This is a genomic window from Limnobacter sp. UBA3528 (genome assembly GCF_002377005.1).
Classification (GTDB): Bacteria; Pseudomonadota; Gammaproteobacteria; order Burkholderiales; family Burkholderiaceae_B; genus Limnobacter.
The window spans coordinates 1-57,671 of the sequence record NZ_DFOZ01000008.1; the positions used below are offsets into that span (position 1 = coordinate 1).

50 protein-coding genes (1 of these 50 running past the window's edge) are annotated in these 57,671 nt (G+C 53.0%); 28 read left to right on the forward strand and 22 right to left on the reverse strand.

Annotated elements, in window-relative coordinates; all coding sequences use genetic code 11:
* Window positions 1-109: 109 nt before the first annotated feature.
* The gene (gene ffh, locus B4N58_RS01835; RefSeq protein WP_008250457.1) at window positions 110-1,507 is read right to left on the reverse strand and encodes a signal recognition particle protein; all 1,398 of its coding nucleotides are present in this window, start codon (window positions 1,505-1,507) and stop codon (window positions 110-112) included.
* Window positions 1,508-1,554: 47 nt separating this feature from the next.
* On the opposite strand from ffh, the gene B4N58_RS01840 reads away from it, so the two are divergent.
* The 6 genes from B4N58_RS01840 to B4N58_RS01865 all read left to right on the forward strand — a co-directional run bounded on the left by B4N58_RS01840 (window position 1,555) and on the right by B4N58_RS01865 (window position 8,357).
* On the forward strand, window positions 1,555-2,394 hold the full coding sequence (locus tag B4N58_RS01840) for a cytochrome C assembly family protein (protein ID WP_008250458.1): 840 nt from the start codon (window positions 1,555-1,557) through the stop codon (window positions 2,392-2,394).
* A complete protein-coding gene (locus B4N58_RS01845) occupies window positions 2,394-2,651 on the forward strand; it encodes a PP0621 family protein (RefSeq protein WP_008250461.1) in 258 nt (85 codons plus the stop codon). Before B4N58_RS01840 ends, B4N58_RS01845 begins: the two co-directional genes overlap by 1 nt.
* A 14-nt stretch (window positions 2,652-2,665) precedes the next feature.
* On the forward strand, window positions 2,666-3,229 hold the full coding sequence (gene ampD / locus B4N58_RS01850) for a 1,6-anhydro-N-acetylmuramyl-L-alanine amidase AmpD (RefSeq protein WP_008250463.1): 564 nt from the start codon (window positions 2,666-2,668) through the stop codon (window positions 3,227-3,229).
* 227 nt (window positions 3,230-3,456) lie between these two features.
* Complete coding sequence (locus tag B4N58_RS01855; protein WP_083797156.1) at window positions 3,457-6,393, forward strand: ribonucleoside-diphosphate reductase subunit alpha; 2,937 nt, start codon at window positions 3,457-3,459, stop codon at window positions 6,391-6,393.
* A 116-nt stretch (window positions 6,394-6,509) separates the two neighbouring features.
* On the forward strand, window positions 6,510-7,709 hold the full coding sequence (locus B4N58_RS01860; protein WP_008250466.1) for a ribonucleotide-diphosphate reductase subunit beta: 1,200 nt from the start codon (window positions 6,510-6,512) through the stop codon (window positions 7,707-7,709).
* 165 nt (window positions 7,710-7,874) lie between these two features.
* Window positions 7,875-8,357: an Hcp family type VI secretion system effector gene (locus B4N58_RS01865; RefSeq protein WP_291745290.1), complete on the forward strand. Its 483-nt coding sequence runs from the start codon at window positions 7,875-7,877 to the stop codon at window positions 8,355-8,357.
* Here B4N58_RS01865 and B4N58_RS01870 read toward each other — a convergent pair.
* From B4N58_RS01870 to B4N58_RS01885, 4 genes are all read right to left on the reverse strand, one after another.
* Window positions 8,338-9,210 carry a hypothetical protein gene (locus B4N58_RS01870; protein ID WP_291745292.1) on the reverse strand — a complete coding sequence of 291 codons (873 nt, stop codon included), beginning with the start codon at window positions 9,208-9,210 and terminating at the stop codon, window positions 8,338-8,340. The genes B4N58_RS01865 and B4N58_RS01870 overlap by 20 nt on opposite strands.
* Window positions 9,211-9,229: 19 nt before the next feature.
* The gene (locus B4N58_RS01875) at window positions 9,230-10,258 is read right to left on the reverse strand and encodes a hypothetical protein (RefSeq protein WP_291745294.1); all 1,029 of its coding nucleotides are present in this window, start codon (window positions 10,256-10,258) and stop codon (window positions 9,230-9,232) included.
* A gap of 108 nt (window positions 10,259-10,366) precedes the next feature.
* Window positions 10,367-11,245, reverse strand: coding sequence for a nucleotidyl transferase AbiEii/AbiGii toxin family protein (locus B4N58_RS01880; RefSeq protein WP_291745296.1), 879 nt, complete (start codon window positions 11,243-11,245; stop codon window positions 10,367-10,369).
* On the reverse strand, window positions 11,238-12,167 hold the full coding sequence (locus B4N58_RS01885; protein ID WP_291745298.1) for a hypothetical protein: 930 nt from the start codon (window positions 12,165-12,167) through the stop codon (window positions 11,238-11,240). Before B4N58_RS01885 ends, B4N58_RS01880 begins: the two co-directional genes overlap by 8 nt.
* Before the next feature lie 130 nt (window positions 12,168-12,297).
* Between B4N58_RS01885 and B4N58_RS01890 the strand changes: the two genes are divergently transcribed.
* Window positions 12,298-12,450, forward strand: coding sequence for a hypothetical protein (locus B4N58_RS01890; protein WP_291745300.1), 153 nt, complete (start codon window positions 12,298-12,300; stop codon window positions 12,448-12,450).
* A 970-nt stretch (window positions 12,451-13,420) separates the two neighbouring features.
* Here the strand turns inward: B4N58_RS01890 and B4N58_RS01895 are convergent.
* The 4 genes from B4N58_RS01895 to B4N58_RS01910 all read right to left on the reverse strand — a co-directional run bounded on the left by B4N58_RS01895 (window position 13,421) and on the right by B4N58_RS01910 (window position 18,084).
* The gene (locus B4N58_RS01895) at window positions 13,421-15,043 is read right to left on the reverse strand and encodes an NAD(P)/FAD-dependent oxidoreductase (RefSeq protein WP_291745375.1); all 1,623 of its coding nucleotides are present in this window, start codon (window positions 15,041-15,043) and stop codon (window positions 13,421-13,423) included.
* 71 nt (window positions 15,044-15,114) lie between these two features.
* Complete coding sequence (locus tag B4N58_RS01900; protein WP_291745302.1) at window positions 15,115-15,558, reverse strand: hypothetical protein; 444 nt, start codon at window positions 15,556-15,558, stop codon at window positions 15,115-15,117.
* An 82-nt stretch (window positions 15,559-15,640) separates the two neighbouring features.
* The gene (locus B4N58_RS01905; RefSeq protein ID WP_291745304.1) at window positions 15,641-16,516 is read right to left on the reverse strand and encodes a PAAR domain-containing protein; all 876 of its coding nucleotides are present in this window, start codon (window positions 16,514-16,516) and stop codon (window positions 15,641-15,643) included.
* Window positions 16,517-16,584: 68 nt separating this feature from the next.
* Complete coding sequence (locus B4N58_RS01910; protein WP_291745306.1) at window positions 16,585-18,084, reverse strand: winged helix-turn-helix domain-containing protein; 1,500 nt, start codon at window positions 18,082-18,084, stop codon at window positions 16,585-16,587.
* A 130-nt stretch (window positions 18,085-18,214) separates the two neighbouring features.
* Between B4N58_RS01910 and B4N58_RS01915 the strand changes: the two genes are divergently transcribed.
* Both B4N58_RS01915 and B4N58_RS01920 read left to right on the forward strand, forming a co-directional pair.
* Window positions 18,215-18,742: an OsmC family protein gene (locus tag B4N58_RS01915; RefSeq protein WP_291745307.1), complete on the forward strand. Its 528-nt coding sequence runs from the start codon at window positions 18,215-18,217 to the stop codon at window positions 18,740-18,742.
* A 35-nt stretch (window positions 18,743-18,777) separates the two neighbouring features.
* Window positions 18,778-19,581: an alpha/beta fold hydrolase gene (locus B4N58_RS01920; protein ID WP_291745309.1), complete on the forward strand. Its 804-nt coding sequence runs from the start codon at window positions 18,778-18,780 to the stop codon at window positions 19,579-19,581.
* Here B4N58_RS01920 and B4N58_RS01925 read toward each other — a convergent pair.
* Entirely contained in the window at window positions 19,561-20,016 is a 456-nt protein-coding gene (locus B4N58_RS01925; RefSeq protein WP_291745311.1) for a hypothetical protein, read from the reverse strand. The genes B4N58_RS01920 and B4N58_RS01925 overlap by 21 nt on opposite strands.
* A 123-nt stretch (window positions 20,017-20,139) precedes the next feature.
* On the opposite strand from B4N58_RS01925, the gene B4N58_RS01930 reads away from it, so the two are divergent.
* Complete coding sequence (locus tag B4N58_RS01930; RefSeq protein WP_291745313.1) at window positions 20,140-20,913, forward strand: helix-turn-helix domain-containing protein; 774 nt, start codon at window positions 20,140-20,142, stop codon at window positions 20,911-20,913.
* Window positions 20,913-21,728: a DUF4105 domain-containing protein gene (locus B4N58_RS01935; protein ID WP_291745315.1), complete on the forward strand. Its 816-nt coding sequence runs from the start codon at window positions 20,913-20,915 to the stop codon at window positions 21,726-21,728. Before B4N58_RS01930 ends, B4N58_RS01935 begins: the two co-directional genes overlap by 1 nt.
* A gap of 8 nt (window positions 21,729-21,736) precedes the next feature.
* On the opposite strand, the gene B4N58_RS01940 is transcribed toward B4N58_RS01935, so the two are convergent.
* The gene (locus B4N58_RS01940) at window positions 21,737-22,960 is read right to left on the reverse strand and encodes an MBL fold metallo-hydrolase (protein ID WP_291745316.1); all 1,224 of its coding nucleotides are present in this window, start codon (window positions 22,958-22,960) and stop codon (window positions 21,737-21,739) included.
* Between the two features lie 55 nt (window positions 22,961-23,015).
* Entirely contained in the window at window positions 23,016-23,915 is a 900-nt protein-coding gene (locus B4N58_RS01945; protein ID WP_291745318.1) for an alpha/beta hydrolase, read from the reverse strand.
* A 180-nt stretch (window positions 23,916-24,095) separates the two neighbouring features.
* On the opposite strand from B4N58_RS01945, the gene B4N58_RS01950 reads away from it, so the two are divergent.
* Window positions 24,096-25,601, forward strand: coding sequence for a flavin-containing monooxygenase (locus B4N58_RS01950; protein WP_291745320.1), 1,506 nt, complete (start codon window positions 24,096-24,098; stop codon window positions 25,599-25,601).
* A gap of 15 nt (window positions 25,602-25,616) precedes the next feature.
* Here B4N58_RS01950 and B4N58_RS01955 read toward each other — a convergent pair whose 3' ends face one another.
* Entirely contained in the window at window positions 25,617-25,856 is a 240-nt protein-coding gene (locus B4N58_RS01955) for a DUF1653 domain-containing protein (RefSeq protein ID WP_156799631.1), read from the reverse strand.
* A gap of 109 nt (window positions 25,857-25,965) precedes the next feature.
* On the opposite strand from B4N58_RS01955, the gene B4N58_RS01960 reads away from it, so the two are divergent.
* Together B4N58_RS01960 and B4N58_RS01965 are read left to right on the forward strand one after the other, a co-directional pair.
* The gene (locus B4N58_RS01960) at window positions 25,966-26,259 is read left to right on the forward strand and encodes a hypothetical protein (RefSeq protein ID WP_156799626.1); all 294 of its coding nucleotides are present in this window, start codon (window positions 25,966-25,968) and stop codon (window positions 26,257-26,259) included.
* Between the two features lie 18 nt (window positions 26,260-26,277).
* The gene (locus B4N58_RS01965) at window positions 26,278-26,847 is read left to right on the forward strand and encodes a YggT family protein (RefSeq protein ID WP_008250514.1); all 570 of its coding nucleotides are present in this window, start codon (window positions 26,278-26,280) and stop codon (window positions 26,845-26,847) included.
* A 75-nt stretch (window positions 26,848-26,922) separates the two neighbouring features.
* On the opposite strand, the gene B4N58_RS01970 is transcribed toward B4N58_RS01965, so the two are convergent.
* From B4N58_RS01970 to B4N58_RS02005, 8 genes are all read right to left on the reverse strand, one after another.
* Window positions 26,923-27,402: a glycine zipper 2TM domain-containing protein gene (locus B4N58_RS01970; RefSeq protein WP_008250515.1), complete on the reverse strand. Its 480-nt coding sequence runs from the start codon at window positions 27,400-27,402 to the stop codon at window positions 26,923-26,925.
* A gap of 20 nt (window positions 27,403-27,422) precedes the next feature.
* Window positions 27,423-28,379 carry a carbohydrate kinase family protein gene (locus tag B4N58_RS01975; RefSeq protein ID WP_008250516.1) on the reverse strand — a complete coding sequence of 319 codons (957 nt, stop codon included), beginning with the start codon at window positions 28,377-28,379 and terminating at the stop codon, window positions 27,423-27,425.
* A 37-nt stretch (window positions 28,380-28,416) separates the two neighbouring features.
* Window positions 28,417-29,217 carry a DUF3426 domain-containing protein gene (locus B4N58_RS01980; protein WP_291745326.1) on the reverse strand — a complete coding sequence of 267 codons (801 nt, stop codon included), beginning with the start codon at window positions 29,215-29,217 and terminating at the stop codon, window positions 28,417-28,419.
* A 36-nt stretch (window positions 29,218-29,253) separates the two neighbouring features.
* Window positions 29,254-30,168 (reverse strand): 50S ribosomal protein L11 methyltransferase, encoded by a 915-nt coding sequence (gene prmA / locus B4N58_RS01985; protein ID WP_291745328.1) that lies wholly within the window; start codon window positions 30,166-30,168, stop codon window positions 29,254-29,256.
* Window positions 30,169-31,518: an acetyl-CoA carboxylase biotin carboxylase subunit gene (gene accC / locus B4N58_RS01990; protein ID WP_008250526.1), complete on the reverse strand. Its 1,350-nt coding sequence runs from the start codon at window positions 31,516-31,518 to the stop codon at window positions 30,169-30,171.
* A 16-nt stretch (window positions 31,519-31,534) separates the two neighbouring features.
* Window positions 31,535-31,996: an acetyl-CoA carboxylase biotin carboxyl carrier protein gene (accB, locus tag B4N58_RS01995; RefSeq protein WP_008250527.1), complete on the reverse strand. Its 462-nt coding sequence runs from the start codon at window positions 31,994-31,996 to the stop codon at window positions 31,535-31,537.
* A 179-nt stretch (window positions 31,997-32,175) separates the two neighbouring features.
* Window positions 32,176-32,673 carry a TlpA disulfide reductase family protein gene (locus B4N58_RS02000; protein ID WP_008250529.1) on the reverse strand — a complete coding sequence of 166 codons (498 nt, stop codon included), beginning with the start codon at window positions 32,671-32,673 and terminating at the stop codon, window positions 32,176-32,178.
* The gene (locus B4N58_RS02005; RefSeq protein ID WP_008250530.1) at window positions 32,670-33,272 is read right to left on the reverse strand and encodes a hypothetical protein; all 603 of its coding nucleotides are present in this window, start codon (window positions 33,270-33,272) and stop codon (window positions 32,670-32,672) included. Before B4N58_RS02005 ends, B4N58_RS02000 begins: the two co-directional genes overlap by 4 nt.
* Window positions 33,273-33,334: 62 nt before the next feature.
* Between B4N58_RS02005 and mpl the strand changes: the two genes are divergently transcribed.
* The 7 genes from mpl to mtgA are packed head-to-tail and all read left to right on the forward strand — an operon-like array spanning window position 33,335 to window position 40,442.
* Entirely contained in the window at window positions 33,335-34,726 is a 1,392-nt protein-coding gene (gene mpl, locus B4N58_RS02010; RefSeq protein WP_291745332.1) for a UDP-N-acetylmuramate:L-alanyl-gamma-D-glutamyl-meso-diaminopimelate ligase, read from the forward strand.
* Window positions 34,723-35,367, forward strand: a complete 645-nt coding sequence (locus B4N58_RS02015; protein ID WP_008250534.1) for a YqiA/YcfP family alpha/beta fold hydrolase — start codon at window positions 34,723-34,725, stop codon at window positions 35,365-35,367. Before mpl ends, B4N58_RS02015 begins: the two co-directional genes overlap by 4 nt.
* Window positions 35,364-35,927, forward strand: coding sequence for a chorismate--pyruvate lyase family protein (locus tag B4N58_RS02020; protein WP_291745335.1), 564 nt, complete (start codon window positions 35,364-35,366; stop codon window positions 35,925-35,927). The genes B4N58_RS02015 and B4N58_RS02020 overlap by 4 nt, the downstream gene beginning before the upstream one ends.
* A gap of 8 nt (window positions 35,928-35,935) precedes the next feature.
* Window positions 35,936-37,951, forward strand: a complete 2,016-nt coding sequence (locus tag B4N58_RS02025) for a ribonuclease catalytic domain-containing protein (RefSeq protein WP_291745337.1) — start codon at window positions 35,936-35,938, stop codon at window positions 37,949-37,951.
* Complete coding sequence (locus B4N58_RS02030) at window positions 37,948-38,781, forward strand: energy transducer TonB (RefSeq protein ID WP_008250544.1); 834 nt, start codon at window positions 37,948-37,950, stop codon at window positions 38,779-38,781. Before B4N58_RS02025 ends, B4N58_RS02030 begins: the two co-directional genes overlap by 4 nt.
* Window positions 38,782-38,799: 18 nt before the next feature.
* Entirely contained in the window at window positions 38,800-39,696 is an 897-nt protein-coding gene (aroE, locus tag B4N58_RS02035; RefSeq protein WP_291745340.1) for a shikimate dehydrogenase, read from the forward strand.
* Entirely contained in the window at window positions 39,693-40,442 is a 750-nt protein-coding gene (mtgA, locus tag B4N58_RS02040) for a monofunctional biosynthetic peptidoglycan transglycosylase (RefSeq protein ID WP_291745342.1), read from the forward strand. The genes aroE and mtgA overlap by 4 nt, the downstream gene beginning before the upstream one ends.
* Window positions 40,443-40,467: 25 nt before the next feature.
* Here mtgA and glnE read toward each other — a convergent pair whose 3' ends face one another.
* Window positions 40,468-43,182, reverse strand: coding sequence for a bifunctional [glutamate--ammonia ligase]-adenylyl-L-tyrosine phosphorylase/[glutamate--ammonia-ligase] adenylyltransferase (glnE, locus tag B4N58_RS02045; RefSeq protein ID WP_291745344.1), 2,715 nt, complete (start codon window positions 43,180-43,182; stop codon window positions 40,468-40,470).
* Window positions 43,183-43,284: 102 nt separating this feature from the next.
* Here glnE and B4N58_RS02050 point away from each other — a divergent pair, with 102 nt between their 5' ends.
* The 7 genes from B4N58_RS02050 to uvrA form a co-directional block, all read left to right on the forward strand.
* Window positions 43,285-47,304, forward strand: coding sequence for a YhdP family protein (locus tag B4N58_RS02050; RefSeq protein ID WP_291745346.1), 4,020 nt, complete (start codon window positions 43,285-43,287; stop codon window positions 47,302-47,304).
* Window position 47,305: 1 nt separating this feature from the next.
* A complete protein-coding gene (locus tag B4N58_RS02055; RefSeq protein WP_291745347.1) occupies window positions 47,306-48,112 on the forward strand; it encodes a carbon-nitrogen hydrolase family protein in 807 nt (268 codons plus the stop codon).
* A gap of 10 nt (window positions 48,113-48,122) precedes the next feature.
* A complete protein-coding gene (gene tldD / locus B4N58_RS02060) occupies window positions 48,123-49,592 on the forward strand; it encodes a metalloprotease TldD (protein ID WP_008250551.1) in 1,470 nt (489 codons plus the stop codon).
* Between the two features lie 340 nt (window positions 49,593-49,932).
* Entirely contained in the window at window positions 49,933-50,997 is a 1,065-nt protein-coding gene (gene aroG / locus B4N58_RS02065) for a 3-deoxy-7-phosphoheptulonate synthase AroG (RefSeq protein WP_105027215.1), read from the forward strand.
* Between the two features lie 174 nt (window positions 50,998-51,171).
* Window positions 51,172-51,792, forward strand: coding sequence for a hypothetical protein (locus B4N58_RS02070; RefSeq protein WP_291745351.1), 621 nt, complete (start codon window positions 51,172-51,174; stop codon window positions 51,790-51,792).
* Window positions 51,793-51,794: 2 nt separating this feature from the next.
* Window positions 51,795-52,442 carry a hypothetical protein gene (locus tag B4N58_RS02075; RefSeq protein ID WP_291745353.1) on the forward strand — a complete coding sequence of 216 codons (648 nt, stop codon included), beginning with the start codon at window positions 51,795-51,797 and terminating at the stop codon, window positions 52,440-52,442.
* A 112-nt stretch (window positions 52,443-52,554) separates the two neighbouring features.
* Window positions 52,555-57,671, forward strand: partial view of an excinuclease ABC subunit UvrA gene (gene uvrA, locus B4N58_RS02080; protein ID WP_291745355.1) — the 5' portion only. It continues 523 nt past the right edge of the window; 5,117 of the gene's 5,640 nt are visible here — the first part of the coding sequence; it begins with the start codon at window positions 52,555-52,557; its stop codon lies off the right edge, out of view.

The following is a 57,671-nucleotide window of genomic DNA, read 5'->3' on the forward strand; positions in this document are numbered from 1 at the left end:
TCAGGCATCGCAAGGCTCAGCAAGGGATCAACAGGTTTTCGGGCGAGAGATCGGAACCCAAGCCGATCGGGCAGTTAACCGGCAGGCGAGAGATTGAAACCCAAGCCGATTACATGCCTGGAAACCCGCCACCCGGTGGCATGCCGCCTCCAGGGAAGCCGCCTTTTCCGCCGCCACCCATTTTTTTCATCAACTTGGCCAGTCCGCCTTTCTGCATGCTCTTCATCATGTCGCGCATTTGCTCAAACTGTTTCAGCAAGCGGTTTACTTCCTGAACCTGCACGCCCGCACCCGCAGCAATGCGGCGCTTGCGGGAAGCTTTCAAAATATCGGGCTTGGTGCGTTCGGCAATGGTCATTGAGAAAATAATGGCTTCGGTGCGCTTCATCTGCTTTTCTGCGGCGGTGGCATCCACATCGCCCGCACCTTTCATCAGTTGGCTGGGCAATTTGTCCATCAGCCCTTGCAGGCCACCCATGTTTCGCATCTGGCTGATTTGCGCCAAAAAGTCGTTTAAATCAAAAGCCTTGCCACTTTTCAGTTTCTTGGCGAGTTTTTCCGCTTCGTGCTGGTCAATGCCTTTTTTGGCCTCTTCCACCAAGGAAACGATGTCGCCCATGCCCAGAATTCGGCCCGCCACACGGTCAGGGTGGAATTTTTCAAAGCCGGTCAGCTTCTCGCCCACACCCATGAACTTGATGGGTTTGCCCGTAATTTGGCGCACGGAAAGGGCGGCACCCCCACGCGCATCGCCGTCCATTTTGGTAAGTACCACGCCAGTCAGGGGCAGGGCTTCGTTGAAGGCCTTGGCAGTGTTGGCGGCATCCTGACCCAACATCGCATCGATCACAAACAAGGTTTCAGTCGGGTTCACCGCTGCATGCAAAGCCTTGATTTCATTCATCATGGCTTCATCAATGCCCAAGCGGCCTGCCGTGTCCAGAATCAGCACATCAAAAAACTGGCGTTTGGCGTGGTTCAGCGCCGCCAAGGCAATGTCGACTGGTTTTTGAGTGATGTCGGAAGGAAAGAACTCGGCGCCTGCCTGCCCGCTGACTGTTTTTAGCTGTTCAATCGCCGCAGGGCGATACACGTCGGCTGAAACGGTCAGCACTTTCTTTTTCAGGTTGTCTTTTAAATACTTGGCCAGCTTGCCGGTGGTGGTTGTTTTACCAGCACCTTGCAAACCTGCCATCAAAATCACCACCGGGGGCTGCGCGGCCAGGTTGATTTCTTCTGTTTTCTCGCCAATCAGCTTGATTAGCTGCTTGTGAACAATGCCCACCAGGGCTTGGCCGGGGGTTAAGCTGTTCAGCACTTCCTCGCCCAGCGCCTGTTCCTTCACCTGATTGATGAACTCTTTCACCACGGGCAGGGCCACGTCGGCCTCCAGAAGCGCCAAGCGAACTTCACGCAACATTTCCTGCGTGTTGGCCTCGGTAATGCGGGCTTCGCCTTTGATATTTTTGACAACGCGCGTTAGGCGATCGGAGAGGTTTTCAAACATCGTGTGGTGCCCCTGACTCGTGCTATGAATCGAGTAAACTGATTGGTATGAACAACACAATATTGTACGCGCTCGCAGTGCCGCTGCTGTCCGCCTCGGGTGGATTGGCGGCGCTGAACGTTTTCGGCAAATGGTCTGCACCTGCAGGGTTAAACCGTGCGTTGGTTGCTTTGGCCTTGCTGGTGTCGGGGTATTTGTTGGGCACCCTGTTGTTTCAAACCGATGGCATGCACTTCGGTTTTGTTCTTGGCTTGATGTGCGTGGCCTGGCTGGCCTCTTTGGTCGCCTTTGTTGAAAGTTTTTTCAATCGTGTGCCACTGCTTGAGTTAATTGTGTTTCCGCTGTGTGCGGTGGTGTTTTTGCTTCCACTGTGGATGGGCGAAGACGCTGCAATTCGCATGGCTGGCGATCATTTGTTTCAGTTGCACCTGTTGATTGCACTGGCAGCCTATAGTTTGTTGGGCATTGCGGCCGCCCATGGCATCGTGATGGCCTTTCAGGAAAAAGCCCTGCACCAGCCAGTGGCATCCAATCAGGAAAACCGCGTGCTGCGGGAACGGCTTCTGGATCAATTGCCCTCGCTGCTCACCATGGAGTCGATTCTGTTCCGGCAGCTTTGGGCGGGCTTTGTGTTGTTGTCGCTCACCCTGATCACAGGTTTTCTGTTTTCTGAAGAGTGGAGCGGCAGCAGTTGGCGATTTGATCACAAAACCCTGTTCGCCATCATTTCATGGTGTTCATTCGCGGTATTGCTGGGCGGGCGTGTGGTATTTGGCTGGCGTGGCAAAGTGGCTTTGCGCTGGTGTTTGGGCAGCTATGCGGTGTTGGTATTGGCTTATTTTGGTACCCAGTTTGTGCTGGAATTTATTTTGAAAAGGGCAGTTTGATGGGTCGTATTCTGTTTTTCCTGGGCCTGGCGTTGGTGGCCTGGATTCTTTTCAAAAGCTGGCAGCGCAAACAATTGGGTGAAAAACCCGGTGTAGACGTTAAACAAAAAGGCAATCTGGGCCGTAAAACCCAGGAAGAGATCATGCCTTGCCAGCATTGCGGCGCTTACAGCCCCATGTCTGAGGGCGTGATGATGCAGGGGCGCTTTTATTGCGGCATGGAGCATGCCAAGGCGGCCGGAGAGAAAGTTCGCTAACGAAGGGGCAGGCCATGTGGCTGGACGAAGGCTGGATTGAAGAAGACTGGGTACACCGCCTGCAAAGCCCCAATCAGGATGCACGCCCCATGGGCACTGTGGTGGATACCCTGGTTGTTCATTGCATCAGCTTGCCCGAGCGTGGGCGAGACTCCGCCTTAATCACCGACCTGTTTTTGAATCGGCTCGATTGCCATTCCCATGCCTCGTTTGGCGAGTTGATCGGCCTGCATGTTTCCTCTCATTTTCTGATTGATCGGGATGGGTCTGTGACTCAATTTGTCTCGTGTGAAAAACGGGCCTGGCATGCCGGAATTTCAGCCGCAATGGACCGCAGTAATTTCAATCATTTTTCAATCGGCATTGAGTTGCTGGGCGATATTTACACCCCGTTTGAGCAGACCCAATACGCCAGCCTGAAGCGCCTTGCTTTGGAGTTACAAGCACGTTATCCACTGAAATATGCCATGGCGCACAGCGAGATAGCACCCACCCGGAAAACCGACCCCGGACCCTTCTTTGACTGGAAAGGTCTACGCAAATCAAACACCTACGAACTTCAGATTAACGGTCTTTAAAAGGCCGTTTTTTTGTTGCACTGCGGTTATCCCATGCTTGTCCACAAGTTGTTCACAGGGGATAACTCTGTGCACAAGTTGGGGATAAGAAAGTGTTTGCCAAATCGTGTTTCGACCACTACAATTAGTTCCAAGCCACATACAAAACACAAGATATAGTGGTTGCCAGTTTTACCCCACTACAAAAACAAACCCTCAAGAACACGTTTATTCCAGGAGAAAGATGCATGCTAACTAGCCATGGAACCTCAGATTTGGCGAGCAATTTGGCAACTGATGCGCCCTTGTCCACCTCTAAGCCTGCTGGTGCAGCGCCTGTGGTTGACAGCGCGTACTCAAACTACAAAATTATTCGCCGAAATGGTGCCGTGGTTGGTTTTGAGCCCAGCAAAATTGCCGTGGCCATGACCAAAGCATTTCTGGCAGTGAATGGTGGCCAGGGTGCTGCTTCTGCACGCATTCGTGAACTGGTTGAACAGATGACCGGCAGCGTGGTGAATGCCTTGGTTCGTCGCCAGCCTTCCGGTGGTATTTTCCACATCGAAGACATTCAAGACCAGGTTGAACTGGCCCTGATGCGCTCTGGTGAAGCCGAAGTGGCTCGCGCCTATGTGTTGTACCGCGAGCGCCGTGCGCAAGAACGCGCAGCCAAGCAGGTTGAGCAAGCCGAGCAGCATGCTCTGAATGTAATGGACGGCGACATCAAGCGCCCCCTCGATGTTGAAGCACTGAAAGCGTTGATTGAGAGTGCTGCCGTTGGCTTGAATGAAATTGACGTTGCACACCTTCAGAAAGAAACCCTGAAGAATCTGTACGACGGCGTGAAAATCGACGAAGTGTTCAAGTCGGCAATTCTGGCCTCACGCGCCATGATCGAGAATGAACCCAGCTACACGCTGGTTACATCGCGCCTGTTGCTGCACACCATTCGCCGTGAAATTATTGGCCGCGAAATTGCGCAAGATGAAATGGCGCAGGTGTACCCCGAGTACTTCCCCCAGTTCATCAAGAAAGGTATTGCCGCTGGCCTGCTCGATAATCGCCTGGCCCAGTTTGACATGAAGAAATTGGGCGCGGCCCTGAAGTACGAACGCGATTTGCAGTTCGATTACCTTGGTCTGCAAACCCTGTACGACCGCTACTTCCTGCACGTAGAAGGTACCCGCATTGAAATGCCACAGGCGTTTTACATGCGCGTGGCCATGGGCCTGGCCTTAAATGAAGTGGATCGCGAAGCACGCGCCATTGAATTCTATGAAGTACTGTCAACATTCGACTTCATGAGCTCTACGCCCACATTGTTCAACAGCGGCACCATTCGTTCGCAGCTGTCTTCTTGTTACCTCACCACCATTGGTGACGACCTTGACGATATCTATGAAGGCATCAAAGAAAACGCACTGTTGAGCAAGTTTGCCGGCGGCCTGGGCAATGACTGGACGCCTGTTCGTGCCTTGGGCAGCCACATCAAGGGCACCAACGGTAAGTCACAAGGTGTTGTGCCATTCCTGAAAGTGGTGAATGACACGGCTGTTGCCGTGAACCAAGGTGGCAAGCGCAAAGGCGCGGTGTGTGCCTACCTTGAAACCTGGCACATGGACATTGAAGAGTTTCTGGAATTGCGCAAGAACACTGGCGACGACCGCCGCCGCACGCATGACATGAACACTGCGAACTGGATTCCTGACCTGTTCATGAAGCGTGTAATGGAAGGTGGTAACTGGACCCTGTTCAGCCCATCCGACTGCCCCGATTTGCACGACCTGTACGGCAAAGCCTTCGAAAAGGCTTACGTGGGTTACGAAGAGAAAGCCGCCCGTGGCGATTTGAAATTGTTCAAAACCGTGGAAGCAGCCAAGCTGTGGAGAAAGATTCTCTCCATGCTGTTTGAAACCGGCCACCCCTGGATTACGTTCAAAGACCCTTGCAACATTCGCAGCCCCCAGCAACACGTGGGCGTGGTGCACTCATCCAACCTGTGTACAGAAATTACCCTGAACACCAACGAGAATGAAATTGCGGTGTGTAACCTGGGCTCCGTGAACCTGACGCGTCACCTGAAGCCCGCCGACAACGGCGAGCTGGTGCTAGACCACGAGAAGCTGCAGAAAACTGTGGGCGTGGCCATGCGCATGCTGGACAACGTGATCGACATCAACTACTACGCAGTGGCCAAGGCGCGCAATTCCAACCTGCGTCACCGCCCTGTGGGCATGGGCATGATGGGCTTCCAGGATGCACTGCACATGATGCGCAAGCCTTATGCATCCCGTGATGCAGTTGAATTCGCCGATGAAAGCATGGAAGCCATTTGCTACTACGCCTACGAAGCCTCGACTGAGTTGGCGGCCGAACGCGGTGCTTACAGCACCTTCAAGGGCTCGCTGTGGGACAAGGGCATCATGCCTTTGGATTCACTGAAGCTGCTGGAAGAAGAGCGTGGCGGTTATGTTGAAGTGGATACAAGCAGCCGTATGGACTGGGACGCACTGCGCGCACGCATCAAGAAGCACGGCATGCGCAACTCGAACTGCGTGGCCATTGCGCCCACGGCAACCATTTCCAACATTATTGGTGTAGCGGCTTCCATTGAGCCCACATTCCAGAACCTGTATGTGAAGTCGAACCTGAGTGGTGAATTCACGATCGTGAACGAACACTTGGTGCGCGACTTGAAGCGCTTGGGCATTTGGGACGAAGTGATGATTTCTGACCTGAAGTACTTCGACGGTTCGGTCATGAAGATTGACCGGATTCCAGAAGACCTGAAGCGCCTGTACGCCACAGCGTTTGAAATGGACCCACGCTGGCTGGTTGAAGCTGCAGCCCGTCGCCAAAAATGGATTGATCAAGGCCAAAGCTTGAACATTTACATGGCGGGTGTCAGCGGCAAGCGTTTGGACGACACGTACAAACTGGCCTGGATTCGCGGTTTGAAAACCACTTACTACCTGCGCACTATTGGTGCCACGCATGCTGAGAAATCAACCTTGGCCGGTGGTGAGTTGAATTCCGTGAATGCGGAAGGCGGTGCGTCTGCTGCGTTTACATCGGCCCCGGCCACTGGCTTGGTGCCTAACCTGCCTGAGCAAGAAATTGAAGGCAAGGTGTGCACCATGCGCCCAGGCGATGCGGGCTTCGACGAGTGCGAAGCTTGCCAGTAAAGTTTGAATAAAAGACCAGCGATTTGGGCAAGTGACCAAGACTTGCCCAAGTGAATAAAAATGAACATAATGACACTGTGACTTTATACAGTGTATTAGTTAAGGAGTTAAAAAATATGCTGTCTTGGGACGATGAATTTGATGCAACCATGGGCAAAACAGCAGCAGCGGCCAAGCCTGCCATGCCTGCCATGGGTTCTGTGGCTTCGGGTTTTGCTGCGCCTGCAGCCAGCCAGGGCTTGTATCAACAAGCTGCGCGCCCTGTGGTGCAGCAGCCTGCCGCTGAAGGTGCAAAGGCTGGCCGTGTAAACGCCGCCGACAAGCGCGTAATTAACGGCACCACCGATGTGAACCAGCTTGTGCCCTTCAAGTACAAGTGGGCTTGGGAAAAGTACCTGAGCCAGTGCGCCAACCACTGGATGCCGCAAGAAATCAACATGGACCGCGACATTGCGCTTTGGAAAGACCCCAATGGTTTGACCGAAGACGAACGCCTGATCGTGAAGCGTAACCTGGGCTTTTTTGTAACAGCCGATTCACTGGCTGCCAACAACATTGTGCTGGGTACCTACCGCCACATTACAGCGCCCGAGTGCCGCCAATTTTTGCTGCGCCAAGCGTTTGATGAAGCCATTCACACCCATGCTTACCAATACATTGTAGAAAGCCTGGGTATTCCTGAAGCGGAAACATTCAACGCGTACAACGAAATTTCCTGCATCAAGGCCAAAGACGATTTCTTGCTGCCGTTCATTGATGTGTTGACTGACCCGTCATTCAAAACCGGCACGCTTGAAGCAGACCAAACATTGCTGAAGAGCCTGATCGCTTTTGCCTGCATCATGGAAGGCATGTTCTTCTACGTGGGCTTTGTGCAAATTCTGGCGCTGGGCCGCCAGAACAAAATGATTGGTGCTGCCGAGCAGTTCCAGTACATTTTGCGCGACGAGTCTGCACACTGCACATTCGGTATCGACCTGATCAACACCGTGAAACTGGAAAACCCACACCTGTGGACACCCGAGTTCAAGGAAGAGATCAAGGCCATGTTCCGCAAGGCTGTTGAACTTGAACACGCGTATGCCGTAGACACCATGCCACGCGGCGTGTTGGGTTTGAATTCTGCCCAGTTTATGGAATACATGAAGTTTATTTGCAACCGCCGTTCCAACCAGATTGGCTTGGGCACCTTGTATGAAGGCGCAACCAACCCATTCCCATGGATGAGCGAAATGATGGACTTGAAGAAAGAAACCAACTTCTTCGAACGCCGTGTGACTGAGTACCAAACCGGTGGTGCATTGAGCTGGGATTAATTTTTCAGTTGCAAGCCGTGATGTAAAAGAAAGCAGCCTTCGGGCTGCTTTTTTATTGGGCCTTTCAAGTATCACCCTGAGTGGGTGGCAGCAACCTAAATTTCTACCCTCTATCGCTGGCTGACTACACTTCCTGATTATTTAAATTCTTGGAGTTGGGGCACCATGTCAGCAGATCTGTTTTTGAAATTGGGCAATGTGAAAGGCGAGTCGGTTGACTTGAAGCACGCGGGCGAAATGGAGCTGCTAAGTGCACGTTGGGGCATGCAAGTGGCGGTGGGTGCCAATGGTGGCGTGTTGGCCCCAGCAGGGCGCGCGGAAGTGAAATCTTTACGTGTTGAAAAGCGCGTGGACCGTGCTTCCCCCACGCTGCATGCACAAACCTGTATCGGTCAGCTTTACGACACCATGGTGTTGACCAAGAGAAAATCTGGCCTTGTTCCGCTTGAATATTTGCGCATTACTTTCAAAGACGTGATGGTGAGTGACATTGATATTTCACTGGGCGCTGGCGACGACGGTGACCTTGAGGTGGTCAGCTTCGCGTTCACGGAATACAAGGAAGAATACAAGCCGCAAAACGGCGATGGCACGGGCGGTGCAGCCGTCACCGCCGGTTTCAACTGTATTAAGTGCGTGAAGATTTAACTTTGTTCTGGAGGCGCTCATACGCCTCCACATGCTGGTTGAACAAGCGCAGGTTAAGTTTGCGGATTGGGGCGGGTAGGTGGTACTTCACGTAGTCGTGGCGCCATTTCATGAATTCATCGAAATTTTCCAGATGGAACCGAGTGCCTGGAGTCATTTTCTCAATCTGAATTAAGCGGAAACCTTCACCTAGAAATAGTCCGACACGATAGGCGAGGATCATTGTGATCATCTGAACAATTCCAATTATTTTTACGTTTGAGACTAATCCAGGTTGATCTGCAAATTCATTGATAAACCAAAAAAGATAAGCTCCACCTATTAAGCAAAGTGGCCAATATAGCCAATGAATGAAAGGAAGATTTTTCATTGAGCCGAAGGTTCGGCTCTTTAGGTCGATGGTCAATAAAGTCCATTCGATGGTTGAATAAGATCGTAAAGATTGTTGATCTGATCGATTTCGAGCGATTACGTAGGCTCCCAATGTGGAAGTAAGCAGTACGAGAAGGGCGAAGTTTGGATTGATAAATTCAATCCAACCACTCAATGCCAACATGTCACCAGAGCCACTCACAAGATCCCAGTGATGTACGCCGATGATGAATGGATGCACGATTAACAAAAGAGAAAACTGAAAAATCAAGACAGAGCGAATGGGTCTTTTACTTCCAAAAAGCCACCAGTACCAGAGTGCAAAAGAGAGCATTAAATTAAGTGTGATCGCAAAAATCGCATCTGAAATGGCCCTGTCTGTAGTCAACAAAAACGGGATTTCTGCCATAAGCAGGACAAAGCAGCTACTTAACAGAATCGCGATAAAGTTATGTTGAGGCGGTGGTGCGCTGAGTGACATTATTCAGTCCTAATTTTGATTAGTTGAACAGAATCTTTGCTTTGTTCTTTACCCAGTCATCCGCGTCAGTGGCTTGGTAAAGTGCCCCAATCAATAAACCAGCGCCTAAGGCAACTATGACCAACGGCGCCCCAGCTAAGCCACCTGCGATTGCCAATGTTGCCACCATTGCACCTCCACCCATTGCCAGCAAATTGCCGGTTTGATTGGTTGCAGTATCTACACCGAATTGTTGCCAGTTGAAACGTTGTCCCAAAGTGGCGTGGTGGTTGTAGTTGTTCATGATGTCGCTGATCAAAGTTGGCGCTAGGCCAAGAACAGCACCAACTTTGATGGAGCTTAACCAGGGTGCTCCGGTCAGCCTGCGCAACTCCCACATTTCATCCGAGGCTTGTCGGCTCAAGCTGAGTACCTTGTCGTATTTGAATGCATTGGGTCCCAGTGATTTGGTACTCATGTTCTTGCTGATTTGCTGAAATTGATTTTTCTCCAGCAAGGTAATTTGTTTGGCGTTGGTTTGACGAACCCGAATAAGCACATCGGCGTGTTTGCCAAACTGGTTGGGACCTTTAAGGCCCAGGGTTTTCAATTCCACACCTTTGCCCAGCTTCACCGTGCGGGATTTACCGCTGGCCAGTGTGGCTCGCAATTCGGTTTTCATTTTTGAAGTAAAGCGCGCTTTAGCCGCAGCTTCAATTAAATTGGCCAGGTTGCCAGGCAGGTTGGTTGCACCAAACAACTGAGCAAGCAGGGCAGCGTTCAGTGTGCCCTTTTCAACAGCAGTGGCCAAAGCGCTGGTTTGCTGTGTGTTCAATTGCGAGGTCATCAGCATGACCCCAGCCACAGGGTCTTGCTGCATTATCTCGGGCACCATCGCCAGGCTTACTTGGGCGTCGAGTTCAAAGTGGCCCAGAAAATCCATTTCCTGATGCAGGTATAGCGGCGCTGAACCATCGTGGCTATTCAGCGCACGGGTGTAGGCGAGTTGTAGCGATTGCACTTTGCGCTTCAGGTGGTCTTCGTGAAATGTGCGGGCTTGGGTGTTCATGCGGCAGAAAAATAAAAAATAGGCTAGCCGCAGTATGCGTGAAAGATTTTAAGGGGTAGAAATGAAGCGGTTTTTCGAAAAGGAAAGGGGGATGGAGCCCCCCCGTATTTAGTTTTCAGTTTTTTGCCATGGTAACTTTTCGTAAAACTCGAGTACCTTGGAGTAAGCTAAATCAAATTCGGGCAGGTTATCTTGAATGTCGTTTGCAAGAGTGCGGTAGCCATCTGCCGCCATGTTTTGCACGGCTGGGTCTCTCAGGCTGTTTGGTGTGGCTTCAATTCCTTTGGTGGTACAAGTTGTTTGTATGCATTCCAGTAAATCGATGTGTTCCCCATGGTCAGTGAGCGGTGCTTTCTCGATGAGAAAGTAAAGGTCGTAAACATCTTGATACCGGTTTCTTTTCCGGATGGGTTGCTGCAGCAGCGACCGATATTTCTCCGCCATCAAATTGACCAAGCTATACACATGCAGTTCGTCAAGGTCGCTCAGTCGAAGCATTTCAATATCCAGTACTGCCTCGTTGTAGCTGAAATCAATTTCGACAACTTGTGGGGACTGCTTTGCAATGAGGCGGCGCATGGCAGATGGGTTGCTTGGTGCTGCATATCCAATTCGCAGGTTAAGTGTAGGGTGAGTGCGGTTGTTGCCAGGTGGGTTTATTTTCGAAGATTGAATGGTGCAGTGGGTGTTGTAAGAAAGTAGTTGGTTGAAGTATTGAATTTGGGCTTCAAGTTCTTCAGTCAATTCCTTCTCGTTACCTTGTTGGTAAAGTGCCGTAGTAGAAAAATCGGCGTCGCGGGTGAAGCGGGTGCTGTTATAGCGAATGGCCATTAACATTCCACCTTTCATCACCATTTGCGTTCGAAGGGGCGCGCTGCTACCGATTGCAGACAACACGAGATGAACAGCCTCCCGAAAAGCTTGTTGCTTTAAGGGTGCGCTGGCAACCCATTCGGCTACATTCAGGGTTTCAATCTGCTTATTCAAAAGTGTTCTCGTTGTTCAATAAAGAGGGCAGGTTGATCGATAGCTTCCAACGATCTGAAAAAAATGGCTCAAATTCTGCCTCGGGGTCAAGTTTTCTAGATCCACCCCGCTGTGCAAACTTTTCCCAGTCGGCAAAAGCTGGGTGGTCAAGCTTGCAAATCTCGGACAGTAGGTAGCCAGCCCGAACCTTATCAATTGGTGCACCGTGGGTGTTCAGTTCATCTACAACAAATGGCAAGTACTTTTTGGCATGGTTGGTGTACATGTCTACAACATGTTGCAGGCCACCGCACAAAGCGGGTTCTCGAAGCATGTCCAGAAAAACCCGACCAATTGTTGCAACGCGCAGGCTGCTGTGTGCTGTGGTGCGAAAGGCGCCCTGGTTTGAACGTTCAAGCAGGTGCACAGTAATTCCAGACAGTTTTTTGAAAGTAGGGCGAATTAGTTTTGAATAACCCAGTTTCAGAAAATTTTCAGTTTGCTGCCCAAGGTCGCGGTTCATTTTTGCCTTGGCCAATGCTGCCCATTCAGAAGCTTTTGGCCGCGTTAAATAAACCAACTGCGAGAAGCGGTCGGTTAAGCCGTAGTGTTCCATTGCGCTAAGGTGTGACACATACGCGAAAGGATCCAGGCTGCATGCAAGTTCAATTGCTGTGCTACGTTCATGCCCAAACAGCTGGTACCCGCGTGTTTCTGCAAAGGGTTCAATGGGACGTATTAAGTGGAATTGTTGAAGTAGTTTTAAAACTTCTTCGAGTTGTTTTTTTGTAGCTGCGATTGTTGATTTTTTATTCGGCAGGCATTGATATACCAGGCAAGCCAATTCATACTGCGTAACAGCTGGGCCAGTTTGTTTGGCCAGCTGCGCAGCAATGGTTGTGGCTATATTTTCGAGTTGAATTACTTTATTGTTTTTTGCCATGCGTTTAACATCCGTCCTTAGGACGGATGTTAAACGCATGGCGTAATTTTGTCAAGAAGGCTTTTTGTTTCGCTTATTGCTGGTGATTAATGTGCTGGGGAGGTGATGTTAAATAGGGTGTGTGGAGACGATGAAAGTAAATTCAAAAGTAGCTGAATTTGAGGCGGAGGCGCTGGGACGACTTGCTCGAATTAGATCGGAAGGTGAAACGTTGAAACTGGGTGCGGTGAAAAAGCTGGTGTGTGAAAAAGCGGGCTACAAATGGACCGCTAATCCTAAATGATTTATGTGTTCTGTTGCGGTGAAATGAGCGACTTATTTTCGGCCGGAGCGGCCATACAGTCTTTGTTTTTGATAGTCTTAAGTGCAGCATTAAACTGACTGTGAATGACGTAGAAGTGAGGTGCGTCGCGATTGTGCGGCGTCGCTCTCGTTTGCCGGATTGGGCATTAACTTAACTCTGATAAGCGTTGCTCTGCTTTTTGCGCCGTGGCATCTTCGCTGGGAGAATTAAAACCCTCATCTCTTTGGTTCTTCCTCACTTAACGCTTCCGATTATTGGCCGCGTCCAATCTTGGAAATCAATCCGCAGTCGTTAGGCTGTTCAAACCCTGCAGCACTCCCAATATACTCAGCAACAAGCTGTCCGACAGACGAGACAACATCTTTTTCAGCACTAATAAATCCGACAGGGAAACTGACAGGGTAAACGATCATTGCGTGTGTGGTTTGTTCTTGTGTTTTGAATGTATCAGGAAACCTTCGTTTAATGAACTATTTCAGGTGGGGCAATTGGGGGCTACAAATGGGTGGGGGTGTTCTGAACAGGAATGGAACCACTTCATGCAAGCGACTACTCAGCAGTCCTTACCCACAACAGAGGTTTATATGAATTCATCATTTGCAATCAGTCCCCCTGCTGTCCAAACCATGAGCGACTCTGATCTGATTCATGCGCGTAACATGGCTGAGTACCATATCGAGCGTCGAGAATTCGAGGCGTCGCCATGCAGAAGTAACTCTGCGCTAATGGGAAAAATCACTGGTACTGCTGGAACATTGGGCTTATTAATTGCCTCGCCCATTGTAAGTGCGAAATTAGGGGCTTCTTTGGCATCGATTCTTACTGCCTCTATGAGTGCTGCCTGTTGTGTAGCCTGCTGCATTGGTATCAGTATTGCTGAGGAACCGTGCGTACCGAGGCATCCAGATCTGCCCCAAAGTCACGATTGAGATTAGCGAGGCTGAAGCAGTTAAAGTCCCACCAAATTCCTCGCCACTGCTTCTGCCACTTCAATGCCATCGACACCCGCCGACAAAATGCCACCGGCGTAGCTGGCGCCTTCACCTGCAGGGTACAGGCCTTTTGTATTCAAACTTTGGAAGTCGTCGCCGCGCGTAATTCGCAGCGGCGATGATGTTCTGGTTTCCACACCAGTCAGCACGGCGTCGTGCATATCGAAGCCTTTGATCTTTTTTCCGAATGCAGGCAAGGCTTCACGCATGGCGGTAATCGCATATTCGGGCAATGCGTCGGCCAGGTCAGTCATTTTGACGCCGGGTTTATACGATGGTTCTACGCTGCCCAGTTCAGTCGATGCTTTGCCTACAATAAAATCGCCCACCAATTGCCCGGGCGCTTCATAGTTACTGCCGCCCATCACAAACGCATTGGATTCTAGCTTGCGTTGAAAGGCGATGCCCGCAAGTGGGCCACCGGGGTAGTCGGCTGGGCTAATGCCCACCACAATACCCGCGTTGGCGTTGCGCTCGTTGCGTGAATATTGGCTCATGCCGTTGGTGACCACGCGGTTCTCTTCAGATGTAGCCGCCACCACCGTGCCACCGGGGCACATGCAAAAGCTGTAAACGGAACGACCATTGGCTGCGTGGTGTACCAGTTTATAATCGGCTGCGCCCAGCAGTGGGTGGCCCGCGTGTTGCCCCAAGCGGGCACGGTCGATCAAGCCTTGTGGGTGTTCAATGCGAAAGCCCACTGAGAAAGGTTTGGCTTCCATGTACACGCCGCGCTCGTAAAGCTTGGCAAAGGTGTCGCGTGAACTGTGGCCCAGTGCCAGCACCACATGGTCGGCGCGCAATTCGTAAGTGCTGCAATCTGCAAGGTTTTCAATGGTCAGGCCGCGAATGTGGCCGTCTTCAATGTGAAAGTCGCAGACCCTTTGTTGAAAGCGGATTTCGCCGCCCATGGCGATAATTTGTTCGCGCATGTTTTCAACCACTTTCACCAGCCGGAAGGTGCCAATGTGGGGTTTGCTGACCAGCAAAATTTCCTCGGGTGCGCCGGCCTTTACAAATTCGGTCATTACTTTTCGACCCAAAAAACGCGGGTCTTTGATTTGGCTGTACAGTTTGCCGTCTGAGAATGTGCCGGCACCGCCTTCACCAAACTGCACGTTCGATTCGGTGTGCAATACGCGTTTGCGCCACAGGCCCCAGGTGTCTTTCGTACGTTCGCGTACCTGTTTGCCACGCTCAATCACAATCGGTTTGAAGCCCATTTGCGCCAGCATCATGGCCGCAAAAATACCGCAGGGGCCGAAGCCGATTACCACTGGGCGAATTGCAGGGGCGTCATTCAATTTCACCGGCAACTGGTAAACCATGTCGGGCGCAGGTCGAATGTGCGAGTTGGTGCTGAATGTTGCCAATAGCTGCGCTTCAAGGCGAGCGCTGCGAAGTTCGACATCAACGATGTAAACCAGCAACAATTTTTGTTTGCGTGCGTCGTAGCTGCGTTTGTAGATGCTGAAGCTTTTGACGTCTTCGGCTGTAATTTTCAGCGTGCTGTGAATAAGCTCGGAAAGAGCATGTTCAGAGTGGTCGAGTGGAAGCTTCAGCTCGGACAGGCGGATCATGGTGGGTGTACCTTGTGGATCTGTTTTTCGGATCAAGGCCGTATTTTATGCTTTTGCCCGCCAAAGTGCACTTATTTCACCGGTTTTAGAATCACATAGGCCAGGCAATCTGGTTTCTTCATCTGAAAACCGAAGTCGATTTCTCCCCAGGAGTTATTGACTGTGTAGGTGGTTGCTTCCTCCAAAGATTTACCACGAGGAATTTCGGTGATCTTCAGGTTCTCGTATTGTTGTTTTAGCTGAGGCATGGTGATGCATTCACCTTCCAGGTGCATCAGTAACATACCTGGGCTTTGCGCGCCTTGCTGAGGCAGTCGAAGATCAATTGTGCTCACCTTGACCTCACCTGCGAATTGAATACTTTGACCCTTGTAAAACTTGAAATACTCATTGGAATGTCGAGTGTCGTGGGCAAGTGTTTGAAACAGTGCTTTTTCGACATGCGCCAAAGTGAGCGAAGACTGGGTTTGAATATCGTCGATCAAATTCCAGATGGAACGGTTCAGATTGATCATTGTGTTGTCCTTTGACGCATGTGTAATGGGTTGGATGGCGCTGTAGAGCAGGGCAAACAACAGGAGCAGTTTTCGGCCCGCATTACTTTTTCCCACCATAATTTTCGTCATACCAGCCACCGTAATAGTCAGCATAATTTTGACCTGTTGTCGATGTAATTTCATTGGCACCAAATTGTGAGCCAATTTTTCGATAGGCGTTTTGAGCATTGCCATCTTTTAAGTATTGGTTGTAAGCCTGAATATAGCTTGCATGGTTTTTCGGGTTGCCGGCAATACCGATGTCGGGGCCACCTGCTTGAATGATTTCTCGTTGAACCTGAATATTCTTCATGGTGGCAGCCCCCTCGTCATCCAGGGTGCCGTTAAGGTATGCCTGCCTTGATCTGGTGTCTAACTGATAAGGGTGCAAGGCGTGGCCCACTTCATGGGCTAAAACCTGTGTAGCCTGATTGGCATCGCCTCTCAGATTGCTGTCCAGGGTAATCGTTTTCTCTCTGCGGTTGGCGTAGGACCCGCCTCCCGCCGCTTCGTAGTCGACCTTCCAGCCCTGACTCTGCAGAGTTTTCAGGTTATTAACCAGTGTGGGCGACTTGCCAATTAATGTATCAATGCTTTTCCCGAGTTTGCCTTTTAGTGGAGATGCTGTGGAGCGGGTATCGGGTGCTGGGGAGTTTGGGGGTTGGTTTGCTGCTGATGCGATCAAGGTTGCACCACACCCAATTTTGTGACCATTAAGTGCCACTGCCATGTAGTTGTCAGTGAACGTACCAAGGCCTTCAACAATCGGGAATACGTGGGGCTTGCACAAAGGGCAGGTGACCATGTCGCCAACCCTGGCGATGGGTCGGCCCTCAACTGTGGTGGTGGAGCTGCCCGAGATCACCACGCCACCGTGGCTGGTGGTGTCGCCGATCAGGATTTGCGCGCGACCTTGTATAAGGGGTCTGGAGGACATCGATAAGAAAGTAAGTCGAGTAACTCCTTAAGTAATTAATCGACGGTGGTAGTTCCTTGCGGCTTCGGTCAGGTTTGCCACATCAAGGCCATGCGGGCTGCTATTTTCTTGCCGTGCGAGATCGCTATTTCTTCAACTGACAAGGCAGGTCTTAACGTTCGTGCCTGTATTAATGCTTGCTGCGCCAGTGGGGTATTGCCCAGTTTGTCCAATGCCGCAGCTTGCGCAACGTGTGCCAAATGAAACCGTGTGTCGTGTTGTATGGCTTTTATTGCTTCTTCCAGCGCTTCTTCCGGGCGGTTTGCCCGCAGCAAGAAACAGCTCAGTATCCACAACCAGAATCCAAGTCTTCTGTCTTTGGGGCTTATACGCATGCCCAGACGCATTTGCGCAATACCGCCTTCCAGTTCATTCATCAGCACCAAGGCAGCACCGTGGGCAACCTGTGCCTGTGCATTGCTGGGGTTAAGCTGCAAGGCCGCTTTTAGTGTGATCAGGCCTTGCCGGGTTTGTCCAAGGTCGCACAGTGCGCAACCTGCATAACCCATTACCTCGGAATTGCCCGCATCTAGTTCAATTGCAGTGTTCGCCGCTGTTAGCCCGCTGGCGAGAACGGCGTCAGAATGTGGCAACAGCCCGATGTTTCGGGACAGTGCGGTCAACAAGGCCAAATGTGCGTGGGCAAGGCCAAAGTTGCTGTCAATTTCAATGCTGTTTTCGAGTTGGTGCCTGGCATTGCGAAGACCCGCCTCGCTCCAGCCCAGTTGGGCCAAAGCGCCCGTGGCTTCATGATAATGTGCCCATGCGTCGAGATTGTTGGGGCGCTGTCTTCGAATCTGGGCTATTTCGGCTTTGGTTAGCGCGGGTTCAAGTTCGCTGAGCAAACCCCGGGCAATTTCCTCCTGTAAATCAGCGCTGGAGGCTGGCGAGCATTCAAACCGACTGTTCCACAACACTTGGCCGGTTTGCGCCTCCGCCAGCTGAACATTCACCCGAATGATTTCGTCCACTCGACGAATGCTGCCCAGTACAACGAATTGCACCTGAAGCTGTTCAGCAATTTCAGGCAGTGCAACGCTGCTGTGGTCGAATATTTGCGTGGAGGCTTGTGAAATTACCAGAAAACCGGGTACCCGAGCCAGCAGTGCAATGACGTCTTCAAGCAAACCCTCAGCCAGAAATCGCAGGTCGGTTTGTTCTCCCAGTACCTTGAAAGGCAGCACCGCGATGGTGGAATTTTTTTTCACTGTGGGTTTCGAGGACACTTCTGTTCGGCGAACTGGCAAGCTGAATTGGTAGCCACGCCCTGTGACTGTTGAAATCGCCTGACTACCCAGCAGCTTGCGCAAAGCAGAGGTTTGCACGGTTAAATTGTTTTCTTCCACGACCATGCCGGGCCACACCGTTTGCAGCAATTCGTCTTTACTTAGAACGCGTGTGTGGTTGCTGACCAGGCACATTAAAAAGTCAAAGGTGCGCGAACCCAAATTGACCGCTTCGCCTTCGCGTAGTAACAGCCGTTCATTTGCGCGCAATTCAAAGTGATCGAAAAAATAGGAATAATCCAAGCGCGCAACCGAAGGTGAGGTGTTAGCAAAATATAGCAAACATTTAGGAATTCTTAAGGACTAAACACAGCGTGTCCGTGCACAGTGAATTCATTGAGCAGTTGGCTGCTCAAAACCACTGGAGACTGCTATGACTTTTTCTGTACCCAATGCTCAGCGTGAAATGCGCGCACTTTACAAAGTAGAACCTGGTGCGGCGATGGTGACCGACCATGCCTTGGCTCGCGGGGTTGATCCCTTGGACCCTTTTCATTCTGTGGTGGAGCCCATGGATGGTTGTGGCGTGCAGGTGCCGATTGGTGTTCATCGTGCTTTGGGTGGTCTGCACGATGCGCCCACGCCTGGCGATCTGTTGTGTGCTGCGCTGGCTGCATGTCAGGATTCAGCCATGCGCATGGTGGCCAACGTGCTGGGTGTTGAGCTTGTTTTTCTGGAAGTGCGCGTGACTGCCGATGTGGACGTTCGTGGTGCATTGAATATGTCGCCAGAAGTACCTGTTGGTTTTCAAGGCATGCGCTGCAATGTGCAGTTCAAGGTAAAAGAGGGCACACCCGCCGACTTGATCAAGGCATTGACCTATGCAGCCAAGCGTTGTTGTGTGGTGCAGCAAACCTTGAAAAATCCACCCAAGGTTGAAACCAGTTTTCAGCTAAACTGAATTTGACCCGCATCCAACCCTATTCAAGGATCGCCATGACCTCTGTTCAACCCCATGTGAAAGAGGCTGGCAGCGGCCCCGCCGTTGTTTGTTTGCATGCCAATGCATCGCACGCCGGGCAGTGGAAGGGCTTGATGGGTTTGCTGGCGGATCGGTTTCAGCTGCTTGCGGTGGATTCCTACGGTTCAGGCCAAACACCCGACTGGCATTCGGAACGAACCATTTCTCTGCAAGATGAAGTGGATTTACTGATGCCGGTGTTGGATAGAATGGGTGAAAAGTTCACCTTGGTGGGGCATTCCTACGGCGGTGCGATTGCTTTGAAAATTGCCTTGTTGTTTCCGCACCGGGTGAAGGCACTTGCACTATTTGAGCCCACTTTCTTCTCTGTGGTTGAGCATGAAAGCCCAAGCCCGAATGATGTAGACGGCATTCGCCATGCAGTGGCCGCCGCCGGTGCTGCGCTGGACAATGGCGATCCACATTTGGCGGCTCAGCATTTTATCGATTTCTGGATGGGGCAGGGCAGTTGGGCGAAAACCCCTGAAGAGCGCAAACCGGCGGTGGCGGCATCAGTGCGCAATGTGCGGCGGTGGGGGCATGCCTTGTTCAGCGAACCCACCGTGCTGAGTTCTTTTGGCCAGTTGAATATTCCGGTGCTTTACATGGTGGGGGGAAAGTCGCAGTTGTCGGCCCACGCTGTGGCGAAGCGATTGGTGGCCACTTTGCCGAGCGTGGAGTTAATTGAGTTTGCGCAGATGGGCCACATGGGGCCAGTGACCCATCCTGATGTAGTGAACGAAGCGATTTCAGGGTTTTTACAGAAAGTGTTTTCTTAACGCCACCAAAGGCACTGCATACAACACGGCGAAGCTGGTGTTCAACACCGCGTTTTGCCAGAAGCCGCTGTACAGCGAAAATGCGGTGTCGGGTATATACCAAAGCAATACAGAAATCGCGATCATGTTGCAGGTCTGTTTGGCGTCCTCAATGTTCAGCTTGCGCACCAGCATGAAAATAAGCGCGCCCCAGCCCACCATGACGGAACCCATCACTGCGTGCGCAAGCTCGATGTACGCTGCAGCTTGCGAGTCAAATGCGGAAAATTGTGCGGCATCCTGGAATACCAACAATCCAAATGCCTGCTGGGTCCAGCCCGGTGCAAGCACCATGAACAACCCAAACAGCACGGTAAATTCTGCAGTGTAGGTTAGCCAGTTGATCCAAAGGGTTGGAGTGCTTGCTGGTGTATTTTGTACAGTGTTGGCTTGCATGGCAGATCTCCTTGCGTGGTTGAAATTGATTCAGGTCAACGCCAGTTTGCTAAGCACAGGGTCATTGCCGCAATAACCTGCCAGGTCATAGATTTCAGAAATTTTCCGTGGCAGTATGAGCACATGCATACACAAGCCCCCACCCATACCGCCGGAATTCGCCTGCGCGATTTACGCACTCGGCAAAAGATCAGCCAACTTGATTTGGCCTTGCGCGTGGGTGTTTCCCAGCGCCATTTAAGTTGCATTGAAACTGGTAAAGCCAGTGCCAGCAAGGAAATGTTGTTGGCACTGCTGGAGGGTTTGGATGCACCGCTGAATGAACGCAACGAAGCGCTGGTGGCTGCAGGTTTTGCCCCCTTGTTTGGCAGCAGGCCGATTGATCACCGGGAAATGGACACCATCAACGAGGTAATCGATTTGATGCTGACTGCGCAGCATGCAGCGCCAGCCATGGTGCTGGACAGTGAATGGAATTTGGTGAAATTCAACGCCAGTTTTGTGCGCTTGTTGCAACTGCTGGAGTTTGACTTGGCTGCTTTGCAAGCGACTCCCAATGTGTTGCTGGCACTGACTGCGCCCGGTGGCCTGGCCACACGCCTGCTAAACCCGGCTGAAGTGTTGGGCGATGTATTGAAAAGGGCGCAGCGTGAGGCTTTGCATGTGCCTGCGTTGCAGGCCATGTTGGCGCAAATTCCGCAATCCATGTTCGACACCAAACAGCCACAGAATTTCAACAACCCCACCTTGGTCACCCGGTTTAAAAGTACGGTGGGCGAGCTTCGTTTTGTGTCAACTTTCACCAGTTTTGGAGCGCCCTTGGACATTACTGCGGCATCGCTGAGAATTGAACATTTGTTCCCCGCCGATGAGGCTACTCGAAAGGCATTTTCATAATGCGTACTTTGCTGCTTTTTCTGTTGATTGCCATGGGCGCATTTGCCACCTGGTGGTTTCTGCAAAAACCCAGCCACAACCGGCAATGGGCTGATGATGTTTCCCAAATGTTGCATGCAGATGTGAATGGCGACAGGGTGGTGTTGAAAAATGTGCGCAACTTTGAGTGGCGCACAGAAACCGATTACACACCGCGCTGGGAAACACGTGAATATGATTTAAGCCAGTTGCAAACAGCCGACCTTGTGTTGTCTTACTGGATGGGGCCTAAAATTGCCCACACCTTGGTGTCGTTCGGTTTTGCCGATGGGCAGTACCTGACTTTCTCGCTGGAAATCCGAAAGGAAGTCGGCGAGGAGTTCTCCGCGTGGAAGGGTTTTTTCAGGCAGTACGAGGCTATTTTGGTTGCGGCCGATGAGGCGGACATTATTCGCACACGGAGCAATGCGCGTGGTGAAGACGTTTACATCTATCGCCTGGCTATTCCGCCAGAACAGCTAAGAACCCTGTTTTTGGCCTATGTAGAACAGGCACAAAAACTGGAAAAGACCCCCGAGTTTTACAACACCCTGACCAGCAATTGCACCACGGTGGTGTTTGATATCGCCAAGCGAATCGTGCCGGATTTGCCGCTGGATTATCGCCTGTTGCTCAGCGGGTACTTCGCCGAATACGCCCATGCGCAGGGTGGTTTGGTAGAGGGGTTTGGCTATACCGAACTTCAGGAGAAGGGCTATATTGTGCCCCGCGCCAAAGCCATGCAGGTCGGTGAAAATTTCTCGGAAGTCATTCGCCGGGGTGTGCCCGGCATGTAAGGCTTTGATCAGCAACCACCCGCCCAGCGGGGGTCATTGACGTTGTAAACACGCGGCTTCATGTAATCCACCGGGTCACGCAGGTAATCCACTTCGGGTGGACTTGGTAGCTTGCTGACGGCGTTCAACCATGTTGTTTCGTAAGCTGAGGCGCCGCCGCCTATGCCCGGTGTCCAGGCGTCGTGGTGGTTGGGCAAGGCTATTTTGGGTTTTGTCAGTGCCACATAAGCCAAAGCGTCCCGGTAGGCACTGGTCACCAAGCCAAAACCAACAATCGCATTCAATTGCACATCCACACATTCAGGCAAATTCGTCAATGCGTTTGCCACCGCTTCGCTTTCTGCGTTGCCGGCTTTCATCACCCCGGTGGAGTTGTGCCAAAACCAGGCAAAGTCGCCTGCCCGGAAGTGATAAGCCCAAGTGCCGCCTGCAGGCTGGCCTACGCCACCGTCGTCACGCAGGGTGCCTACAAAGCGAAGTGCTTCGGCCAGGCTGGTGTTCAAGTAGGTGGGAAATGTGAGCACGTCGGGAATGTACACCAAGGGCATGCCACCGCTGAGCAGGTCGGCGGGTTCGGCGGCCGAGTGGGTGTGTTGAACCACATGCACTGGCTCAACATCTTCCCAAATTTGAATGGCGCGTACACTGCCGGCACCGGGGTTGGTTTGGTCGCCCAGGTTCAGGCAGGGAAATGTGTTGGGTATGCCCTCACTGGCGGCGCGCTCGCGGGCAATGTCGCACACATTGCTGCCCGCAATCAACAGGGCATTGCTTAGGCCTGCCACATAGCCCGCATCGGCTGCATGGTCAAAGTGGCCGTGCCCAATGAATATGGCTTCAGGTTGAATGGCGGCCAGTTCTTCACGGCCAATGGGCACATAGTTGGCGTGCACGCCCACAATTTCCCACGCGTCCATTAAAAACAAATGGCCTTTCATGCTCACAATGAAACTTGAAACACCCACCCACCAAAACTTCACCTGCTCCGGGTCCATGGCGTTGGGACCTAATATGCGTTCGCGCGTGGCTTGCAGTTCAGCGCTGGGTGCACGGGCTGCGGGCAGGGGTTTGAAGCTGCTGGCGTCAAACACATTGGGCCGTGTTTCATTGGGTGTGGTTCGGACGGTGCTGGTGCTGCCCGTGCCGGAATCGCCGCCTAGGCAGGCAGCCAACAGTGGTGCGCAAAGCAAGGCACAGGCAATCAGGCCTGTGCGGGAAAGTAAGTTAGTCATTGTTATTGGGTAGTTGCAGGTGTCTCCAACACCTTGTACTGCCAACAACGTTGTTTTAGATGCCCTTCACCAACGGTGAAAAAAAGCGAATGATCTTCACCAGGTCTTCTTTGGCCTCGGGCAACGCAAGGTTCATGGTTGGCCAAATGTGCGGCATGCCGGGGCGAGTCAGCAAGGTGATTTGTCCACCGACTTTCTCCACTGCGTCGCGCAACTGCACAGAATCGTCGAGCAGGCATTCGTCTTCACTGGCAGTCACCATGAGTGGTGGAAGGCCTTTCAATTTCCCAAGCAGGGGCGATGCGCGTTCATCTGCGGGGTCATGGCCGCACATGTACAAGTTGGCGGCATGTTCAATCATGTGGGAAGACAACATGCTGTCGGTCTTGTCATTGCCTTCAATGGAGGGTGACAGGCGGCGCATGTCGGTGGCTGGCGAAATCAGCAAGCCGCCGTGTGAGGGCAGTTTCTTTTTAAGTGCATGTTGCAACACGGCCAGGCTCAAGTTGCCGCCGGCAGAATCGCCCGCCACGAAAATGGGTTCGCCTGTGGGGGTATCTGCCACCAGGGCTTCAAAGGCTGCAATGCAGTCGTCCAGTGGGGCTGGGAACGGGTTTTCTGGTGCCAGGCGGTAGTCCACCATGAACACGCGGAAACCCAAGGCATTGGCCAAGGCGCCACAGAAGGGGCGGTACATGGGGGGGTGGCCCGCCACAAAGCCGCCGCCGTGGATGTACAACAAAGCGCCTTTGGGATTGACCGGAATAAGCCACTCACCGGGTACGCCGCCCAAAGCGCCCTTGATGTGTTTCAAGCCTTTTGGCACAGGAGCCAGCAAATTGGATGCAGCGGTCACCATGCGAAACCGGCGCACGAACCCGGCCCCGTTGCCCCGGTAGCTTTTCAGGGCAATGCTTGCAATTTTGTTCATCACTTTGGCTTGAATGGACGGCATGGTGTTCCTCTTTGAAAGTGGGGTGGGGTATTTATAGCACTGCCAGTGCTGCCCAGTTTACCTTGAGTTTTCAATGCACTTGATAAATTCGGACAAATCTGGAATGGAAATGCAAACGCTGTTTTCAGGCCTGAAAAAATCGGCACAATAAAAAAAAGAGCACAACCACACGGAGACACCATGGCGATATTCGACGAAGACATTTTGATCATTGGCGCAGGTTTGTCAGGCATCAGTGCCGCATGCCATTTGAAAAAAGAATGCCCCAACCGAAAGTTCACCATTCTTGAGCGCCGCACCACCATTGGTGGCACTTGGGATTTGTTCCGTTACCCCGGCATCCGCTCAGATTCCGACATGTTCAGTTTCGGCTTCAAGTTCAAGCCTTGGAAAAATGCGCATTTTTTCTCGCAAGGCAATGACATTCGCAGCTATGTGCACGAAGCAGCCACCGAGAACAAGGTGTTCGACCACATTCGTTTTAAGCGCAAGGTGAGCGACGCGAACTGGGACAGCGAGGCCCAGCGCTGGGTGATCAATGCTGTGAATGAAGCCACTGGCGAGCCAGAGCAATACCGCGCGAAATTCATGATGGCCTGTGCGGGCTACTACAACTACGACCAAGGCTATCGCCCTGATTTCCCGAATGAGAAAAGCTTCAAGGGCTTGGTGGTTCATCCTCAGCACTGGCCAGAAAACCTCGACTACACCGGCAAAAAAGTGGTGGTGATTGGCAGTGGGGCAACAGCTGTAACATTAATTCCCAGCATGGCCGACAAGGTGGAGCACATCACCATGTTGCAGCGTTCGCCGTCCTATATTTTTTCCTTGCCCTCCGTGGATGCGCTGACCCGCGTGCTGCAAAAAACCCTGCCGTCCAAACTGGCTTATAAGCTGAACCGCACGCGCACCATTGGTTTGGCGCACTTCATGTTCAAGGCCAGCAAAAGCAAGCCCGAGGTGGTGCGCCGCTTCCTGATCGCGATGATGCGCAGGCAGTTGAAAGGCTCCAGCGTGGATATCAAACACTTCACACCCAACTACATGCCCTGGGATCAGCGTTTGTGTTTGGTACCCGATGGCGATTTTTTCAAAGCCCTGCGCAGTGGCAAGGCCAGCGTGGCCACAGACACCATCAAGCAGTTTGTGCCCAATGGCATCGAGTTGAATTCAGGTGAAGTGCTGGAAGCCGACATCATCGTGACCGCCACAGGTTTGAATGTACAAATGGTGGGTGGCATGAAGATTTCTCTGGATGACGAGCCTGTCAACCTGAGCGAGAAAATGTTCTACAAAAGCGCCATGTTGCAAGACCTGCCCAATGCGGCCGTTGTGCTTGGCTATACCCATGCCTCGTGGACTTTGAAATCCGATTTGGTCAGTGGTTTTGTATGCCGCTTGCTGAATTACATGGACAAGAAGGGCCATGCCGTGGCGGTGGCAAAAACAGCCGAGGTAAAACCTGTGGAAGGATTCACGGTGTTGGGTGGCTTGAATTCAGGCTACTTGAAACGCGTGGCCGACCAGCTGCCACGCCAGGGTGAAACCCACCCGTGGCACAACCGGCAAGATTATTACCACGACACCAAAACCTTGCTGGAAGACCCCGTGGATGAGCCCGGTTTGGTGTTTGAACCTGCAAAGGCTGGGGGCAGGGCCAAGCCGAAGCTGAAGGCAGTGGCTTAAACTCAGTGGCTTAAGTTAGCTGTCGCTGTCGACCAGGGTGAAGCGCTGGGTCATGCGCTCACCCACTTGCACCATTTCAAAAAATACATTCAAAGGCCTGGTCCACGCGGTGTGGGTATCGCCACTCAAAGGGCGGTAAACCACCACAGGGCTCAAATCGCTTTCCTGAATGGCTTGGCAAATAATTTCATACAGCCCACCTTTGTAGTGTCGATAACGTTCGCCCGTTTTTACGCTGTGAGGTTGTTCTGGCACATGGCTCAAGGGGTGTCTCCTTTGTTGTTGTGAGTCATATTTCTTGAATATTCAAGGTCATATCGTTAAACTGTACGGCTGTCCTTGAAGAATTGAAAGGAGTTCCTGAATGCCTGCAATCAAGCGAGCAACCGAGGAAACCAGCAAACCAGCAACCAAGCCTTTGACCAAGTCGGTCGCGAAGCCTGCTGCTGCCAAAGCAGAGCTGCCCGAAAGCAAAGCACGCCCGGTGGCTACAACCCGAAAACCTTCCAAAACGGCGCTTTCTCCCTCCGAGGTCACGCCTTTGGCACTGCTTACGCCCAGCAAGCCTGCGCGCCGCCGCCGGTCGGGCGCCGCAAAGCCCAGAAAGTTGAAGGGTGCCACAACCACTTGGCCATTTCCAACAGGCTCACGGCCTTAACCTGCTGAACGCTTCACTATGCTTCTAATCGATATTTTGCGCTTACTGCTGGAAACAGCCGCCAGCCTGCTCACCTTTTGCCTGTTGCTCCGCGCATTGATGCAGTGGGTACGTATACACCCCAGTAACCCCCTGTCACCGTTCATTTTTTCCATGACCGACTGGCTCGTGAAGCCCTTGCGCAAGGGTGTGCCCGGCTATGGTGGCATTGATTGGGCTTCCATTTTTGGCGCCTTTGTGGTGTCTTTTGTGCTGCACATTGTTTTGGTGTTGCTCACAGTTGGGCTTTCCAGCGGTGGTCCGGGCGTGGGTTCGCTGATTACGCTGACCATACCCATTGCCATTTTTTGGGTGTTGCGCAATGTGGCTTATCTGCTGATGGGTATTGTGCTGATTCAGGTGATCTTGAGCTGGGTGAATCCGTTCTCGCCGATTGCGTCGATTCTGAATGAGTTGTCACGCCCTTTCCTGGAGCCATTGCGCAGGGTGCTGCCCACCATTGGCAATGTAGATTTATCGCCTTTGGTGTTCTTCCTGATTTTGCAGATCGTGATGATGGTGCTGCAAAGCCTGATGCCCGGGTTTTAATTTGGCCAACTGGCATGGCATAAAAAAAGAGCACCTTCAAAGGTGCTCTTTTTCATTTTGGCGGGTTATTTAAATTCAGCGTGTAACGCGCGATGTACCGCCACCACTGACAATTCTTACACGGTCACCAGGCCGGAAATCTTCACCTGCTGCATCCTGAACATAAGCACGCAAGGTGCCGTTGTCCATGCGAACGGTAATTTCCAGGCCCTGACGGGTCGATGCATTGCGTTCTACGGCCTGACCTGCAATACCGCCAGCCACCGCACCCACAATTGCACCCACAGCACGACCGCTGCCGCCACCCACGTTGCTGCCTGCGATACCGCCGATGATGCCGCCAGCGGCAGTACCTACGCCGTTGGTGTCGCCCTGAATAGTCACGGTGCGTACGCTTTCAACTGTGCCTTGCTCGATAATTTGTGCGCGGCGGGTTTCACCTTCGCGATATACCTGACCCGAACTGCTTTGGGTGGCACAGCCTGCAAGCGCAGAAAGCGCAATCAGGGCCACTGCACCGGTGCTTCTTAAACTGAACTGAATTGACTTGGCCATGATTTGATTTTCCTTTCAAGTTACCAGGGTTGTTGACCAAAAGCGGCAGTAAACCTGGACGCAATTTCTTCCCGGCTGTACTGGTAGGTTTGAGGGCCTTTGACTGCGATTTTCAGAGAACCCATCAAACTGGCCAGTTTGGCCGCATTCACAATGCCCATGCCTTCTGTGAGGCCGTAGAGCAAGCCGCCGCGGTATGCATCGCCACAGCCAGTGGGGTCGGCGATGCGTTCTGCTTTAACGCATGGTATGTCGTGCCGTTGACCCTGTGTAAATACCCAGCTGCCTTCGGCACCGCGGGTCACCACGAGTGCTTCCAGCTTCTCTGCGATCTGCTCCAGGGTTAGCCCGGTGCGCTCACACAGCATCTTGGCTTCATAGTCATTGACAGCCGCGTAGGTCGCAAGTTCCAAAAACCGGTCAAGTTCGGGTTTGCCGAACATGGGCAGCCCCTGGCCTGGGTCGAATACAAATGGAATGCCTGCGGTGGCAAATTGCTCAGCGTGCTGCATCATGCCGTCCCTGCCATCGGGGGCAATGATGCCCAAGGCGATGTCGCCGGCATCGCTCACCTTGTTCAGGTGCGAGTGACTCATGGCGCCTGGGTGGAAGGCGGTAATCTGGTTGTCGTCAAGGTCGGTGGTAATGAAGGCCTGCGCCGTGAACTCTTCGCCAATTTGCTTCAGGCAGTTGGTTTCAATGCCCAAGGTTTGCAGGCGCTGAAAGTAACCTCCGGCATCATGCCCAATGGTGGCCATGGGTACGGGTTTGCCGCCCAGCATATTCAGGCTGTAGGCAATGTTGCCCGCGCAGCCGCCCCAGTCTTTGCGAAGACTGGGAACCAGAAACGCAACGTTCAGAATGTGTACCTGATCCGGCAAAATTTGGTCTTTGAAACGGCCTTCAAACACCATGATGGTGTCGAATGCGATAGAACCGCAGATTAAAACGCGTTTGGTGTTGGTTGGGGAATTCATGGTGAAGCAGTCCAGTATCTAAAAATTGGCTTGGCGGTTATTGTTCGCCTGGGCCTTGGTCAAATAATTCAAGCCTGAAGCCAGTCGCGGCGCTTTCCGGCAGTTGTGTGTTCAAAGTGCTCAAGTTCAAGTATGCCAGTACTTCCACGGTTTTTTCGCCAGCAATCAACGGCGCTTGGCTGGCCGCATTTTCATCGCGAAGTTGGTAATCGCTTGGGCTTAAGGATTTGCTGGCCAATACCAAACCTTGCGGGTCGAGCAATTCCACTTTCAGGTGGGGCCACAGGGCGGGCAAAGGAAGCTGGTTGTGTAAGGTGAGGTCAACCCGCAGATTGTGTTCATCCAGAGCTTGCAGGCCGCTGCCTTCAACTCGCAGAGCCTGGGTGGCCGGGCTTGCAAACAGTCGCTGAATAGTTGGCCCTGCCGTATTAATGTGTTTGGCCATGTCGGGGGTTTGTTGCAGCAGGTCAATACGTTGCCACCACAATGCTTGCAGCCCAAGCGCCAGCAGCAGTGCAACAAAAGCCACCTTCAACACCGGGTTGCCTTGGCTGAAATTCAACAGTGGTTTAGAGGGCGCCGTGTCGGCGAACAACGCTTCCGAACCTGTGCCATCGCCGCCGGTCAAGTTGTGGTCGCTGGTGTAGCCAGTGTCACTATGCTTGGGGCTTAGGTCCAGTTTTTGCCAGGCTTCAGTGTCGGCTGAAGTAAGGTGCTCAATGCCGGAAAATATGGTTTGGCAATGCCCACAGCGTACCTTGCCCTCGTGCATTTGCAGTTGGCCAGAGGTCACTTTGAACAGGATGTTGCAGTTGGGGCAGCGTGTGGCAAGGCTCATGGCGCTAGTTTAACCTTGCCGGTGGGTGCAAGGCGGTCAGTCCGCCGCTTTCTGGCCATGCAGGCATACCCAGCCGTCGCGCTCGGCCCACACCGCAAGGTTGATCCATTGGCGGTAATGTGAAATCACTTCTTCGGCCTGGCGGGCCAACACGCCAGAAAGTACCAGTTGCCCGCCTGCTTCTACATGGTTGCACAGCGATGGGGCTAAAACTTTCAGCGGGTTCGATAAAATATTGGCGACCACCACCGGAAATTGGCGCTTGGCCAATGGAAAGTCGGGCAAACCACAGGGCATTCCGACGCCATTGTTGCCGGCATTGTAGGCGGTGCTGTCGACAGCTTGGGGATCAATATCCACGCCAATGGCTTCAGATGCGCCCAATTTAAGCGCTGCAATGCCCAAAATACCCGAGCCACAACCGTAATCCAGCACACTTTGTCCCTTCAGTGGAAACTCGCTTAGCCAACGAAGGCAAAGGGCAGTGGTAGGGTGTGAGCCGGTGCCAAAGGCCAAGCCGGGATCGAGCACCAGGTTGATTCGATCGTCGATGTTTTGGGGTTCGTGCCAGGAGGGCACAATCCACAAACGGGCTGAAATGGGAATGGGGTCGAACTGGGACTGGGTTAGACGAACCCAGTCTTTCTGAGGCACTTCGGTGTAATCAATTTCAGCTTCACCCAGCAATTCGGCCGGGATTTCACCGAAAATTTGCTCACCTTCAGCTTTGTTGCGAAACAAGGCCACCACATGGTTCAAATTCCACGCCGCTGATTCTGGCTCCATGCCGGGTTCGCCGAACAAGGGTTGCTCGTCTTCGCTGTCGGCATTGGCGTCTTCCAGGCTGACCGCCAAAGCCCCCAACTCCATAAGCAGGTCGGAAACTTCGTCGGCTTGCTCAAAGGGCAGGGTGAGTTTGGCTTGTATCAGCGGTGTGGCCTGTGGGTTCATTTACTTGAAACGTGCTTCCAGTTTGTGCTCAAGGTAGTGAATGCTGGTGCCGCCTTCAACAAAGCGGGCGTCTTCCATCAATTCACGGTGCAAGGCTGTGTTGGTTTTAATACCATCGACTACCAATTCTGCCAGGGCTTGGCGCATGCGGGCCATGGCCTGCTTGCGGTCTTCGCCGTAAGTAATCACTTTGGCGATCATGGAATCGTAGTGCGGCGGCACGTTGTAGCCACTGTAGACATGGGAATCCACGCGCACGCCGGGGCCACCAGGCGCATGCCAGTTCTTGATTGGGCCAGGTGAAGGCACAAACTTGAACGGGTCTTCCGCATTGATTCGACATTCCATGGCATGGCCACGGAATTCAATGTCGCGTTGGCGGAAACGCAGTTTTTGCCCCGCTGCAATGCGAATTTGTTCCTGAACAATGTCGACACCAGTAATCATTTCGGTGACCGGGTGTTCAACTTGCACGCGGGTGTTCATTTCAATGAAGTAAAACTCACCGTTCTCGTACAGAAATTCGAAGGTGCCGGCACCACGGTAGCCAATTTTTCGGCAGGCTTCTGCGCAGCGTTCGCCAATCCGTTCAATCAGGCGGCGTGGAATATTCGGTGCTGGTGCTTCTTCAATCACTTTCTGGTGGCGGCGTTGCATGGAGCAATCGCGTTCGCCCAGCCACACGGCATTCTTGTGTTCGTCGGCCAGAATCTGGATTTCAATGTGGCGGGGGTTTTCAAGGAATTTTTCCATGTAAACCGCCGGGTTATTAAATGCAGAACCGGCTTCAGTTTTGGTCATGGTGACTGCGTTCAACAGCGCGGCCTCGGTGTGCACCACACGCATGCCGCGGCCACCGCCGCCGCCAGCGGCTTTGATAATGACCGGGTAACCCACTTGGCGTGCAATTTTCACGATTTCGCGTGGATCGTCGGGCAATTCACCTTCAGAACCCGGCACGCAAGGCACGCCCGCAGCAATCATGGCCCGCTTGGCCGATACCTTGTCGCCCATCAGCAGAATGGATTCAGCACGGGGGCCTATGAACACAAAACCACTTTTCTCGACACGGTCGGCGAAGCTGGCATTCTCGGACAGAAAGCCGTAGCCCGGGTGGATGGCCTCAGAATCGGTCACTTCTGCGGCGCTAATAATGGCTGGAATGTTCAGGTAGCTTTCTTTGGAACTGGGGGGGCCAATACACACCGACTCATCGGCCAGCTTGACATACTTGGCGTCCACGTCGGCGGTGGAGTAAACCGCCACGGTTTTAATGCCCATTTCCTTGCACGCACGCAGAATGCGCAGGGCTATTTCGCCGCGGTTGGCGATCAATATTTTTCCAAACATGGTGGCTGCTCCTGTTCTATTCAATGACGAATAGAGCTTGACCAAACTCCACGGGTTGACCGTTTTCGACCAGGATGGCCTTGACCACACCAGACTTGTCGCACTCAATTTCGTTGAGCAACTTCATGGCTTCAATAATGCAGATGGTTTGGCCTTCTTTCACCGTGCTGCCAATTTCCACGAAATTGGATGCGCCGGGGCTGGGCGCGCGATAAAACGTGCCAACCATGGGTGAAGTGACTTTGTGGCCGGCATCGGCTGGTGCTGCGGGTGCTTCAGCAGCAACAGCAGGGGCCGCAGCCGCGGCTGGCGCCGCCATGGCTGGCGCTTGCTGCATCATTTGCTGTGGCATGGCCATGGTGTATTGAGGCTGGCTTTTGACGATGCGTACCTTGCCTTCGCCTTCAGTCACTTCCAGTTCGGAAATGTCGGATTCGGCGACCAGGTCGATCAATGTTTTTAGCTTTCTGAGGTCCATTTACTTGCTCCATCTAGGGAGGTTGGTTTTGTATGGCAGTACGCAACCAAGCGCGAGGTGAATTGAGCCTAACTTCGCTTAGTGTGCACTGAAAATCAATTATTTTCCACCTTGGAGGGCTTTGATGAACCTTGCTTCGCGGTTCGCCCAAGTCAGGCGTTGCGTGAGCATACCCGATTTTAACGTTGCAGTGCGTTAGTGATAGTACTCATCTGTATTCTGCCGGCTTCTGTGAGTATTTCATTACCATTTTCGTCCAAAATGACGGTAAATGGTAATCCACCCTGTTGGTTACCCAGTGCTTTTCCAAGCTCTGTACCAGTCATGCCTGCAAGCACGATAGGGTAATTTACAGGTGTTTTTTGCAGAAATTGCTGCACGTTGCTGGGAGAATCAATTGCAATTCCGATCAACTCCACATTTTGGGCTTGAAGCTGTGGATACAGCTCGTCCAGTTCAGGCATTTCTTCCACGCAGGGTGGGCACCATGTGGCCCAAAAGTTAAGAACCACAACCTTGCCTTTCAGTGCACCCAAGTCGAGCGATGCGCCTTGCGGCGTATCAAAGGTGTAGCCACTCAAAGGATAATCAGGGCCATTTTTGGGTTTCAGGCCAAAATACAGACCAATCGCCAAGGCGAGGACTGCGGTCAGAATCGGGATAAGTTTGTTGCTCATGGTGCGTCTATCAAACGGGTCAAGCCCGCAATGTCGGTTTGAAAAAGGGTTCCGTCAGGGGCTTGCCGGTTCAGCAGGCCCCTGCGTTGTACCGGGCTGGCCACACCCAGCTGGAACCAGCGCTGCTTCCAGCGAAAGGCCACAGCCGGAAATGATTTTCCAGCCAACAAGGCATCTTCACAGGCGTCGAAATGGATGTTCTGGTTTAACAGCCAGTAGTCCACTTCTTTTTCATCGTCTGCGAACGCAATGATGTGAACATCGGAATGAGCACTGCCCGTGCCATTGACCGCTGCGCCATACACAATGGGTTCGAACTGCTGTATACCTTGCATGAATTGGAGTGCAACTTCACGCAATTCGTTCAATTCACCGGGTTGGCTGTCGGCTTGAAACAGGGCTTGGTAGGCGCGCAGTTCATCTTGAATGTCTTGATCAGAAGGAAGTCGCTCCCGGGGCACACGCTGTTTTCCAAGCAATGCTTTCACGGCCTGGTTGCGTGCGGTGGCGTAGTCCAAGCCTTCCTCTGCAATCAGTCGGGCTGCGGTCATCGCAATTTCTATGCGAAGTTCGTCTTGCGGGGCGAAGAATTCTTCCATATCGGCAGTGTATCCAAATTCACAGGCACTACAATATGGGCTTGTTCTGAAAGGAAGAAAGAATGCACATCCACATTCTCGGGATTTGTGGCACCTTCATGGGCGGTGTTGCCCAGTTGGCCAAGTCCCTGGGCCACACCGTGACCGGTTGCGACGCCAATGTTTACCCACCCATGAGCACCCAGCTAACCCAGGCGGGGATCGAGTTGACCGAAGGTTTTGGTGTGGAGCAACTGGCAATCAAGCCCGATCTGTGGGTGGTGGGCAATGTGGTCTCGCGCGGTAACCCCCTGATGGAAGCAATTTTGAATCAGGGGCTGGCCTACACCAGTGGCCCCCAGTGGGTGGGCGAACACATTTTGCGTGGCCGCAAGGTGTTGGCTGTGGCGGGTACGCATGGCAAAACCAGTACCAGTTCGATGTTGGCTTGGGTGTTGCAACAGGCAGGTTTAAACCCCGGCTTTTTGATTGGTGGTGTACCTGGCGGTTTTGGCGTATCAGCCACATTGGGGCAGGGCGACTGTTTTGTGATTGAAGCCGACGAATACGACACGGCCTTTTTCGACAAGCGTTCGAAGTTCGTGCATTACCGCCCCGTGGTGGCTGTATTGAACAACCTGGAGTTCGACCACGCCGACATTTTTCCCGACCTTGCGGCCATTGAAACCCAGTTTCACCACCTGGTGCGCACCGTGCCGTCGGAAGGGCGGGTGGTATGCCCAGCCAAAACGGAATCTTTGGAACGGGTACTTAAACGGGGTTGCTGGACTCCTGTGGCGCGTTTTTCCGCCAATGGTGATGAGGCACCCTGGCAAGCCCATGTATTGGGCGCATCCCGATTTGAAGTGTTGATGCATGGTGAGGTAAAAGGCCAGGTGGAATGGGACTGGTCAGGCCTGCACAATGTGAACAATGCCTTGGCGGTGATTGCTGCTGCGCATGCTGTTGGTGTGAAGGTAACGGATGCATGCAAGGCTTTGAGCGAATTCCCGGGTGTAAAGCGCCGCATGGAATTGCGCGGCGAGGCGGCCGGTGTGAGGGTGTACGACGATTTTGCGCATCATCCAACCGCCATTGCCACTACGCTGGAAGGCGCAAAAGCCCGCATGGCGGAAATTGCCTTGGCCAATGGCAAACCCGCAGGCCGCTTGATTGCACTGTTCGAGCCGCGCTCCAACACCATGAAAATGGGTACCCTTGCGCAAGCACTGCCTGCCTCCTTTGATGAGGCTCAGGCCGTGGTGTGCTACACCGCAGGTATTCAATGGAATGTGCGCGATACCTTGGGCAGCGTCGGTGAAAGATTGTTCACCAGCGACAATTTGAATGAAGTGATTGATCATGTGGTTTCCCAGGCACAGCCGGGTGACTGGGTGGTGGCCATGAGCAATGGTTCGTTTGGCGGCATTCACCAAAAACTGATTGATGCTTTGGCTTCACGGGTGAAGGCTTGACTCCCTTTACCCTTCACAGCCCGGGAGGTTTTGCGCGTACCCCGGGTGTAGCCGATCTGGTGGTGTACCTGCACGGGTTTCGTTCGTCGTCCAAATCGGTGAAAGCCCAGAAGATGATTGATGCCTTTGACCAGGCCGGTTTAAGCAGCCATTTGTGGGTGCCCGATTTGCCTGCCTCGCCGGCGCAGGCATTGGCCATGATCGAGCAGCACCTGGATGCCCGTTTACACAGCCAACCCGAATTGTCGATGACCTTCATTGGAAGTTCCTTGGGAGGATATTACGCCACTGTGTTGGGAGAGTTGCATGCTCAGGCTTCGGTGGTGTTGTTGAATCCGGCCATCAAGCCTTATGACGACCTGCAAGATCAAATCGGAAAAAAGAAGGTTTATTTTTCTGATGAAGAAATCGAATTTGTACCCGCCTACCTGGGCGATTTAAAAGCCATGGAGCAAACCAGCCTGACAAACCCGCAACGTTACTTTTTGGTGGCTGCGCGTGACGATGAGGTGCTGAACTGTGACACCATGCTGGCGCGTTACCGCGGTGCACACCAACTTCACCTCCTCGGTTCTGATCACGCTTTGAGCGATTTTGATGATATTTTGCCCTTCGTGAAGCTGGCTGTGGGTTTGCCATGAGTGGTGTTGTCGCGTGGGCCAGGCGTTGCCCGCCAAGCTGGCCTGCCTGGGCCCGAAACTGGGCATGTACCCCCGGTTCGCTCACCCAGCGTTTGGTGCGCCTGAACCATGGGTTTAAAGTAGAGCCTGTTGTGCAAGCCAAGGTGTTGATTAAACGCGGGCCTGGAGCAAGGGGGCAAAGTGTAACGGGGCAAATGATGCGGCAGCGGCTGGTGCGCTTGCACGTGAACAACGCGCCTGTGGTGCTGGCCCAAACTCTGGTTGAAATGGATGGCCCAGTAAATGATTGGCATTTTTGGCGGGGTTTGGGCACCCGCTCATTGGGCACGGTGTTGTTTTCCGACCCAAAAGTAAAACGGGGCAAACTTTATTTCGCACGCTTGCCTTTGCAGCAGCCTTGGGTGCAACGCTTGTTGCCCCCGGCGATGAAAGCCGAGATGAACCGGCTGGGCAGTGGCCGCGTTTGGTATGCGCGTTGCGCGCGCTTTTCGCGCAAACCCGACAGAACGCCGTTGTGGGTCATGGAAGTCTTCCTGCCCCAACTCGAGAACTACATTTAGGACAGTTGATGAATTTGTATTACGAAGAGGCCGGAGCCTTCAAAGTGGGCCGAGTGCTTCAAGAGCAAGGCAACGCCTATCAGGTTGAAACCTTGCATGGCAAACGCACCAAGGTGAAATCCAACAGTGTGATGCTGAAATTTGATGCGCTGGAATGTGCAGAATTCCACACGCAGGTTGAGGCTTTGGCCAAGGAAGTGGACACCGAGTTTTTGTGGGAATGTTCTCCTGAGGGCGAGTTTGATTTCACGGCCATGGCCCAAGAGTACTTCGGTGAAAAACCCACAGTGGTGCAACAGGCTGCCACCCTGGCAGCTTTGCATGCTGCCCCCATTCACTTTCACCGCAAAGGCAAGGGCATGTACCGTGCAGCCCCGCCAGAAATTTTGCAGGCTGCTTTGGCCGGTTTGGAGAAAAAACGCCTGGCGGCTGAACAGCAACAAGCCTGGGCCGATGCCTTGGTTCGCCGTGAACTGCCCGACGGTTTTGCAAAACAGGCAGCCACATTGCTGGTTCGGCCCGACAAAAACAGCGCCGAATACAAAGCCTTGATGCTGGCTTGCACGGAAGCGGGCCGGTCGCCCGATGTGTTGTTGATTGAATGTGGCGCTTTTAAATCTGTGCATGAAATGATGCGTGCACGTTTTGCTGCCGTGTATTTCCCGAAAGGCCCGGAAATTGATTTGCCTGCGCCCGAGGTGCCCGCCGAGTTGGCGGAGTTGCCCGTGGCGAATGTGCGCGCGTTTTCGGTTGATGATATTTCAACCACGGAAATTGACGATGCATTCAGCGTGGTGTGGCTGGATGAAAAACGCGCCCGAATTGGTGTGCACATTGCAGCGCCTGCGCTCTTGATTGAGCGCGGGAGTCCATATGATCGCGTGGCCCGCGAGCGCTTGTCTACCGTGTATGCGCCCGGCGATAAAATCACCATGTTGCCCGACCAGGTGGTTGAGCTGGCCACATTGGCCGAAGGGCGAACAGTGCCATCGGTCAGCATTTATGTGGAAGTGAGTACTGAAACAGGTGAGCTGATCAGCGAGCCTTACAGCGCGATTGAGCAAGTGCCCATGGCAGCGAACTTGCGCCACAATCACCTGGATGCGGCTTTGTCGAAAGAGGTGCTGGAAGACCCCGATCTGAATGAACTGGATACGGTGGGTGAATTTTTCCCTGCCCTGAAAATGTTGTGGAAAAGTTCGTGTGTGTTGCGAATGGAGCGGGAAATTGTTCGTGGGCAGCCCGAGAAGCACACACGGATTGATTTTAATTTCTACGTGAGTGATGACGGCACCGTTGAAATTCAGCCCCGCCGCCGCGATGCGCCACTGGATTTGTTGGTGGCTGAATGGATGATCTATGTGAACCGCGAGTGGGGCGGTATGCTCGACGAGTGCAAAGTCACTGGAATTTACAGGGTACAACCGCCTATGGGACGTGTGCGAATGTCGACCCATGCCGCGCCGCATGTGGGTTTGGGCGTGCCGCAATACGCCTGGAGTACTTCGCCTTTGCGCCGTTATGTTGACCTGGTGAACCAGCAGCAATTGATTTCGCTGCTTCGCCAGGAACCACCGGTGTACACCGCAACCGATGCGGAATTGCTGTCAGCCGTGAACAGTTTTGATGTGACTTACAAAGCCTATGCCGAATTCCAGCAAAGTATGGAACGCTACTGGTGCTTGCGCTGGATTCAGCAAAAGGGCCGCAAACAGTTTGACGGCGTGGTGGTGAAGGACGAACTGGTGCGCCTGGACGACATTCCCCTGTTTGTTCGCTTGGTGGGCGTTACTTCGCCAGGCCGTGGGGTGCAGGTAGAGGTTGAGTTGGATCAGGTGGATGAACTGACCCTTACAGTTTCTTGCAAGTTGATTGCCTTGAAAAAAGGCACAGCAACGCGCTTGCTGGATGACGACGAGGAAGAGGAGGTTGAACTTCCCGAGGCGCCGGTGGCGGTGCTTGAAGCGGGTGAGTCGGAGGGGCTCAATCCTCCAGACGATTCCGCAGGAGGTTCTGCAGCTTGACTTCGCTGCGCGCACCACTGGGCGGGATCGACTTGAAAAAGGCACTGGTGTTGTCGGTGCTTCTTCACGCCTTGTTGTTGCTGGTGCATTTCTCAAAACCGAAAGTAGACACCGCTTTTAGTCGTCCGCTGGAAGTGATTCTGGTGAATGCGCAATCGCAAAAAACGCCCACCGATGCCAAAGTACTTGCACAAGTTGCACTGGATGGTGGCGGGCAAGCAGACAAGGGCCGGGCGACCACTTTGCCCGGACAAGCGGATGACAAGGTCAACCAGCGCGAACTGATCGCCAGCCAGGAACGGCTGAAGGAGCTGGAGGCCTTGCAGCGCAATTTGGCGGGTGCGGAGTTGCGCACCACACCGCAAAACGAAGTGCTGGACACGCGCCCCGGCAATGATCCGAAAAGCCAGCGTGCGCTTGAAATCAAGCGGTTGCAGGCTCAAATTGCCGACAACATCAAAAGCTACAACGAACGTCCACGCAAGCATTTTTTCTCGCCACGTACCTCGCCCTATGCTTTTGCAATTTACGAGGAGGCGTGGCGCGCCAAGGTAGAACAGGTGGGCAATGCGAATTACCCCGATGAACTGAAAGGCCGTATTTACGGCAAGTTAAGGCTGACTGCCTATGTGCGTGCTGATGGCACGCTGGAAGATGTGGAAGTCGACCGTTCTTCGGGATCGGCCGTGTTGGATCGCGCTGCATTAAGAATTTTGAGAATGTCTACGCCGTTCCCACCTTTTCCCTCAGAGATGCGGCAGAAGGCCGATATTTTGGCGATTACACGCACCTGGGTGTTCAGCCGTGACACCATCAGTACCGAGTATTAAGTTCAGGGAGATTCGTTGTTGAATGCATTGATTCGTCAAGCAGATCGGTATGTGGTGATCGGGAATCCGATTGCACACAGCATGTCGCCGTTCATTCATTCCGACTTTGCGGCGCAGCTTGGCTTGCCTTTGCAATATGAACGAGTGCTTGCCCCACTGAATGGTTTTGCACAAACTGTAGCAGCGCTGCAGGCTGCGGGTGTGAAGGGCGCCAATGTGACCGTGCCATTCAAGCTGGATGCCTTTGCATTGGCTGGCAAGCCTCCCAATTCGCTGACACCCGCCGCAGAATTCGCGCAGGCGGCCAACACCTTGAAATTCAACGTCGATGGCACTGTGCTGGCCGACAACACCGATGGTGGGGGCTTGTGCCGCGACTTGAACCGCCAGTTAAATACGCTGGGTTTGCGACTGGAGCAATGCCAGATATTGATGATCGGTGCAGGTGGCGCAGCCAGCGGTTGTGTGGCGGCTTTTCAGCAGGCGGGTGTTCAGCACCTTACTGTACTTAACCGAACTGTGGACAAAGCGCGCCAGCTGGCGCAGCGTGCGGAAGCGATTGATCTTCCCGCAGCCGGTGGCGGGCTGGATACACCGCCTTCTCATTTTGATGTGCCCGGCGCACCGGTGGTGATTGTGAATGCGTCGTCAAGCAGTCTAAAAGGGGATGTACCTGCACTTCACCCTGATTGGTACGCGCGCGCTGTATTGGTCTACGACATGATGTATGCCGCCGAACCCACAGCATTTATTCGGTCTGTCAGTAAGCTGGAGTTACCGTGCAGCGACGGCCTGGGCATGTTGGTTTTTCAAGCCCAGCTCGCCTTTGAAGTATGGACCGGGCAGTCGCCCAATGCCCTTGAAACTTTAACCAAAGTTCGGCAAGCCTTGCTTGCCAAAGCAAAACAACAATGACCATGGCTCGCAGAAAATCTTCTCCTGGTGGCAGCAAGCGCAAATTCAGCCTGAATCCATTGGTGTGGTTGTGGCGAATTTTCTTTTGGGGATTCTGCGCCATCGTGTTGTTACAGCTTTGGTATTTGGCGCAAATTGCGGTGTGGACTCATGTGAACCCCAGCAGCACCAGTTTCATGCAAACCCGTTTGGCTGAAATTCGCAAGACCGAACCGGGTTTTCAGTTGAAACATGAATGGGTGCCTTACGACAAAATTTCCTTGAACTTAAAGCGTGCCGTAATCGCAGCTGAAGACAGCGGTTTCATGACTCACAAGGGCGTGGAAATGGAAGCCATTCAATTGGCCATTAAACGCAATGAAAGACGAGGAAGGGTGACACACGGTGGCTCTACCATCACCCAGCAGTTGGCCAAAAACCTGTTCTTGACCAGCAAGCGGAGCTACATTCGCAAAGGTCAGGAGTTGGTCATCGCTTTGATGATTGAAGCGCTTTGGGACAAACGCCGTATTCTGGAGGTGTACCTGAATGTGGTGGAATGGGGCAACGGCGTATACGGTGCGCAGGCCGGCGCAAAACACCACTACGGCGTCAGTGCTGCACAACTGAGCAGCTATCAGGCTGCGCGCATGGCAGGCATGTTGCCTGCGCCACGCTATTTTGACAAACGCAGAAATTCGCCTTTCCTGGCCCGGAAAACCGGCACCCTGCAAAAGCGGATGTATCAGGTTACCGTGCCCAAATAAAAGCGGGTCACTGACGGTTTACACCTCAGCCCAGCAGGGTTTCCCAAAGTTTCCGAATCGGCTTTCTCATCACCATCAACGCGGGGTCGCTGGTGCGTGATTTGTCATGTCCTGCCAGCCGCAAGGCATGTTGCTTGGCCCGCAGTTGTCGGTAGGCATCGGCCACATAATTGGCAAGCTCAGCCGGCACCAGTCCCAGTTCCCCAGCTTTTTTCAACAAGGCAATATTGCCTTTGTTTTTTGTCAGGTCAGGGTGCTTGTTAGCGTAGCCCAGCACCAAGGCCTGCACCATGAATTCCACATCCACCATGCCGCCCAAATCGTGTTTTACATCAAACAGCTCTGTGTGGTTGGGGTGTCCATCCAGCATTTTCTGGCGCATGGTGATCACTTCTTTCTTCACGTCATTCCAGTCGCGGGGCAGTTGCAAAATTTCTTCCCGCAGCGTCTCAAATTTTTTACCAATCTCTACATCGCCCACACAAAAGCGCGCACGGGTTAGTGCCTGGTGTTCCCAAAACCAGGCGCCCACACCGCCTTCGCGGCGTTGATAGTCTTCAAACGATGCCACGCTGCTTACCAGCAAGCCAGCTTCGCCGTTGGGTCGCAGTCGAAAATCAGTTTCAAACAAAGTGCCTGCTGCGGTTTGTGTAGTCAGCCAGCGGTTCATGCGCTTGGCCAGTTGGGCATACAAATCTGGGGCGCGGTCATCCTCGTCTTCAAACAAAAAAATCAAGTCCAGGTCGGAGGAGTAACCCAACTCTTTGCCGCCGTGTTTGCCATAGGCCACCACCGCAAACCGAGGTTGTGCGCGGTGCCGTTTCGGCAACTGGTCCCATGCGCGTTCCAGAATAATTTCGAGTGTGCAATCGGCCAGTTCAGACAACAGGTCCGAGACATGCTCCACTGTCAACAGGTTTTCAAGGTCTTGTGTCAGTACCCGGAATAGTTGCGCATGGTGCTGTTCCCGAATCAGGTCCATTTGACGTTCAAGGTCGGGCTGACCGTCGGGCAATTTGGCTTGGTCGAGCAGTTCACGCAATTGCTGTTTCCATTGAGCAAAATCGGGTGGCGTCAGCAGGGTTCTGCTGTCTAGCAACTCATCGAGCAGCAGTGGGTGTTTGATCAGGAAGTTGGCGGCCCACGGGCTGGCCGCAAGCATTCTGCTGACTCGCATGCGGGCTATTGGGTATTCGTCCAGCAAGCTGAGGTAAGCCCCACGGCGCGATACGGTTTCAATCAGGTCGCAGCAGTAACGCCAGCAGGAGTCTGGTGCCGAAGATGCGCCGGCTGCGGCCAGCAAAGTGGGCATCAAACGGTCAACCCGTTCCCGGTGCGCGCTTGGCAAAGCCTGATAACGACTCGATTCAATCAGGTGTTGATAACGATCTTGCGCAGCTTGAGGGTGTGTGAACCCTTGGGTGAGCGTGTCTGCCCATGGCAGTTCAAGGCTGGGGGTTTCTTCGTCTTCCTGTTTGTCGCCAAACACGACATCAAAGTGGCTCGCCACGTAATCCATGTGGCGGTTCAAAGCCTTCATAAAATTGCCTGGGTCTTGAAATCCCATGGATCGCGCAATGCGCAGCACCTCAGTCGGGCTGGCTGGCAAGCGGTGGGTTTGCGCGTCGTCCACATACTGCAGGCGGTGTTCAAGGTTTCGCAGAAAACGGTAGGCTGCCACCATTCTGTCGTGGTCGTCTTTGGTAATCAGCCCCAACTCCACGCACACTTCCAACACATCAACCGTGCGTCGCAATTGCAGCTTGGGTTCGCGTCCGCCGCGAATCAACTGAAAAGCCTGTGCCGTAAATTCAATTTCGCGAATACCGCCTCGCCCCAGTTTGACATGCACCGAGCCCGGGTGTTGGCTTTCTCGTTTGTTCACTTCATTGCGAATTTGCACATGCAAGGCCCGCAAAGCGCGAATGGATCCAAAGTCCAGGTATTTACGAAACACAAAAGGCCGAACAATGTTGTTCAGGTTGTCCAGGCTTTGCTGAAAAGCCGCGTCTTGCGCCGGGTCTACCGCCCAGTTCACCACACGGGCCTTGATCCAGGCATAGCGCTCCCATTCGCGGCCTTGCACCACGAAGTACTCCTCCAGCATGTCCAGGCTTACCACCAGTGGGCCTGAGTCGCCATTCGGGCGAAGGCGCATGTCGACCCGAAACACAAAACCTTCGTCGGTTACTTCCGAAATAATCTTGATGACACGTTTGCCCACCTGCGTGAAAAATTCTGCATGGGATTGGGTTTTACCCGTGGGGCCGCCCAGTGTTTCCCCATCCTGGTTGTACAAAAAAATCAGGTCGATGTCGCTGGAGGCATTCAATTCAAGACCGCCCAGCTTGCCCATGCCCACCACCATCATGCAATCGCCATCGGCCGGTTCACCAAAACGCTCAGCCTGCATTTTGTGGCTGAATTTCAGCGCAATTTGTACAGCGGCGTCGGCCAGAAAGGACAAGGCCTCTGTCACTTCGAACAAGTCAACCTTGCCCTGCAGGTCGCGGCGCATGATTTCAATCATGCTTCGTTGTCGTACCAGGCGAAGTTCTGCCATCAGGGCTTTTTCGTCGCTTAACTCCCGCGCTTTCTCCAGCCAGGTTTCAATGCAGTTCAAAAGGTGGTCTTCATCGTGCTCGGTGCTGTCCCATTGAGGGAAACGGTTGAGCCAGCGTTTGGCATATTCGGAGTGGGTGGGCCAAACCTGATGATAGAAATCCAGTGGGTCGTTCATGCGTGTCGTAATAAAGGGAAGCTTGGTTCTACAATAGCGTACTACAGGTGTTGACGATTATTCGGGCGGTATTTCTTGCAGGAAGGAACAAACCAGGCACTGGTGCAACAAGTCAAGGGCATCCCCTCGCTTCGGCGTGCAGGGGCGGTGCTGTTTTGGGTGTTGATTGCTGTGTATACCCCACTGTGTATGGCGCTGTTGGCCATCAAGTGGTTGGTGCTGCCTGAAATTGACCGCTACCGTCCCGAAATTCAGCAGTACTTGCAAACCCAAACTGGTACTGCGATCGAAATTGGTCAGATTCAAGCCAGCTGGCGCGGTTTTGGGCCTTTGCTCGAGGTGCAAAACGTTCGACTGCCGCAAGCCAACGGCGAACCAGGTTTCACCGCCGATCAGCTTAAATTAACCTGGTCTTTGCCCAGCATTCTCGCGTTTAACCCCCGTTTGAAGAATCTGGAAGTGCAATCACCGGCGCTCAGTGTAGTGCGCAATTCGCAAGGTGTAATCGAAGTTGCCGGCATACCTTTGGTGGACGATGGCAGCCAGGGCAACCCCGGGCTGGACTGGTTGTTGGCGCAGCAACGTGTGTTGCTAAAAAATGGTGTCTTGAATTGGCAAGATGCCATGGGGCAATTTCCCAGTGCCCAGGCCATCGAAACCGAACTTTTACTGGAAAACGGATTAAGCCGCCACCAGGCGGGTCTTACCTTCAAGTTGCCAGTGCTGGCACAAACACCAGTGAATGCCCGTTTGAACTTTAAAACGCCTTTGTTGGAGCGCCAGTTGGGTGATGTGTCCAAATGGAAAGGCAGTTTTTATCTCAGTGCCTTGGTGGATCAAACTGCACCACTTGAGTCGGTGTTTAAAACCTTCGGTCTGGATGTGGATTTAACCCAACCACAGGGAAAACTCTGGATCGATTTTGAAGACGGTTTTGTGCAGCGTTCATTGCTGGATGCGCGAATCGGGAAATTGCGTTTTTCCAACCCCGAGGTTGATGCTCCACCTTTTGACATGACCAACACCAGCGCATTGGTGGAGGTGCAAGGTCAGCATGCGTTGTTTGAGCCGAATGCCATTTCGATTCGTCAATTGAAAGGCCAGATTGCCGGGCAAAAACAGTTTGGGCCAACCGATTTGTCCCTGAAAAAAGAAGAAGGTGCAGGCGGAGTGGATTGGGGGGTTCAAATCCAGCAACTGGACGCAGCCCAGGCCCAGGCGGTGGTGCTCGAGTTGGGCCCGCACCTGGGGCAGCTTCAACGGCTGGAGCCTTTGAAGTCTTTCGAAGTGGCCGGGCGAATTAACCGTGTTGCACTGGATTGGCGTACCACGGGTAAGAAGCCACACGAGGAGTCAGTCTCGTTCAAGTCCGATGTTGATTTCAGCAAGCTCACCGTTTTGTATCGCGACCCTTCACCAAAATCGAATGGGCGAATCACCGGTTTCAAGAATCTCAGTGGCACCTTCAAAGGCAGTGATTCCAAAGGCGAATGGAGCTTGGTCGGCAATAATTCTGAAATTTCATTGCCCGAAATATTTGCAGCGGAGACCCTGGCGTTCGATTCGATTGAAGGCAGTGGTGCTTGGCGGGATGTATTCACGGCCAATCAGCCAGCAGAATTTTCCGTGGAGCAACTGAAGGTCGCCAATGCTGATTTACAGGCCCAAGTGGCTGGTGCTTACCAGTTTCGCCGGGAGGAATCGGATGTCATCGATATCAAGGGCACTTTGCCCATGGCCAACCTTGGGCGTGTGGCCAACTATCTGCCATTGGTGGTTGGGGCCAGCGCCCGTGAGTGGCTAACCGAGAATCTAAAAGCGGGAATGGCAAAAAATGGCCAGTTTGAACTGTCTGGCCGCTTGAGCGACTTTCCCTTTGCCGACCCCAAACACCCCGGTGTGTTTAGAATCGACGTGCCGATTGAGAACGGTGAGCTGACTTATGCCCCTGGCTGGCCTGGCATTCAGAAGGTGAACGGCAAGGTATTGTTTATTGGCAAACGCATGTCAATTGAGGCAGATCAAGCTGAAACCGCTGGTGTGGCTTTGAAAGATGTGCAGGCCAGCATTGATAACCTGGATGCTTGGGAACCCTTGCTGGAAATCAAGGGGCAAGGCCAGGGTGAGTTGGGCAAAATGGTGGCCTTTGTGAATCAAAGCCCGGTTCGGGAAATTTTGAATGAGGCGCTGATCAATGCTCAGGTGGAAGGCAACGCCAACCTGGATTTACGCCTGACCATTCCAATTGCCGACCCTGAAAAAACCCAGGTCAAGGGCGATTTGAAATTGAAAGGCAATGCCATTCGAGTGGTGCGGGGCATGCCGATGGTCAGCAATGTGGATGGAGTGATCCAGTTCTCCAACAAAGGTTTGTTTATCGACCAGCTTTTGGGTCAGGCTTTGGGTGGACCTGTGGTGGTCAAAGGCACCACCGATGCCAACGGGCGTATGGAAATTCGTGCCAACGGTACTGCGCGCGCCAAGGGGCTTGCCCAGTATTTGAACCCTCTGAGCGAACCTTACCTCGGAGGTAGCACACCTTATTCAGTGCTTGTATCCACTCGCGAGAATGGTGTGACGGTGGATGTCAACAGCCAATTGCAGGGTTTGGAAGTCAAGTTACCTGCACCTTTTACAAAGAAAACGGATGCCCGTTTGCCATTCAGGCTGAATCAAACTGCCAGCGCGCAAGGCGAACGTTGGCAAGTCGATTTGGGCCCGGATGCAAAACCGCTGGCACAACTCCGTGCAATTGTTCTTGAAGAAGCCGGGCAGGCGGGTATTGATTCCATACAGTTTGCAATCGGCGCGCCTCTGGCAGCGCCCACTGCTGGAATACAAGGTGATATTCGGGTGCCGGCAATTGATTTGGACACCTGGCGCACCATTTTTAACGATGTCACCTCGGCTTCGGGTAACACAGGATTGATGGGCGAATTGATGGGCGACCCTACCGCGGCCACCAATGTAAAATTAAAGGTGGGTATTCGCACCGAGCGCCTGAATGTGGGGAGCAAATCATTTGAAGGTGTATCCGTGGCCGCCCGCACGGTAGAGAAAAGATGGCAGTTCGATGTGAAAGCCAAGGGGGTTGATGGTTATCTCTCCTGGATCTCCGACAAACAAAGGCCAGACGGTGCAGTGTTGGCGCGTTTCAAAACCTTGGCCATTCCCAAAACGCTCGATAGCAACATACGCGATTTGGTTGAAGAACCAGCCTCCAGCATTCCGGCTTTGGACGTGCAGGTGGACAACTTCACCTTGAATGATTTGGTTTTGGGCAACCTGAAATTAATTGCTGTTAACCAAACCCGTGAGGAGCAGGCGCGCGCCGCACTGGGTCAACGCCCGAAAGAGTGGAAGCTGGAAGAACTGCGCATTGAAAACCCCGAATCGATTACCAGGGCCAAGGGGGTTTGGCAGTACGGTGAAAACCTGAAAAATCAGCGCACCGACATTGAAGTCGACCAAACCGTGAAAAATGCGGGAGGCTTGTTAACCCGACTTGGCATGGCCGGGGTGTTTCAAGGTGGCGAGGGTACGCTGGTTGGGCGGTTGCGCTGGAATGATGCCCCCACGAACATTGACTATGGCAGCTTGAGCGGGCAATTCAAGTTGAAAAGCAGCAAAGGGCAGTTTTTGAAGGCAGACCCTGGTGTTGCCAAATTGCTGGGTGTGCTTTCTTTGCAAAGCATTCCACGTCGTTTCACGCTCGATTTCAAAGACGTATTTTCTGAGGGTTTCGCCTACGACACCATGGAGGCTGATGTGGCCATGAAGGAGGGCATTGCCAGCACCCAGAACTTCAAAATGACCGGGCCCAGCGCCACCGTGTTGATGGACGGAAAACTGGACCTGGAAAGCGAAACACAAAACCTGAATGTGGTGGTGTTGCCCGATTTGAATCCCACGGGCGGATCGCTGATTTACTCGGTGATTGCAGCCAACCCGGCTGTAGGAATCGCATCGCTGATTGCTGACTTTGTCCTGAAAGATCCGCTGTCGAAAATCTTCTCGTTTCAGTACAAAGTGAGCGGCCCTTGGGCGGCCCCGGTGATTGAGCGTGTGCGCAAGGGCGATGCAGTTACCCCGCCCACCAATGATCCCAACACAAGGAATTAGCATGAGCAAATCCATGACCGTGGCAAGCTTGCAAATGATTGCAACCCCCGACCTTGAACGGAACCTGGATATTGCGCAACGCTTAATTGGGCAGGCCGCCAGGCAAGGTGCGCGCATGGTACTGTTGCCAGAATATTTTTGCCTGATGGGACACAAAGACACCGACAAACTGGCGATTGTCGAGCCTTTCGGCAATGGTCCTATTCAACAATTTCTGGCCGACCAGGCGGTGGTGCGCAACCTGCACATCGTGGCAGGCACCCTGCCAATTGCCAGCGACGTCGACGGCCGTGTGTACAACACAGCCTTGGTATTCAATCCCCAAGGTGAATGCACGGCCCGCTACGACAAAATTCACTTGTTTTGTTTCACCAAGGGGCAGGAAAGTTACGATGAAGCACGGGTTTTACTTCCCGGAAAAACACCGGTAGTGGCTGATGTAGACGGCTTCAAAATCGGCTTGTCCGTGTGCTACGACCTGCGTTTCCCTGAACTTTACCGTGCCATGGGGCCGGTGGATTTAATTGTGATGCCCGCTGCCTTCACCTACACCACTGGGCGCGCCCACTGGGAGGTGTTGATGCGTGCCCGTGCCATTGAAAACCAGTGTTACGTGCTGGCTTGCGGCCAAGGTGGTGTGCATGAGAATGGGCGCCGCACCTGGGGCCATTCCATGGTGGTGAACCCGTGGGGTGAGGTTGAGAATGTGCTGGAAGAAGGCGAAGGGGTCGTGCTGGGTCAGCTTGACCCTGCTAAGATAGTTGATGTGCGAAACAGCTTGCCCGCACTTACGCACCGCGTGCTTTAAAGGATTCAACATGAAAGTAGTAGACCCCGCCATTTCAAACCTGGCCATTGCCCAAAGCCTGTTGTGGACCCCCTACGGTATCGACGAAGGTCACATTCAAAAGGCCTTTGGTGAAATTTTTTCCCACAAAGTTGATTTTGCTGACTTGTACTTTCAGTACGGTTGCATAGAAGGCTGGTCACTCGATGAAGGCATTGTGAAATCGGGCAGCTACAACATTGAACAAGGTGTGGGTGTACGCGCGGTCAGCGGTGACAAAACAGCATTTGCTTATTCCGATGACATCGCCTTCAAACCCATTCTGGCGGCTGCCAAATCGGTGCGCGAAATCGCAAGCCTGGGAAAAACAGCAAATCGCAACCTGAAAACAGGCAAGGGCTTCGCGGGTGCGGAAAGCCGTGCACTTTACAGCCCCTTGAACCCGATTCCAACGCTGACATCGACTGAGAAAGTTGATTTGCTCAAGCGCCTTGAGCAATTTGCCCGCAAGCGCGACAAACGCGTGAAGCAAGTGATGGCGAACATCGTGGGTGCTTATGACGTGGTGCTGGTTGCGCGCAGCGACGGTGTTCTGGCTGCCGATGTGCGCCCCTTGGTGCGCGTGAATGTCAGCGTGGTGGTTGAACAAAAAGGCCGCCGTGAAACCGGTTCATCGGGCGCTGGTGGCCGGTATGACTTTGGTCATTTCAACGATGCTTTCCTGATGCACCATGCTCACACAGCGGTGGATCAGGCCCTGATCAATCTGGAAGCCCGCCCTGCGCCTGCCGGTTTGCAGACCGTGGTACTGGGTTCTGGTTGGCCCGGAATCTTGCTGCATGAAGCAATTGGCCATGGCCTGGAAGGCGACTTCAACCGCAAGGGCAGCAGCGCATTTTCAGGCATGATCGGCCAACGCGTAGCAGCCAAGGGTGTCACCATCGTGGACGACGGTACTTTGGCAAGCCGCCGGGGTTCTTTGAACATCGACGATGAAGGCAACAAAACCCAGTGCACCACCTTGATTGAAGACGGTATTTTGAAAGGCTACATTCAAGACATTACGAATGCACGGCTGATGAAAATGCCGGTGACTGGCAACGGTCGCCGAGAGAGTTTTGCCCACTTGCCCATGCCCCGCATGACCAACACCTACATGTTAAACGGCGACAAAACCCCCGAGGAAATTATCGCCAGTGTGAAAGACGGTGTGTATGCAGTTAACTTTGGTGGTGGCCAAGTGGACATTACCAGCGGCAAGTTTGTGTTTTCAGCGTCGCTGGCCTACAAAATTGAAAATGGCAAAATCACTTACCCACTCAAGGGCGCTACCTTGATTGGCAACGGTCCGGAGTCGCTCACCAAAATTTCAATGGTGGGCAATGACATGGCGCTTGACGACGGCGTAGGCACCTGTGGCAAAGAAGGCCAGAGTGTACCCGTGGGTGTAGGCCAGCCTACCCTTCGAATTGATGGCCTGGTCATGGGTGGTACGCAGTAACGGGTCAGTGAGGGGTCGCCAAGCGGTATAAGGCATCAAATTTCCTGATATTTCAGTGGGATGCCAACCACAGCCGCTCGCGACTTGTTAGAATTTCGCTCAGCGCGCTTGCACAGCGGCCATGAATTGATTACATTTAAAAGATGAACACGAATTTCGCGCACTCTTTTTATGCTTTTTTTGGCTTCTTTGCCTGGTTTGGGCAAGCGGCGGAAGAGGGTTGTGCGTAAAAACACATAGTTCGAACAGATCCCAAAACCGCCAGGCCTGAACCTCCTGGCGGTTTTTTTTTGAACCGACACTTTGAACAAAAAGCGCGCCAGCATTCAGGAGAATTGGCATGAACACGGTAACAGACGACTTGAGAATCAAAGAAATTAAAGAACTGATCACCCCTGCGGCGCTAATCGCAGACGTGCCCATTACCCCCGCAATTGCTGACACAGTCGCAGGTTGCCGTACCGCTTTGCACAAAATTCTGCACGGTGGCGACGACCGTTTGATCGTGGTGATGGGGCCTTGCTCCATTCATGACGTAAAAGCTGCCATGGAGTACGCCAACAAGCTGAAGGTGTACCGCGAAAAATACGCGGAAGACCTGGAAATTGTGATGCGTGTTTATTTTGAGAAGCCCCGCACCACCGTGGGTTGGAAGGGTTTGATCAATGACCCCAATCTGGACGGCAGTTTCGAGATTAACAAAGGCCTGCGCATGGCGCGTGAAGTGCTACTGAACATCAATGGCCTTGGTTTGCCCGCTGGCACTGAATTTCTCGACATGATCACCCCCCAATATATTGCTGATTTGGTCAGCTGGGGTGCTATTGGTGCGCGCACCACTGAAAGCCAGATTCACCGTGAGCTGTCATCGGGCCTCAGCTGCCCGGTCGGTTTCAAGAATGGCACCGACGGCAACGTAAAAATCGCAGTGGATGCCATCAAAGCGGCGCAACACCCGCACCACTTTTTAAGTGTGACCAAGGAAGGGCGTAGCGCCATTGTGAGCACCTCGGGCAACGAAGACTGCCACATTATTTTGCGTGGCGGGAAAGGCCCGAACTACGATGCAGCGTCTGTTGAGGCGGCTGCGGCTGACATTGGCAAGGCGGGTCTCGCCGCCCGAATCATGATTGATGCAAGCCATGGCAACAGCAGCAAGGTGCCGAAGAACCAGGTAGGCGTGTGCGAAAACATTGCTGAACAACTGGCTGCCGGTGACGCTCGTATTATGGGCGTGATGGTTGAAAGCCATTTGGTGGAAGGTCGCCAGGACCTTGAACCCGGCAAGCCTTTGACTTACGGCCAAAGCATCACCGATGGTTGCGTGGGCTGGGACGACAGCCTGCAAGTACTGGAAACCTTGGCACAAGGTGTGCGCAAACGCAGGTTGGCTCAGGTTGTCTGATATCCGGTTTTAATCGCCGCCAACTGTTGCTGTAGTTCAGAAAATCCCGCCGGGTTCAAACCCCCGAGCGGGATTTTTGTTGTGCAGAACGGATTGGGTTTTGTTGATAAATCGAACTTATTTTTTGGTTGGTTAACAGACTTATCCTTTTCACGACTTTGAGGACTATTCAAGATGTATTCAAGTTCTGCAAACCCTGGGGCTTCCGCAAGTCAGCTCAATGCAAACAGTGCTGGCCTCAATTCACTCGAATTAATCAGTCATGCCCAAGCCATCTACGGGAACATGCGAGACAAAGCGGTTGAATCCCGACAACTTTCTGGAATCGCAAGCGCGGTGGGCGATATTGGAAAGTCGATGATGCAAAGCGTTAAAACGGCCCAGAGCAGTGGTGCCAAAGTCATTGTTTGTGAGGAAGGCGGCCGCGTTGAATTGGATGTGAAAAAAGTCATCAAGATGCTCAAGGAAAGCACCAATTTCCTGCACAACTTTTCGAAGCAACTGAACTTTCACGCAAAGGCTTACGAAAGCCAATTGAAGTCTCATGACCATTTGATGAGCGGATTTTTAAGCTGGTTGCCTTTGCATGCGCGCGTTGGGACTTGCGAGAAACAGGCCAATGGCTGGATGAGGCAGCAAAAGAATTACCTTCAATCCAATATGGCGAAAATTGAAGATGCCGAGATGGATGTGGTGGGACTTCAACAAATGCTGGGTATCGAAACAAGTCAATTGCCATTGAAACCATCGGTGGAACAACTGGTTCAAAATCTGGATTCCAGGTTGGGGGTTTAACCATGTACAACGCAAGCGCGACCCTTCATGCCCAGTTGCAGCACAGTACCGCGGTGCTGGATGGTTTTATCTCTGATGTTCAAACTTTGAAGAAAGAATCCAGTGCATTGACCAAATCGGTCGACTCGCTGGCAAAAGATTATTTGAAGCAATGCCGACGTTTTGCCACGCCAGCAAGTGTGGCCAATCCGGTGATTCAAAACCTTGAAAACTTGCAGGCATGCAGCAGCCTTGTTTACGATCAGGCTGATAACTTGAAAGGCTGTCTGGATGCTGTGGTGAAAAACAGTTACAAACCCGATTTGAAGCGGGCTGATCAGGGGAAATCTACAAAAATACTGGTTCAAGCCGAACAAGAGGCCGCCACATTTGAAACCCACATTCGTTTGGCAGAGAGTTTGGTGGCCACTGTCTTGCCCAGGCGCGATGCACCAGCCTGCCACAATGCACTGCCCCGTGATTATCAACAGTTGGGTGACCTGAATTCAGCATATCTTGCTGTTCAGGGCTCCATCCCCACCGGAATTCAAACACCACTGCTGGGGCAGTTGCGGGTAGGCACGTTGACGGCTGCAGCCATGCATCTGCGGGATCAAATCGAGTCGCCCAGCGTGCGTCATCGTGTTCAGCCCTTGCCCCTCAGCCAGTAGGCAACGCCGGGTTTTATAATTTCAATCAAGCAGGCGGCTTAGGCCCGGTTAAGCTCGCCTCACCCATTACAATCAAAGTCATGTAGCAACTGTTTTACCCTGCAGGCACCCCATGACTAGCAAAGCAAAAAAAGACCAAAATTCCCAATACCTTGGCAACATCATTCGCATCAAGGGTGCCCGCCAGCACAATCTGAAAAACGTTGACATCGACATCAAAACCGGTGAAATCACAGTGTTCACGGGTGTGTCCGGCAGTGGTAAAAGTTCATTGGTGTTCGATACCCTGTATGCCGAAGGGCAACGCCGCTACGTTGAAACCTTTTCGCCCTATGCACGCCAGTTTCTGGACCGCATGGACAAACCCGATGTAGACAGCATCGAGGGCGTGTTGCCAGCCATTGCCATTGACCAGGCCAACCCCGTGCGCACCTCCCGAAGCACAGTGGGTACGATGACTGAAATCAACGATCACCTGAAGTTGATTTATGCCCGCGCCGCCCACCTTCATTGCCGTCAGTGTGGCCAGTGGGTGCGGGAGGACACAGTAGCCACCATCAAGCAATCCATACTGGACAAAGCCGCCGCACAAAACGATCCACGCATCGTGATTACCTTCCCGGTGCGCGTGCCCGCCAAGTTCACCACCCAGGAAATTGAAGATTTTCTGAGCGCGCAGGGCTACACCCGCATTCACCGGGAAACACCGATTAAGAAAGGCCGCAGCGTAGTGGAAAAACTGCTGGATGTGGTTCAAGACCGTTTCCGTGTGGCAGGTGTTGAGGAAAGCCGTTTCAGCGACGCTGTGGCCAGCGCCCTGCATCGCGGCAAAGGCAAAGTGAATGTGTTTGCACTGCCCGAAGACGGAGGTGAGGAGCAGGCGCCTTGGCGTTATTCCGAAGGCCTGCACTGCGCCACTTGCGATCTGGATTACTCCAGCCCGCTGCCCAGCCACTTCAGTTTCAACTCACCCTTGGGTGCATGCGACACCTGCCGTGGTTTTGGGCGGGTGATTGGAATTGATTATGGCCTGGTGATTCCTGATGAAAACAAATCGCTGGAAGAGGGCGCGGTAAAACCCTGGACTACAGAGAGCTTTAAAAGCTGCCAGAAAGACCTGGTGAAATTCGCCAAAAAGCGAGGCATTGCCACGGACATTGCCTACAAACATTTGCCCGAAGAACACAAGTTGTGGGTGATCGAAGGCGATGCGAATTTTGACGGCAATTGGGATGGCCATTTGTTCTACGGCGTCGCCCGTTATTTTGAATGGCTCGAAAGCCGGACCTACAAAATGCACGTGCGCGTCATGTTGTCCAAATACCGCAGTTACACGCCGTGTGGCGATTGCAATGGCGCACGCTTAAAGCCCGATTCACTGCTGTGGAAATTGCCCAGTGAATCGGGCCAACACAGCATTCATGAAATTATGCAAATGCCATTGTTGAAGGTGGCACAACTGTTTAAGAACCTGCAATTGCCGGGTGCTCTGGACGAAGCAAGCGATTTGGTATTGCAGGAAATTCGCACCCGCCTGGGTTTTCTAATTCAAGTGGGTTTGGGCTATTTAACACTCGACAGGCAAAGCAGAACGCTCAGTGGCGGCGAAGTACAGCGGATTAATTTAACCACTGCACTGGGCAGTTCGCTGGTGAATACTTTGTTTGTGCTGGATGAGCCCTCGGTTGGTTTGCACCCGCGCGACATTGCGCGCGTGGCCCAGGCCATGCAGCGTTTGAAGGAAGCCGGTAACACGCTGGTGGTGGTGGAGCATGACCCGCAATTGATGAACCAGGCTGACAGGCTGGTGGATATTGGCCCCGGCCCGGGCGAAGCCGGCGGCAATATTGTGTTCGATGGCGCCCCATCCAAAATTGGCAAGGCAAATTCGCTAACTGCCCGCTATTTGAAAGGCGAGTTGAAGGTGGTGGAAGCCAGCCAACCTTTGGGTGATTCGAAAGAACACATTGCCTTGACGGGTGTGCGTGCCAACAATTTAAAGAACATTGATTTCAAATTGCCGCTGAACCGGCTGGTAGTGCTCACCGGTGTTTCAGGTTCAGGCAAAAGCACCTTGGTGCAAGACGTGCTGGTGCCTGCCATTAAAAAGATAAAAGGCGAACCCACGGAAGCACCCGGCGAGTTCGATTCCCTTGAAGGTGTTGAACATATTTCGCAACTGGCCTTTGTGGACCAAAGCCCGATCGGTAAAACCACCCGAAGCAACCCTGCCAGCTATGTGGGCGCCTTTGATGAATTGCGCAAGCTATTCTCCAAAACAAAAATTGCAGTTGAGCGTGATTACAAACCCGGCTTTTTCAGTTTCAACAGTGGCGATGGCCGCTGCCCCATGTGCGGCGGCAATGGCTTTGAGCATGTGGAAATGCAATTCTTGAGCGACGTGTATTTGCGCTGCGGCGAATGCAATGGCACACGCTATCGCCCCGAAGCACTGGAAGTCACGCTTGAACGAAAAGGCCAGGTGTTGAACATGGCTCAGGTGCTTGAACTGACTGTAGACCAGGCACTTGATTTGTTCGACAAAGACACGGCCCTGTTAAAAACACTGCAACCACTGGCACAGGTCGGCTTGAACTATTTACGTTTGGGGCAACCGGTACCCACGCTGAGTGGTGGTGAAGCGCAACGATTGAAACTGGCCGGTTTTCTGGCCAACTTGAAGCCCACCGCAAGTGGTCAAAAAGTGGCCAAGCGTGGCGATTTGTTTGTGTTTGATGAACCCACGACCGGTTTGCATTTTGATGATGTGGCCAAGCTGATGCGTTCGCTGCGCTTGTTGCAGCAGGCAGGGCACAGCGTGTTGATTGTTGAGCACAACCTGGATGTGATATGTGCCGCCGACTGGCTGGTCGACCTGGGCCCCGAGGCGGGAGAGTACGGCGGTGAACTGGTGGCCCAAGGCACGCCGGAACAGCTGGCGAAAAACAAAGCCAGCCACACAGGTGTTGCGATCAAGCAGTACCTTGCGCAAACCAATTTGCTGGATGCTGCCGATTTAAACAAGGGAAGCAATGATTACTTGGTGGCTGAAGCCGCCGCGCTGTATGGCCTGAACACTGCACACACCAAGCGTGGTTTGACCGACGGCATTGAAATTCTGCATGCCCGCGAGCACAACCTGAAGAATGTCAGCCTGACAATTCCACGCGAGAAAATGACGGTGATCACAGGCCCTTCCGGCAGTGGGAAATCCACACTCGCCTTCGACATTCTGTTTTCTGAAGGTCAACGCCGTTACCTTGAAAGCCTGAACGCCTACGCTCGCCAGTTTGTGCAGCCTGCTGCCAAGCCCGATGTGGATGCCATTTTTGGTATTCCACCTACGGTTGCGATTGAGCAGCGCACAAGCCGGGGTGGCCGTAAAAGTACAGTGGCCACGGTGACTGAGGTGTACCACTTTCTGCGCCTCATGTTTGTAAAACTTGGCATTCAGCATTGCCCCACTTGCGAAGTGCCCATCGCGCCGCAAAGCATGGACAGCATGCTGGCGCAAATCATGCAGCATTACAAAGGGCAGGAAATTACCTTGCTGGCTCCGTTGGTTCAGGGACGCAAGGGCATTTACAACGAAATTGCCAAGTGGGCTGTAGACCGCGGTTATGAACGCCTGCGTGTCGATGGTGAATATGTGCCCACCAACCCGTGGCCCAAGCTGGCCCGTTATCAGGAACATCACATTGAATTGCCTGTTAAAACCTTGAGCATTCAAGCCAAAGGCGAGAAAGAATTGCGCGAAGTGTTGGCACTTGCGCTTGAGTATGGCAAAGGCACCGTCATGGTGGAAGCTCTTGGCAAGAAAAGCGAATCACCTTCCATCCGCTTTTATTCCACCAAACGCGCCTGCCCCAGTTGCGCACGCAGCTTCCCTGAACTTGATCCACGTTTGTTTAGCTACAACAGCAAGCACGGTTGGTGCGCCAGTTGTTTCGGTGTGGGCGAAGAAGTGGAGGGCTTTGATGCCGAAACCACGGGTGAAGAAGGCAAGTGGCTTTCCGAGCAAGACAAGAGCGCTGAAGATGGTGCGGAGGGAGATGAAGGAACCTACCTACGTGAAGCCGCTGTATGTGGTGCTTGCAATGGCCAACGCCTGAATCCCACCGCGCTGGCCGTTAAATTCAAGAACAGCAACATTGCCCAATTGGCAGACCAAACTGTGAGCGACGCACTGCAGTGGGTCGATCAGCTTGAGCTGGACGAACGCGAAACTGCCATTGCCAAAGACATTCGCATTGAAATGGCCGGGCGTTTGAAATTTTTAAAACAGGTGGGTCTGGATTACCTGCACCTGAACCGCAGCGCGCCTACCCTGAGTGGTGGTGAGGCGCAACGTATTCGCCTGGCCTCGCAGCTGGGAACCAACCTGCGCGGCGTGTGCTATGTGCTGGACGAACCCACCATTGGCCTTCACACCCGTGACAATCACCGCTTGCTGGATGCGCTTGAAGAACTTCGCGCCAAGGGCAACACCTTGGTGATTGTTGAACACGACATTGACACCATGCAACGTGCCGACCGCCTGGTCGATATTGGTCCCGGCGCAGGCAAATTGGGCGGTGAAATTATTTCCCAAGGAACCGTGGCAGAGGTAACAGCAGACATAAATTCGCTGACAGGCCGCTACCTTAAAAACCCGATTCCGCACTTGTCAAAGCCCAATCGCCCTGTTGAAAAAGACACTGCACGATTGAAAATCAAGGGTGCAAAACTGCACAACATCACTGGTTTGAATGTGGATATTCCACTGGGCCGCTTGGTGGCCATCACCGGTGTTTCCGGCAGTGGAAAGTCAACACTGGCACGCGACATTTTGTTGGCCAATATGCGCCAGTATGTGTTGAATCAAAACAAGAAGGGCAAGCCCACACACAACTGGTTTGCTTGCGATGCCATTGAAGGTGCTGAGCAAGTGGCACGGGTGCTGGAAGTGGACCAAACCCCGATTGGCAAAACGCCGCGCAGCTGCCCGGCCACCTACATTGGCTTCTGGAACCGAATTCGCAATGTGTTGGCCGACACCATTGAAGCCCGCATGCGTGGCTTCGCGGCCAATCGGTTCAGTTTCAATGCTGGCCCTGGCCGTTGCCCGGTTTGCGATGGGCAGGGCATGCAAACCATTGAAATGAACTTCCTGCCCGATGTGAAAGTGGTGTGCGAAGCTTGCCGTGGCAAACGCTTTAACCCGGAAACCTTGCAGGTTACCTGGCGGGA

What these genes read in the sequence shown, in the direction of transcription:
- ffh (WP_008250457.1), bottom strand. Translation starts at nt 1,507, where the DNA reads ATGTTTGAAAACCTCTCCGATCGCCTAACGCGCGTTGTCAAAAATATC.
- B4N58_RS01840 (WP_008250458.1), top strand. Translation starts at nt 1,555, where the DNA reads ATGAACAACACAATATTGTACGCGCTCGCAGTGCCGCTGCTGTCCGCC.
- B4N58_RS01845 (WP_008250461.1), top strand. Translation starts at nt 2,394, where the DNA reads ATGGGTCGTATTCTGTTTTTCCTGGGCCTGGCGTTGGTGGCCTGGATT.
- ampD (WP_008250463.1), top strand. Translation starts at nt 2,666, where the DNA reads ATGTGGCTGGACGAAGGCTGGATTGAAGAAGACTGGGTACACCGCCTG.
- B4N58_RS01855 (WP_083797156.1), top strand. Translation starts at nt 3,457, where the DNA reads ATGCTAACTAGCCATGGAACCTCAGATTTGGCGAGCAATTTGGCAACT.
- B4N58_RS01860 (WP_008250466.1), top strand. Translation starts at nt 6,510, where the DNA reads ATGCTGTCTTGGGACGATGAATTTGATGCAACCATGGGCAAAACAGCA.
- B4N58_RS01865 (WP_291745290.1), top strand. Translation starts at nt 7,875, where the DNA reads ATGTCAGCAGATCTGTTTTTGAAATTGGGCAATGTGAAAGGCGAGTCG.
- B4N58_RS01870 (WP_291745292.1), bottom strand. Translation starts at nt 9,210, where the DNA reads ATGTCACTCAGCGCACCACCGCCTCAACATAACTTTATCGCGATTCTG.
- B4N58_RS01875 (WP_291745294.1), bottom strand. Translation starts at nt 10,258, where the DNA reads ATGAACACCCAAGCCCGCACATTTCACGAAGACCACCTGAAGCGCAAA.
- B4N58_RS01885 (WP_291745298.1), bottom strand. Translation starts at nt 12,167, where the DNA reads ATGGCAAAAAACAATAAAGTAATTCAACTCGAAAATATAGCCACAACC.
- B4N58_RS01890 (WP_291745300.1), top strand. Translation starts at nt 12,298, where the DNA reads ATGAAAGTAAATTCAAAAGTAGCTGAATTTGAGGCGGAGGCGCTGGGA.
- B4N58_RS01895 (WP_291745375.1), bottom strand. Translation starts at nt 15,043, where the DNA reads ATGATCCGCCTGTCCGAGCTGAAGCTTCCACTCGACCACTCTGAACAT.
- B4N58_RS01900 (WP_291745302.1), bottom strand. Translation starts at nt 15,558, where the DNA reads ATGATCAATCTGAACCGTTCCATCTGGAATTTGATCGACGATATTCAA.
- B4N58_RS01905 (WP_291745304.1), bottom strand. Translation starts at nt 16,516, where the DNA reads ATGTCCTCCAGACCCCTTATACAAGGTCGCGCGCAAATCCTGATCGGC.
- B4N58_RS01915 (WP_291745307.1), top strand. Translation starts at nt 18,215, where the DNA reads ATGACTTTTTCTGTACCCAATGCTCAGCGTGAAATGCGCGCACTTTAC.
- B4N58_RS01920 (WP_291745309.1), top strand. Translation starts at nt 18,778, where the DNA reads ATGACCTCTGTTCAACCCCATGTGAAAGAGGCTGGCAGCGGCCCCGCC.
- B4N58_RS01925 (WP_291745311.1), bottom strand. Translation starts at nt 20,016, where the DNA reads ATGCAAGCCAACACTGTACAAAATACACCAGCAAGCACTCCAACCCTT.
- B4N58_RS01930 (WP_291745313.1), top strand. Translation starts at nt 20,140, where the DNA reads ATGCATACACAAGCCCCCACCCATACCGCCGGAATTCGCCTGCGCGAT.
- B4N58_RS01935 (WP_291745315.1), top strand. Translation starts at nt 20,913, where the DNA reads ATGCGTACTTTGCTGCTTTTTCTGTTGATTGCCATGGGCGCATTTGCC.
- B4N58_RS01940 (WP_291745316.1), bottom strand. Translation starts at nt 22,960, where the DNA reads ATGACTAACTTACTTTCCCGCACAGGCCTGATTGCCTGTGCCTTGCTT.
- B4N58_RS01945 (WP_291745318.1), bottom strand. Translation starts at nt 23,915, where the DNA reads ATGCCGTCCATTCAAGCCAAAGTGATGAACAAAATTGCAAGCATTGCC.
- B4N58_RS01950 (WP_291745320.1), top strand. Translation starts at nt 24,096, where the DNA reads ATGGCGATATTCGACGAAGACATTTTGATCATTGGCGCAGGTTTGTCA.
- B4N58_RS01960 (WP_156799626.1), top strand. Translation starts at nt 25,966, where the DNA reads ATGCCTGCAATCAAGCGAGCAACCGAGGAAACCAGCAAACCAGCAACC.
- B4N58_RS01965 (WP_008250514.1), top strand. Translation starts at nt 26,278, where the DNA reads ATGCTTCTAATCGATATTTTGCGCTTACTGCTGGAAACAGCCGCCAGC.
- B4N58_RS01970 (WP_008250515.1), bottom strand. Translation starts at nt 27,402, where the DNA reads ATGGCCAAGTCAATTCAGTTCAGTTTAAGAAGCACCGGTGCAGTGGCC.
- B4N58_RS01975 (WP_008250516.1), bottom strand. Translation starts at nt 28,379, where the DNA reads ATGAATTCCCCAACCAACACCAAACGCGTTTTAATCTGCGGTTCTATC.
- B4N58_RS01980 (WP_291745326.1), bottom strand. Translation starts at nt 29,217, where the DNA reads ATGAGCCTTGCCACACGCTGCCCCAACTGCAACATCCTGTTCAAAGTG.
- prmA (WP_291745328.1), bottom strand. Translation starts at nt 30,168, where the DNA reads ATGAACCCACAGGCCACACCGCTGATACAAGCCAAACTCACCCTGCCC.
- accC (WP_008250526.1), bottom strand. Translation starts at nt 31,518, where the DNA reads ATGTTTGGAAAAATATTGATCGCCAACCGCGGCGAAATAGCCCTGCGC.
- accB (WP_008250527.1), bottom strand. Translation starts at nt 31,996, where the DNA reads ATGGACCTCAGAAAGCTAAAAACATTGATCGACCTGGTCGCCGAATCC.
- B4N58_RS02000 (WP_008250529.1), bottom strand. Translation starts at nt 32,673, where the DNA reads ATGAGCAACAAACTTATCCCGATTCTGACCGCAGTCCTCGCCTTGGCG.
- B4N58_RS02005 (WP_008250530.1), bottom strand. Translation starts at nt 33,272, where the DNA reads ATGGAAGAATTCTTCGCCCCGCAAGACGAACTTCGCATAGAAATTGCG.
- mpl (WP_291745332.1), top strand. Translation starts at nt 33,335, where the DNA reads ATGCACATCCACATTCTCGGGATTTGTGGCACCTTCATGGGCGGTGTT.
- B4N58_RS02020 (WP_291745335.1), top strand. Translation starts at nt 35,364, where the DNA reads ATGAGTGGTGTTGTCGCGTGGGCCAGGCGTTGCCCGCCAAGCTGGCCT.
- B4N58_RS02025 (WP_291745337.1), top strand. Translation starts at nt 35,936, where the DNA reads ATGAATTTGTATTACGAAGAGGCCGGAGCCTTCAAAGTGGGCCGAGTG.
- mtgA (WP_291745342.1), top strand. Translation starts at nt 39,693, where the DNA reads ATGACCATGGCTCGCAGAAAATCTTCTCCTGGTGGCAGCAAGCGCAAA.
- glnE (WP_291745344.1), bottom strand. Translation starts at nt 43,182, where the DNA reads ATGAACGACCCACTGGATTTCTATCATCAGGTTTGGCCCACCCACTCC.
- B4N58_RS02055 (WP_291745347.1), top strand. Translation starts at nt 47,306, where the DNA reads ATGAGCAAATCCATGACCGTGGCAAGCTTGCAAATGATTGCAACCCCC.
- tldD (WP_008250551.1), top strand. Translation starts at nt 48,123, where the DNA reads ATGAAAGTAGTAGACCCCGCCATTTCAAACCTGGCCATTGCCCAAAGC.
- aroG (WP_105027215.1), top strand. Translation starts at nt 49,933, where the DNA reads ATGAACACGGTAACAGACGACTTGAGAATCAAAGAAATTAAAGAACTG.
- B4N58_RS02070 (WP_291745351.1), top strand. Translation starts at nt 51,172, where the DNA reads ATGTATTCAAGTTCTGCAAACCCTGGGGCTTCCGCAAGTCAGCTCAAT.
- B4N58_RS02075 (WP_291745353.1), top strand. Translation starts at nt 51,795, where the DNA reads ATGTACAACGCAAGCGCGACCCTTCATGCCCAGTTGCAGCACAGTACC.